This is a genomic window from Actinoalloteichus sp. AHMU CJ021 (genome assembly GCF_002895405.1).
GTDB lineage: Bacteria > Actinomycetota > Actinomycetes > Mycobacteriales > Pseudonocardiaceae > Actinoalloteichus_B > Actinoalloteichus_B caeruleus.
In genome coordinates, this window is sequence record NZ_CP025990.1 from 5930413 (window position 1) to 5988083 (window position 57671).

46 protein-coding genes and 1 tRNA gene (1 of these 47 running past the window's edge) are annotated in these 57671 nt (G+C 71.0%); 21 read left to right on the forward strand and 26 right to left on the reverse strand.

Annotation, left to right across the window (positions count from 1 at the left end; genetic code table 11):
- Window positions 1-81: 81 nt before the first annotated feature.
- Entirely contained in the window at window positions 82-945 is an 864-nt protein-coding gene (locus C1701_RS24910) for an SDR family oxidoreductase (protein WP_035291626.1), read from the reverse strand.
- 119 nt (window positions 946-1064) lie between these two features.
- Between C1701_RS24910 and C1701_RS24915 the strand changes: the two genes are divergently transcribed.
- The 8 genes from C1701_RS24915 (at window position 1065) to dprA (ending at window position 9868) form a co-directional block, all read left to right on the forward strand.
- On the forward strand, window positions 1065-1787 hold the full coding sequence (locus C1701_RS24915) for a GntR family transcriptional regulator (protein WP_103056733.1): 723 nt from the start codon (window positions 1065-1067) through the stop codon (window positions 1785-1787).
- A gap of 25 nt (window positions 1788-1812) precedes the next feature.
- Entirely contained in the window at window positions 1813-2820 is a 1008-nt protein-coding gene (locus C1701_RS24920; RefSeq protein ID WP_026417995.1) for a 1-aminocyclopropane-1-carboxylate deaminase, read from the forward strand.
- Between the two features lie 110 nt (window positions 2821-2930).
- Window positions 2931-3977 carry a type 2 isopentenyl-diphosphate Delta-isomerase gene (gene fni, locus C1701_RS24925; protein ID WP_103056734.1) on the forward strand — a complete coding sequence of 349 codons (1047 nt, stop codon included), beginning with the start codon at window positions 2931-2933 and terminating at the stop codon, window positions 3975-3977.
- An 855-nt stretch (window positions 3978-4832) separates the two neighbouring features.
- On the forward strand, window positions 4833-6086 hold the full coding sequence (locus tag C1701_RS24930) for a PQQ-dependent sugar dehydrogenase (RefSeq protein WP_051313668.1): 1254 nt from the start codon (window positions 4833-4835) through the stop codon (window positions 6084-6086).
- A 108-nt stretch (window positions 6087-6194) separates the two neighbouring features.
- The gene (locus tag C1701_RS24935; protein WP_026417993.1) at window positions 6195-6422 is read left to right on the forward strand and encodes a hypothetical protein; all 228 of its coding nucleotides are present in this window, start codon (window positions 6195-6197) and stop codon (window positions 6420-6422) included.
- Between the two features lie 377 nt (window positions 6423-6799).
- Complete coding sequence (locus C1701_RS24940; RefSeq protein WP_103056735.1) at window positions 6800-7207, forward strand: YraN family protein; 408 nt, start codon at window positions 6800-6802, stop codon at window positions 7205-7207.
- Between the two features lies 1 nt (window position 7208).
- Complete coding sequence (locus C1701_RS24945; RefSeq protein ID WP_026417991.1) at window positions 7209-8723, forward strand: YifB family Mg chelatase-like AAA ATPase; 1515 nt, start codon at window positions 7209-7211, stop codon at window positions 8721-8723.
- Window positions 8720-9868, forward strand: coding sequence for a DNA-processing protein DprA (gene dprA / locus C1701_RS24950; RefSeq protein WP_051313665.1), 1149 nt, complete (start codon window positions 8720-8722; stop codon window positions 9866-9868). Before C1701_RS24945 ends, dprA begins: the two co-directional genes overlap by 4 nt.
- A gap of 196 nt (window positions 9869-10064) precedes the next feature.
- On the opposite strand, the gene C1701_RS24955 is transcribed toward dprA, so the two are convergent.
- From C1701_RS24955 to C1701_RS24980, 6 genes are all read right to left on the reverse strand, one after another.
- On the reverse strand, window positions 10065-11255 hold the full coding sequence (locus C1701_RS24955; protein ID WP_035274065.1) for an MFS transporter: 1191 nt from the start codon (window positions 11253-11255) through the stop codon (window positions 10065-10067).
- A gap of 201 nt (window positions 11256-11456) precedes the next feature.
- Window positions 11457-12800 (reverse strand): MFS transporter, encoded by a 1344-nt coding sequence (locus tag C1701_RS24960; protein ID WP_030104968.1) that lies wholly within the window; start codon window positions 12798-12800, stop codon window positions 11457-11459.
- 1273 nt (window positions 12801-14073) lie between these two features.
- The gene (locus C1701_RS24965; protein ID WP_081715299.1) at window positions 14074-15273 is read right to left on the reverse strand and encodes a serine hydrolase domain-containing protein; all 1200 of its coding nucleotides are present in this window, start codon (window positions 15271-15273) and stop codon (window positions 14074-14076) included.
- A complete protein-coding gene (locus C1701_RS24970) occupies window positions 15270-16217 on the reverse strand; it encodes a DUF6895 family protein (protein ID WP_030104966.1) in 948 nt (315 codons plus the stop codon). The genes C1701_RS24965 and C1701_RS24970 overlap by 4 nt, the downstream gene beginning before the upstream one ends.
- Entirely contained in the window at window positions 16214-16936 is a 723-nt protein-coding gene (locus C1701_RS24975; protein ID WP_155886057.1) for a hypothetical protein, read from the reverse strand. Before C1701_RS24975 ends, C1701_RS24970 begins: the two co-directional genes overlap by 4 nt.
- Before the next feature lie 35 nt (window positions 16937-16971).
- The gene (locus C1701_RS24980) at window positions 16972-17163 is read right to left on the reverse strand and encodes a hypothetical protein (RefSeq protein WP_026417986.1); all 192 of its coding nucleotides are present in this window, start codon (window positions 17161-17163) and stop codon (window positions 16972-16974) included.
- Window positions 17164-17770: 607 nt separating this feature from the next.
- On the opposite strand from C1701_RS24980, the gene C1701_RS24985 reads away from it, so the two are divergent.
- Window positions 17771-19654, forward strand: coding sequence for a DUF2207 domain-containing protein (locus C1701_RS24985; protein WP_026417985.1), 1884 nt, complete (start codon window positions 17771-17773; stop codon window positions 19652-19654).
- A 41-nt stretch (window positions 19655-19695) separates the two neighbouring features.
- On the opposite strand, the gene C1701_RS24990 is transcribed toward C1701_RS24985, so the two are convergent.
- Entirely contained in the window at window positions 19696-20388 is a 693-nt protein-coding gene (locus tag C1701_RS24990; RefSeq protein ID WP_026417984.1) for a histidine phosphatase family protein, read from the reverse strand.
- Between the two features lie 266 nt (window positions 20389-20654).
- Between C1701_RS24990 and C1701_RS24995 the strand changes: the two genes are divergently transcribed.
- On the forward strand, window positions 20655-21101 hold the full coding sequence (locus tag C1701_RS24995; protein ID WP_026417983.1) for a carboxymuconolactone decarboxylase family protein: 447 nt from the start codon (window positions 20655-20657) through the stop codon (window positions 21099-21101).
- 30 nt (window positions 21102-21131) lie between these two features.
- On the opposite strand, the gene C1701_RS25000 is transcribed toward C1701_RS24995, so the two are convergent.
- A complete protein-coding gene (locus C1701_RS25000) occupies window positions 21132-22235 on the reverse strand; it encodes a membrane protein (RefSeq protein ID WP_026417982.1) in 1104 nt (367 codons plus the stop codon).
- 334 nt (window positions 22236-22569) lie between these two features.
- Here C1701_RS25000 and C1701_RS27870 point away from each other — a divergent pair, with 334 nt between their 5' ends.
- Window positions 22570-22974, forward strand: coding sequence for a PASTA domain-containing protein (locus tag C1701_RS27870; RefSeq protein ID WP_026417981.1), 405 nt, complete (start codon window positions 22570-22572; stop codon window positions 22972-22974).
- Window positions 22975-23079: 105 nt separating this feature from the next.
- Here C1701_RS27870 and C1701_RS25010 read toward each other — a convergent pair whose 3' ends face one another.
- Together C1701_RS25010 and C1701_RS25015 are read right to left on the reverse strand one after the other, a co-directional pair.
- A complete protein-coding gene (locus tag C1701_RS25010) occupies window positions 23080-23913 on the reverse strand; it encodes an undecaprenyl-diphosphate phosphatase (protein ID WP_026417980.1) in 834 nt (277 codons plus the stop codon).
- The gene (locus C1701_RS25015; RefSeq protein WP_026417979.1) at window positions 23914-24960 is read right to left on the reverse strand and encodes an LLM class F420-dependent oxidoreductase; all 1047 of its coding nucleotides are present in this window, start codon (window positions 24958-24960) and stop codon (window positions 23914-23916) included.
- A gap of 104 nt (window positions 24961-25064) precedes the next feature.
- Here C1701_RS25015 and C1701_RS25020 point away from each other — a divergent pair, with 104 nt between their 5' ends.
- From C1701_RS25020 to C1701_RS25035, 4 genes are all read left to right on the forward strand, one after another.
- Window positions 25065-26051: an aldo/keto reductase gene (locus tag C1701_RS25020; protein WP_103056736.1), complete on the forward strand. Its 987-nt coding sequence runs from the start codon at window positions 25065-25067 to the stop codon at window positions 26049-26051.
- Between the two features lie 159 nt (window positions 26052-26210).
- A complete protein-coding gene (locus C1701_RS25025; protein WP_337661943.1) occupies window positions 26211-26966 on the forward strand; it encodes a carbonic anhydrase in 756 nt (251 codons plus the stop codon).
- A gap of 419 nt (window positions 26967-27385) precedes the next feature.
- On the forward strand, window positions 27386-28372 hold the full coding sequence (locus tag C1701_RS25030) for a YncE family protein (RefSeq protein WP_026417976.1): 987 nt from the start codon (window positions 27386-27388) through the stop codon (window positions 28370-28372).
- The gene (locus C1701_RS25035; protein ID WP_016697990.1) at window positions 28369-28584 is read left to right on the forward strand and encodes a DUF5703 family protein; all 216 of its coding nucleotides are present in this window, start codon (window positions 28369-28371) and stop codon (window positions 28582-28584) included. Before C1701_RS25030 ends, C1701_RS25035 begins: the two co-directional genes overlap by 4 nt.
- 170 nt (window positions 28585-28754) lie before the next feature.
- Here the strand turns inward: C1701_RS25035 and C1701_RS25040 are convergent, their stop codons facing one another.
- A complete protein-coding gene (locus C1701_RS25040; protein ID WP_026417975.1) occupies window positions 28755-30095 on the reverse strand; it encodes a M20/M25/M40 family metallo-hydrolase in 1341 nt (446 codons plus the stop codon).
- 98 nt (window positions 30096-30193) lie between these two features.
- Here C1701_RS25040 and C1701_RS25045 point away from each other — a divergent pair.
- Window positions 30194-30276: transfer RNA gene (locus C1701_RS25045), tRNA-Leu, on the forward strand.
- 201 nt (window positions 30277-30477) lie between these two features.
- Here the strand turns inward: C1701_RS25045 and C1701_RS25050 are convergent.
- Complete coding sequence (locus tag C1701_RS25050; RefSeq protein WP_337661944.1) at window positions 30478-31365, reverse strand: recombinase family protein; 888 nt, start codon at window positions 31363-31365, stop codon at window positions 30478-30480.
- A 7-nt stretch (window positions 31366-31372) separates the two neighbouring features.
- Between C1701_RS25050 and C1701_RS27875 the strand changes: the two genes are divergently transcribed.
- Window positions 31373-32428 carry a hypothetical protein gene (locus tag C1701_RS27875; RefSeq protein WP_337661945.1) on the forward strand — a complete coding sequence of 352 codons (1056 nt, stop codon included), beginning with the start codon at window positions 31373-31375 and terminating at the stop codon, window positions 32426-32428.
- 312 nt (window positions 32429-32740) lie between these two features.
- Here the strand turns inward: C1701_RS27875 and C1701_RS25055 are convergent, their stop codons facing one another.
- The 10 genes from C1701_RS25055 to carB form a co-directional block, all read right to left on the reverse strand.
- Window positions 32741-33685: a TIGR02679 family protein gene (locus C1701_RS25055; RefSeq protein ID WP_103056737.1), complete on the reverse strand. Its 945-nt coding sequence runs from the start codon at window positions 33683-33685 to the stop codon at window positions 32741-32743.
- Window positions 33682-34059: a DUF2397 family protein gene (locus tag C1701_RS25060; protein ID WP_337661946.1), complete on the reverse strand. Its 378-nt coding sequence runs from the start codon at window positions 34057-34059 to the stop codon at window positions 33682-33684. The genes C1701_RS25055 and C1701_RS25060 overlap by 4 nt, the downstream gene beginning before the upstream one ends.
- A gap of 731 nt (window positions 34060-34790) precedes the next feature.
- Window positions 34791-36092, reverse strand: a complete 1302-nt coding sequence (locus tag C1701_RS25065; RefSeq protein ID WP_337661947.1) for an MFS transporter — start codon at window positions 36090-36092, stop codon at window positions 34791-34793.
- Window positions 36093-36101: 9 nt separating this feature from the next.
- The gene (locus C1701_RS25070; RefSeq protein ID WP_103056738.1) at window positions 36102-36902 is read right to left on the reverse strand and encodes a thioesterase domain-containing protein; all 801 of its coding nucleotides are present in this window, start codon (window positions 36900-36902) and stop codon (window positions 36102-36104) included.
- Window positions 36895-40062, reverse strand: coding sequence for a non-ribosomal peptide synthetase (locus C1701_RS25075; protein WP_103056739.1), 3168 nt, complete (start codon window positions 40060-40062; stop codon window positions 36895-36897). Before C1701_RS25075 ends, C1701_RS25070 begins: the two co-directional genes overlap by 8 nt.
- Before the next feature lie 145 nt (window positions 40063-40207).
- The gene (locus tag C1701_RS25080) at window positions 40208-41776 is read right to left on the reverse strand and encodes a carbamoyltransferase C-terminal domain-containing protein (protein WP_026417963.1); all 1569 of its coding nucleotides are present in this window, start codon (window positions 41774-41776) and stop codon (window positions 40208-40210) included.
- 63 nt (window positions 41777-41839) lie between these two features.
- Window positions 41840-43501 (reverse strand): FAD/NAD(P)-binding protein, encoded by a 1662-nt coding sequence (locus C1701_RS25085; RefSeq protein ID WP_162147281.1) that lies wholly within the window; start codon window positions 43499-43501, stop codon window positions 41840-41842.
- 5 nt (window positions 43502-43506) lie between these two features.
- Entirely contained in the window at window positions 43507-44511 is a 1005-nt protein-coding gene (sbnB, locus tag C1701_RS25090) for a 2,3-diaminopropionate biosynthesis protein SbnB (RefSeq protein ID WP_026417961.1), read from the reverse strand.
- Window positions 44498-45493, reverse strand: coding sequence for a 2,3-diaminopropionate biosynthesis protein SbnA (gene sbnA / locus C1701_RS25095; RefSeq protein WP_026417960.1), 996 nt, complete (start codon window positions 45491-45493; stop codon window positions 44498-44500). Before sbnA ends, sbnB begins: the two co-directional genes overlap by 14 nt.
- A 73-nt stretch (window positions 45494-45566) precedes the next feature.
- Window positions 45567-48977, reverse strand: a complete 3411-nt coding sequence (gene carB, locus C1701_RS25100; protein ID WP_103056740.1) for a carbamoyl-phosphate synthase large subunit — start codon at window positions 48975-48977, stop codon at window positions 45567-45569.
- Window positions 48978-50106: 1129 nt separating this feature from the next.
- Here carB and C1701_RS25105 point away from each other — a divergent pair.
- From C1701_RS25105 to C1701_RS25110, 3 genes are all read left to right on the forward strand, one after another.
- Window positions 50107-51258, forward strand: coding sequence for a cystathionine gamma-synthase (locus tag C1701_RS25105; RefSeq protein WP_030104948.1), 1152 nt, complete (start codon window positions 50107-50109; stop codon window positions 51256-51258).
- Between the two features lie 406 nt (window positions 51259-51664).
- Complete coding sequence (locus C1701_RS27880) at window positions 51665-51823, forward strand: hypothetical protein (protein WP_337661948.1); 159 nt, start codon at window positions 51665-51667, stop codon at window positions 51821-51823.
- Window positions 51824-52094: 271 nt separating this feature from the next.
- Complete coding sequence (locus C1701_RS25110; protein ID WP_026417958.1) at window positions 52095-52853, forward strand: Atu4866 domain-containing protein; 759 nt, start codon at window positions 52095-52097, stop codon at window positions 52851-52853.
- Between the two features lie 155 nt (window positions 52854-53008).
- Here the strand turns inward: C1701_RS25110 and C1701_RS25115 are convergent, their stop codons facing one another.
- Window positions 53009-53599 carry a PadR family transcriptional regulator gene (locus tag C1701_RS25115; protein WP_026417957.1) on the reverse strand — a complete coding sequence of 197 codons (591 nt, stop codon included), beginning with the start codon at window positions 53597-53599 and terminating at the stop codon, window positions 53009-53011.
- Between the two features lie 93 nt (window positions 53600-53692).
- On the opposite strand from C1701_RS25115, the gene C1701_RS25120 reads away from it, so the two are divergent.
- On the forward strand, window positions 53693-54832 hold the full coding sequence (locus tag C1701_RS25120; protein WP_103056741.1) for a serine hydrolase domain-containing protein: 1140 nt from the start codon (window positions 53693-53695) through the stop codon (window positions 54830-54832).
- Window positions 54833-55486: 654 nt separating this feature from the next.
- On the opposite strand, the gene C1701_RS25125 is transcribed toward C1701_RS25120, so the two are convergent.
- Window positions 55487-56476, reverse strand: coding sequence for a class I SAM-dependent methyltransferase (locus C1701_RS25125; RefSeq protein ID WP_337661949.1), 990 nt, complete (start codon window positions 56474-56476; stop codon window positions 55487-55489).
- Window positions 56477-57047: 571 nt separating this feature from the next.
- On the reverse strand, window positions 57048-57671 hold the 3' end of the coding sequence (locus tag C1701_RS25130) for a CBS domain-containing protein (RefSeq protein WP_103056743.1). It continues 774 nt past the right edge of the window; the window shows 624 of its 1398 coding nt (coding positions 775-1398); its start codon lies beyond the right edge, outside the window; its stop codon occupies window positions 57048-57050.

Sequence of the window (57671 nt, forward strand, 5' to 3'; positions counted from 1 at the left end):
CACCGAGGAGCACCTCGACGCGGAACGCACCGGGGACCACACCGCGCACCACGACCAGCGCACCCCGGCCCCGACCAACCCCTACCGGCGGGCAAGGTGACGCCACACCTCCGGCTCAGCCTCCAGGAACTCCCCGAACGTCCACGGACGCACACCCGTCACCGCCTGAACCGTGTGACTGGTCACCGAACTCTCCCCCGAGGCCACCGCCAGGTACGACCCCACCCACGCATCCACCTGCCACTCCGCCGCCCCTGCCCGCGCCCGCACCGCCTCCTCCACCGTCTCCTCCCGGTACCGGATGTTCCGCCCGGTCACCTCCGACAACACCCGCACCGTCTCCCCGAAACCAAGAGCACACGGCCCCGACACGTCATACACCTGATCCGCGTGCACCTCGTCCACCAACACCTCCACCGCCAACCGGGCCACATCCTCCCGAGCCACCCACGCCACCCGACCACCCCCAGCCGGAGCCGAAAGCACCCCGTCCTCCCCCACGAACCCCGGCGCCACATCCGCGTAGAACGTGTTGCGCAACGACGTCAACCGCAGCCCCGCGCCGCTGATCAGCCGCTCGGTCTCCCCGTGCTCCCGCGCGAACCGGAAACTCGCCCGAGGAGCCGCCCCCATGAACGACGTGTAGACCACCCGCTCAACCCCCGCCGCCACCGCCGCCCGCACCGCCGCCCGGTGCAACGGCATCCGATCAGCCGCCTCCGGCGCCGACACCAGGAACACCGTCCGCACCCCCCGAAACGCCTCAACCAACGCCGCCTCCTCCTCGAAGGACGCCACCGCCACCTCCGCGGCACCCGCCCCCACCGGAACCCGACCCGGATCCCGAACCACCACCCGCTGGCGGGCCCCCCGCTCGGCGAGACGACGCACGACACGACGCCCCAACTGGCCACTCGCACCCGTCACCGCGATCAGATCAGTCACACCCCACTCCCTACCCGATCACCACACCACGATCCAGACCGCCACGCCCCCGCCACCGAACCCGGCCCCACCACCACACCGGGGTTGACGACGACGCCACCCGAAATGCAATATTTCGCATGCCCGTCCCCCACCCCACCCAACCCCAACTCCGCCGCACCCTCCTCCGCGACAACGCCTTCCACCTGCTCCGAGACGCCATCGTCACCGGCACACTCGCACCCGGTGAACGCCTCCGCGACACCGAACTCGAACACTGGCTCGGAGTCAGCCGAACCCCTATCAGAGAAGCACTCGCCCGCCTGGAACAGGCCGGCCTGGTCCACACCGTCCCCGGCCGCTCCACCGTCGTCGCCCCCCTCAACCCCCGACAGGTCCACGACGCACAACTCGTCGTCTCGGCGATGCACGAACTCGCCGTCCGCGAAGCCACCCCCCACCTGGGCCCCACCCACCACAACGCCATGCGCACCGCCAACCACCAACTGGCCGCCGCACTGGAAGCCGGCGACCCCGACGCCGCCATCGCCGCCGACGACGCCTTCCACTCCGTCGCCGTCTCAGCAGCGGCCAACCACGCCATCACCGCCGTCCTCGACCAGTTCACCCCCCTGCTCCGACGCGTGGAACGCCTCAGGTTCTCCGCGCTCACCGGACGGGACTCCGTCGCCCAACACGACCACATCCTCAACCTGTGCACCCAGGGCGACGCCGAGAACGCGGCGCGGGCCACCCGCACCAACTGGAACACGCTCCGCCCCTTGCTCGACCTCCCCACCACACCAGCGCCCCACCAGCACACGGACGACGAAGGACACCGAGTCACCCACCCCACCACCTGACCACCCGGCCCACCGGAAGGAAACCATGTCCCTCGACGGCTTCCCCCGTTTCCCCCTCCTGCTCGGCCCCTCTCCGCTGCACCCCCTCGACCGCCTCAGCCAGGAACTCGGTGGCGCCCGCATCTGGGCGAAACGCGAGGACCTCAACTCCGGCCTCGCCTTCGGTGGCAACAAGACCCGCAAGCTCGAGTACCTGGTCGCCGACGCGCTGGCCACCGGAGCGGACACCCTGGTCTCCATCGGCGGCGTGCAGTCGAACCACACCCGCCAGGTGGCCGCCGCCGCGGCCCGCGCCGGCCTCCGGGCCGTACTCGTCCAGGAGAGCTGGGTGAACTGGGCCGACGACAACTACGACCGGGTCGGGAACATCCAGCTCTCCCGCATGCTCGGCGCCGACGTCAGACTCGTGGACGCCGACTTCGGCATCGGCGTGAAGGAAAGCTGGGAAAAGGCCATCGCTGAGGTCCGAGCTGCCGGCGGGAGCCCCTACCCCATCCCCGCCGGCGGCTCCGACCACCGACTGGGCGGCCTCGGCTTCGCCGGCTGGATCCGCGAACTCGAAACCCAGGAGGCCGAGCTGGGCGTCCACTTCGACACCGTCGTGGTCTGCTCGGTCACCGGGAGCACCCAGGCCGGCATGATCGCGGGAAACGCGCTGAGCCCCCGACCGCGCCGCATCATCGGGATCGACGGGTCAGCGAACCCCACCGCGACCAGGGGGCAGGTCAGCCGGATCGCCAGGGCCACCGCCAGGCTACTGGGCGTCGAGCGGGAACTGGAGGAGGCGGAGATCGTGCTCGACGACCGCTACCACGGTGGTGTGTACGGTGTCCCGGACGACACCACCCTGGCCGCGATCGGGACGGCCGCCCGGTTGGAGGGCATGATCACCGACCCGGTGTACGAGGGGAAGTCGATGGCCGGGCTGATCGACCTGGTGCGGCGACGGGAGATCCCGGAGGACTCCACGGTCCTGTTCGCGCACCTGGGCGGTCAACCCGCGATCAACGGCTACTCCTCCGTCCTCGGCTGAGGACGGGCACTTCGACGCCCACCCGGTCATAATGCCTCCGTCAGCCAACACGACCAGACCAAGCCGCTCCCCCGCCGGGAGCACGCGAAGGGATCCGGGGGGCGCATTCCGTGACCAGCCGAGCAGACCGTGACGCGGGTGGGGACATCCGTTCGCGGAAGTTACGGCACATCGAGGCGTGCCTGCGCCACGACGTCGACTACACCACGAGGACCACCGGCCTGGAGCGGTACGACCTCCCGTACTCCGCGCTGCCCGAGACCGACCTGGCCTCCGTCGACCTGTCGACCAGGTTCCTCGGGAGGCCCCTGCGAGCGCCGCTCCTCATCGGGGCGATGACCGGAGGAGCGGAGCTCGCCGCCCGCATCAACCGCAACCTCGCCACGGCGGCGCAACAGCTCGGGGTGGGCCTGATGTTGGGCTCCCAACGCATCATGTTGGCCAGACCCGAGGTCACCTCGTCGTTCGCCGTGCGCGATCTCGCTCCGGACGCCCTGCTGATCGGGAACCTGGGGGCGGCTCAACTGAACAAGGGGTACGGCGCCGCGGAGGTGTTGCGCGCGGTCCGGGACGTGGAGGCGGACGCCCTGGCGTTCCACACCAACCCGCTCCAGGAAGCGGTGCAGGAGGACGGTGACACCGACTTCCGTGGCCTCGTGGGCCGGCTCGGCGAGGTGATCGAGGCCGTCCCCTTCCCGATCCTGGTCAAGGAGGTGGGACACGGCCTGGGAGCGGGAGTCGCCACTCGGGTCGCCGAGGTGGGAGCGGCCGCGGTGGACGTGGCGGGCGCCGGCGGCACCTCGTGGGCCAAGGTCGAGCAGTACGTCCGCTACGGAGCCGTCCGGCACCCCGAGCTTGCCGAGTGGGGGCTGCCCACCGCGCAGGCCCTCACCGAGATCCGACGAGCCCTGCCGGGCTTCCCCGTGATCGCCTCCGGCGGTATCCGCACCGGCACCGAGGCCGCCAAGGCGCTGGCGTTGGGCGCCGACGTGGTCGCGGTCGCGCGGCCCCTCCTCCGGCCCGCCACGGAGTCAGCGGATGCCGTGCGGGCCTGGATCGAGAACTTCCTGTGGGAACTGCGCGTCGCCCTGCACTGCACGGGCTGCGGAGATCTGCCCGCTCTCCGCGCGCTCAGCCTCGCCCCGCCGGCCCGGTGACCCGTCCAGCTCGTCAGCGATGCCTGTCCGCCTTCGAATGCTGAGGGCTGCCGGTTCGTCCTGAGGGGGTTTCCACGGGTCGTGGCGGTTTTTCCTTCTGTTTTTTTGAGGACTGGTTTTAGTTGAGACTGAAGCGATAAATATTTCTGAAATTTGTTTGGGGTCGGACGTCCTCGGGCCCACAGCCAGCTCCGCTCCGGTACATCTGGTCACACCCGTCCCCGCGCAGCCGACGAAAGGTCTGGCCGTGCCACCTCCGAGGGCATCCGTGGCGATTCGGTCGAGGACCGTCCACCGCGTTCGTGATCGGTCGGTCCCGCCACCTCTGGCCTCCCGGGACGAATTCCCCCACCCGCCGACCCCGCGGGCACGGAAATAGCCGGAACCCCGGTTGGAGTTCGACTGGGCCATCCGCCCAGGGCCGGACGAACGATGGGGAACTGGGCCATTCGATCCAGCCCACCAGACGGGACGACCGCACTTCCGGCACCCATTCCACAACTGGTGTCCGAAACGACCCACATCGTGTTCCCAAGGCCGGCCGCACCTCGGCGACGCGCTGATCACCGGCCATATCGCCCAGCGGCAGCGGGTGGGGCGCGCCGTCGCCGCCAGGCCCAGAACGGAGGGCAGCGATTTTCACGCAGTTGGCCGAGAGGCCAGAATAACGGGACTGGTCCCCCATTCCCATCGCGTGCGTTCGTCCGCGCCATCCGGGACTGCTCCGAATGACGCGCGACTTCCTTTCCTGACGAAACTCCACGTTACCCTTGCGGGCGCACCGAATCCTGACCTGTGTTCGCACGGGATACCAACGCGTGTTCGACGAAGAACCCGTTTCCGGTAGGAGGCTTCATGCCGCACCATCGGTTGACGACCCGTCTGTCCGCGGCCGTCTCGGTCGCACTCGTCCCCCTCTTAGTAGGAGCCACCACGTCCACCCCGGTCGGCGGTACCGCGCACGTTCCCGCTGCAGAGGCGACGGAGAACGCCGACACGGCCAACCTGGACCAGCTCTCCCTGGACACGACACTCGTGGCCAGCGGACTCTCCCGCCCCACCGCGATCGCCGCGCCCGACGACGGCAGCGGTCGGCTCTTCATCACCGAGAAACCCGGGACGGTCCGCAGCTACCACCCCGACACCGGCCTGTCCTCGTCTCCCCTGCTGGACATCGTCGACCGGGTGAACGGTGCCGGCAACGAGCGCGGTCTGCTCGGGATCGCCACCGCCCCTGACTTCACCACCAACCCGCAGGTGTACGTGAGCTACACCAGCCAGCCCGACGGCGACGTCACCCTCTCGCGCTTCACCCTGGACACCGCCGCCGAGCGGGCGATCGACCCGGCCAGCGAAGAGGTGCTGCTCACCGAGGAACATCCCACCTACAACAACCACAACGGTGGGGAGGTGGCGTTCGGCCCCGACGGACACCTCTACTGGAGCCTCGGCGACGGCGGCGGTTCGGGGGACCCCGACAACAACGCGACCGACCTGGGCACCCTGCTCGGGAAAATAGTCCGCATCGACGTGGGACCGGACTGCGCGGCCGCCGGCTACTGCGTCCCCGAGGACAACCCCTTCGTCGACAACGCGGAGGCGAAGCCCGAGATCTGGTCCTACGGGCTGCGCAACGCCTGGCGCTTCTCCTTCGACCACGTCGACGAGACGCTGTGGATCGCCGATGTCGGGCAGGGTGCCTACGAGGAGATCAACCACGTGCCCGCGGACCTCGCGGGGGCCCACTTCGGCTGGTCCTGCCTGGAGGGACCAGCGACCTTCGACGAATCCCGCTGTGAGGAGGACATCGACTACGTGGACCCGGTCTTCTGGTACCGCACGTCCCTGGACGGGTGCGCGATCATCGGTGGGCACGTCTACCGGGGTGAACTGTACGAGGACATCGCCGCCGGCACCTACGTGACCGCGGACTACTGCTCGGCCACCGCCTGGGGGGTGGTGCCGGGTGAGGACGGGTACGAGAGCGCCGTGATCGGGGAGACCCCGATCCAGGTGACCACCTTCGGCACGGACGCCGACGGCGAGCTCTACCTGGTCAACGACCTCCCGGGCCAGCTGTACTCGGTGTCGTTCTCGACGTCCGGCTGAGCGCTGCCGGTGGGAGGTGACCGGCGGCACGATGATGATCGGCTGGCCGCCGCCTTCCGCCGGCCCCGAGGTGGCCCGACCGTGGCGGCCTCGGGGTATGTTGCCGACATGTCGGACAGTGTGCTCGCGGATCTGGTCAGCGCGGCCGAAGGCGAGGACCCGTTGGACGCGCTGCGCGCCACGGCGGAACTGCGCCGCCGTTCCGAACGGTTGGAGGCCGTGCAGGTGCGACGGGCTCGGGTGGCGGGTGTCTCCTGGGCCCGCATCGCCGAGGTGCTCGGTGTCAGCAAGCAGGCCGTGCACAAGAAGTACGGCAGCGGCGGCCTCTTCCGCTGACCCTGCCTGATCTCCGCTGCCGGCCCCGGGGCCCCCGCGTGCTCCCGGCCGCCAGGTCGAGGTGTGTCCCTGAGGCCGACCGAGCACCCTGGTTGGTCCACGCGGCATCGCCACCGGTGTCCGTCGTCCACCCTCCTTCGTCTGGTCGCCCTCAGCGCGTCGTGACCGGTGGCGAGGACCGTCGACGACGTCCTTGGCAGCATCCCTGGTGAGCTCCTCCCGCGTCGTCCCTGGCAGGCGGCGCACCCGGCGGCCCGAACCGCGAGGGGAGTTGTCCACAGGGCGAGGTTGTCCACAGGGCGAGGCCCGGGGTGGCGCGAAACCGGGGCGTGGTCGGCCACTGTTGTCCGCGGAAGCAGCGGAGGACGGGGGCCACGATGACGAAGGCGGGCGACGGAACGTGCGGCGGTGTCGGGGTCGCCACGAGAGTGGTGCCCACCCGCGAGCTAGGCCGGTGGGGTGAGGACGTCGCGGTGGCACACCTGGAACGCCAGGGACTGGTGGTGCTCAGCCGCAACTGGCGGTGCCGGCACGGTGAGCTCGATGTCGTGGCGGTCGACGACGACACGCTGGTGGTCTGCGAGGTCAAAACCCGGTTCGGGCCATCGGCGGAGGACCCTGCCTCGGCCGTCACCCCGGCGAAGCTGAAACGTCTCCGAACGCTCACCGCGGCGTGGTTGTCCCGCTACCACGTCGGCTGGTGCGCGGTCCGCTTCGACGTGGTCAGCGTCGTGTTGCCCACGCGGGGGCCCGCCACGCTGCGCCACTTCCAGGGGGTGTCGTGACATGGCGATGGCGAAGGCCTGGTCGGTGGGCCTGCTGGGGGTGGACGGGGTGCCGGTCGAGATCGAGGCCGATGTCGGGGCCGGGTTGCCCGGTGTGCGGCTGTTGGGGCGGTTGGACGCGGTGGTCAACGAGTCGAAGGACCGCGTCCGGGCCGCGCTCCGCAACGTCGGGGAGAGCTGGCCGAGGCAACGCGTCACCCTGGCGTTGTCCCCCGCCGCCCTCCAGAAGACCGGGGCCGGTTACGACCTCGCGCTGGCCTGTGTCGTGCTGGCCGCGGCCGGCGCCGTTCCCGCTGAACGGCTGGCCGGGACGCTGCTGTTCGGCGAGCTGGCCCTTGACGGCCGGTTGCGAGCGGTGCGTGGAGTGCTACCAGCGCTGCTCGCCGGGCGGGCCGCTGGGTTGCGGACCGCCGTCGTTCCCGTCGAGGCCCTGCCTGAGGCGGCCCTCGTGGAGGGCGTGCGGGCACTGGGCGCGGCGGACCTGGGCGCCGTGGTGCGGTGGCTGCGGGAGGACGAGCCCCTGAGCTCGACCGCCCCGACCGTGCCGGAACGCCCGCAGGCCCCGGAACTGGCCGACGTGGTCGGGCAACCCGCGGCGCGGTGGGCGCTGGAGATCGCGGCGGCCGGCGGCCACCACCTCCTGCTCGCTGGTCCTCCGGGCACCGGGAAGACGATGCTGGCCCGCCGGCTCACCGGGCTGCTGCCCGAGTTGTCCCGCGCCGACGCGCTCGAGGTGACCACCATCCACTCGCTCGCCGGGCTGCTGACCCCGGACGCACCGCTGGTCACCTCCCCTCCCTTCGTGGCACCGCACCACGCCACGACCGTGCCGGGGCTGGTCGGGGGTGGGTCCGGGGTGGCCCGGCCGGGGGCGGTGAGCTGCGCGCATCGTGGGGTGCTCTTCGCCGACGAGGCCTGTGAGTTCGGCGCGCACCGGCTGGAGGCGCTCCGCACGGCGGTTGAGGAGGGTGAGGTGCGCATCGCGCGAAGTCACGGCATCGCGCGCTACCCGGCTCGCTGCCAGCTGGTGCTCGCGACGAACCTGTGCCCGTGCGCGCCGCCTCGGGACACCGACTGCGTGTGTTCGCCCACGGCCCGGCGGAAGTACTTCGGTCGGCTGTCGGGGCCGCTGTTGGATCGGGTGGACCTGCGGGTCCGGACCAGGCCGGTGCTGGCCATGACGCCGACCGAGGCCGACGTGGCCCCGGAGAGCACGGCCGTGGTGCGCGAACGGGTTCGGCGGGCGAGGCAGCGGGCCGGTGAGCGGTGGGCTGGCCACGGCTGGCGCACGAACGCCGAGGTGCCGGGGTCGGCGTTGCGGGGCCGGTTCCGCCCCCCGTCCACGGTGTTGGCGGTGTTGGACCGCGGCCTGTGCAGCGGGTCGGTGACCGCTCGAGGCGCGGATCGTTGCCTGCGGGTGGCGTGGACCCTCTGCGACCTGGCCGAGGAGGAGAGGCCGACGGCGGAGCACGTCACCCGCGCGTTGGAGTTCCGGGATTGGAGGGTGCCGGCATGACCGAGGTGTGCGAGGAGGTGTTGCGGGCGCGCGCCTACCTGCTGAGGGTGGCCGAGCCACCGGGTCGGTCGCTGTGCGACTTCGTCGCCGAGCACGGTCCCGTCCGCGCGGCCCAGCTGGTGCGCACCGGCAGGACGCCTCGTGAGGTCACCGACGAGGTCCAGGCCCGTCGTCACCTGTGGTGCGGCGAGGAGGAGGCGGCGGCGGCGCGAGCGGTGGGTTCGGAGCTGCTGGTACCGGAACACGCGGACTGGCCCTCGGACCGCCTCTCGCGGTTGGACCAGGCGAGCCTGGCCGGTCAGGGGCCGGGTCGCTCGCCACTGGCCCTGTGGGTCCGGGGTGCCCGGGAACTGGGGGCGCTGAGCGCGCGATCGGTTTCGGTGGTGGGCGCCCGGGCCGCGACCGGCTACGGGGAGCAGGTCGCGGCGGAGCTGGCGCACGACCTCGCCGGGCGGGGGTTCACCGTGGTGTCGGGTGCGGCGTACGGGGTGGACGGAGCCGCTCACCGGGGCGCGTTGGCCGTGCGGGGTCGGACGATGGCGGTCCTGGCCAGCGGCCTGGACGCCGGGTACCCCGCCGGACACCAGACGCTGCTGCGGAGGATCGTCTCCGGGGGCGGGGCCGTGGTCAGCGAGTACCCACCGGGCACTCCCCCAGCCCGGCACCGTTTCCTGGTGCGGAACCGGCTGATCGCCGCACTGGGTGAGGGTCTGGTCCTGGTGGAGGCCGGGCGTCGCAGTGGTGCCCGGAACACGGCCGGAGCCGCGGCCGCGTTGGGAAGGGTCGTGATGGCCGTGCCGGGGCCGGTGACCTCGCTGATGTCGGTCGGGTGCCACGATCTGCTGCGGGATGGCGGTGCGCTCCTCGTCACGAGCGCTGATGACGTCGCGGAGGCGGCCGGGCGTCTCGGGTCGGATCTTCCGGAGGACCAGGGTCCGGGTTCGCCGTCCAGGGCGACGGACGCGTTGAGCGGGGAGCAGTTGCGGGTGCTGGACTCGCTCGACGCGGCCAGGACGCGCAGCGCGGCCGAGGTGTCCGTGCTGTCCGGAGTCGCCCCCGCCGTGACCGCGACCACCCTCGCTGTGCTGAGGAACGCCGGGCTGGTGTGCGGGCGCGAAGGCGGGTGGGTGGCCGTGCGACGGTGATGATCGCGGAGGGACGCGGCGGGCGGCGTCGCGGGCCTGGTGGCACCGCCCGCCGGGGAGGCGGTGCCACCGAATCGACTGGCCTGTGCCTCCCTGCCCTGCCCGGTCCCTCCCATGAGGCGCACCTCGGGCCGCCCGGCACCCGGCCTCCCGGCTCCCGCCGGCGGGCTGGGGGTGGAGGTGGTCCGGACGACGCTCACCGCCGATCGCGGTGGACCAGAGCACCGGACAGCAGGAGGACCAAGAGCCCGAAAACGATCGCCGTCCCCACCGCCACCCGCAGGTCGAGCAGGTCCGACAGCACCCCGATGAGGGGCGGGACCGTCAGGAAGCCGAGACGGGAGCACCAGGTGACGATGGCGATCCCGTGTTCGCTGCGGAGACCGGGGATGTTCCCGGCCGCGTGCACCGCCGACGGGAACAGCGTGGCGGTACCGAGCCCGGCGCAGGCGAACGCGGCGATCAACACCGGAACCGAGTCGAAAGGAAGGGCCAGTGCCAAGGGAAGTGTGATGAGCAGGCCTCCGGCCCGGCCGACGGCCACGTGGCCGTACCGGTCGGTGATGCGGTCGCCGAGGAACCTCCCGACGGTCATCGCGGCCTGGAAGGCGACGAACACGGCGCCGGCGAGCGCGGCGGGAGCACCGTAGGAGTCGAGGAGCAACGCGGCCCCCCACGAGGACGGGATGTCCTCGACGGCGCAGGCGGCCAGCAGCAGGCAGCCCAGGACGACCATGCGCAGGACCGGCCACGCGGCGCGGGGCGCCGAGGGGAGGGACGAGGCGCTCTCCTGGTCCCGTTCGCTCGCCTCCGGCCCCGCCAGCAGGTGTGGGCGCGCGGCCAACGCGAGCGACACGATCACGAGTCCCACGAGGGGAAGGTGCGAGGTGAGGGGCACACCGAACCCGATGAGCGCGCTGCACACCACACCGCCGGCCACGGCCCCCACGCTCCACACCCCGTGGAAGCTGTTCAGCACGGACCGCCCGTACCGGCGTTGCACCCGCAGTCCGTGCGCGTTGGAGGCGGCGTCTGCCCAGGCGTCCAACGCGCCCATGGTGAAGAGCACCGCGGCCAGGGCGGCCCAGCCACCGACCACCGACACCAGGGGGAGCACCAGCCCAGCTCCGACCATGCACCAGACGGCGACCCGGCCGCTGCCGAACCGACCGGACAGCACTCCGGCGAGCAGCCCCGCCACGAGCGCCCCGGTGGGCATGGCCGCGATGGCCAGGCCAAGCGCGCTGTTGCTCAGGCCGAGGGCATCCCGGATCTCCGGGTAGCGGGGCACGATGTTGGCCATGGCGAAGGCGTTCGCGAAGAACAGCACCGCCACCGCGACCCGCGCGCGCCGCAGCTCGGCCGGGAGACGTGTCGAGGTGTCCACTACCCGGTTCCTCCGATCATGATCACCGCGGAACAGGGTGGCACTTCCGGCGTCCTGGCGGAAGTACCGTCACGGAGGAGGAACCGGTGTCCGGTGCCGGCCCTCGCCGGGGGTGGACATGACGAGTGCCCCCGCCGTGGGCGGGGGCACTCGTGCTCCGGTCGGTTCGTCCTGGCCCTGGTGGGTGGGCGGACGTGGGGGTCAGGCGGGCGCCGGGACGGGCTCGGTGTCCCGAGCGGGCGCCGTCGGCAGGTCCCAGCGGCGCTGGCGGAGGCGGACGGGCACCTGCTCGCCACGCTCCTCTGCCTCGAAGACCTGGGCCCTGGCCCGGCGCCACCACACCACGGTGCGGACCCCGCCGAGGAGCAGGAGGGCGACCGCGCCGAGCAGCGCCACCCGGTAGGCCTCGTTGCCGGGCAGGTGACCGACGACGTCGAGGAGCAGACCGATGATCAGGGACCCGATGGCGGTCGCGGAGTGGCCGCCGACGTTGGCGACACCGGTGGCGGTTCCCACCTGGGCCATCGGGTTGTAGTCACGGACCAGCGCGAAGGCCACCGAGGAGACCGGGCCGCCCGAGGCGAACACGACGAAGGCCACGGCGGCGAGCAGCACCGGCGGCTGGCCCCCCGGCCAGGCCGAGAGCACCGCCAACAGGCCCACGGAGCTGGCGAGGTAGGTGATGACGATCCCCATGCGGGAGGCGGGGCGACGGCCGATGACCGCACCGACCATGGGGCCGCCCAGCACGCCGGTGAGGACCAGGGTGGCGACCAGGACGCTCGCGGTGCCGGGCTCCACGCCGACGCCGTCGACGAGGTACGAGTAGCCCCAGAGGAGCCCGAGCACACCCGGCAGCATCCCGGTGGAGAAGTGCACCCAGAAGGCCAGCCTGGTGCCGGCCACCTTCCACGCGGCGGGAACCTGCCGGAGCACGTTCTGCGATGCGACGTGGGTGGGCTGTTGCCCGGCCGGGGTGTTGCGCACGCCCAGGGACACGGCCGCGGTGTAGGCGAGGGTCACGGCGCCCACGGCCATGAAGGTGAGGGTCCACCCGGCGCTGCCCAGCGCCATCGACAGCGGCACGGTGGCGATGACCCCGCCGAGCGCGCCGAGCGCGCTGGAGACGGACACGACCATCGCGTAGCTGCGCGCCGCGAAGTGGGAGGCCACAAGACGCAGGAGGCTCACCCAGGTCAGGGCGTCACCCACGCCCACGACGACGCGGGCGCCCAACGCGACCGGGTAGGAGGAGGCCAACGCGAAGAGCACCTGGCCGAGGCCCAGGAGCACGGTGGCGGCGATGAGGACGCGTTTGGCGCCGAACTTGTCGACCAGGACCCCGGTGGGTACCTGCATCGCGGCGTAGACGCCGAGCTGGAGAACGGTGAAGACGGCGAGCGCGGCCGAGCCCACGGCGAACCGCTCGCCCGCGAGCGGGCCGGCGACGGAGAGGGAGCCCCGGTGGAACACGGCGGCCAGGTAGACGATGACGGCGGCGGTCCAGATGACCCATGCCTGCCGCGAGGTGCGGTCCGCAGCCAACTGACAGAACCTCCGGTGTTGGTGAACGGCGAGAGCGGACGGTGGCGAGCACCTGGGCGCCCGTCACGGGGACGCACGGCATCCGACCCGGAGTGTCGTCCTGGTCGGCACGCGCGCTGATCACGTGCTGGTGGAGCGGGGAGGGATGGCCGCCTGTCGGCGGGCCGGGCCGGACGGTGGCTACGGTGCTCACTCACCGGCTCGAGGAGTACGCGGAGATGCGCTCCAGATCGTGCGCACCGGAACACCCCTCAACCACGACGTCGAGCGAACTATTCCGGCTTTCCCGGATTTCCCCGACTGGGTGGGCCACCGCACGCTCTGGCGTGGGACCACGGGTGGCCTACGTTCCCGTAGCGGGTTCCGCCGGCCGTCGGGGTTCACCGTTTCGTGGAGTCCGGTCGGGCCGTGACCGCCGTGGTCAGCTCCCCGAGTGACCGGTCGGTTCGTGGTCTCCGGCTCGCACGATGGGGGAATCGCGCCGCACGTCCCCACTATTACAGCCGTGCGCGCCGATGGAGCCCGTGGTCCGGGGTCGCGGTCGGTGTCCGTGTCCCCCGCTCTCCCCAGTCGGCGACAGCGCAACCCTGTGACCTGCGCTGATGTGGACGGGCGCACTGGTCGGGCCCGCCGGGGCAGTGACGCGTTCCACGCCTAGGCCTGGTCGGGAAGACTACGGATTCGCCACCGAGGGGACCCACGGCGGCCGGTGCTCCGCTGGCGGTGTCGGGGGCGTCGCCCCGATCAGTCCGGCGGAGGGCGTGCCCCGCGCCGGGCGAGGCTCGCGGCGAGACGATCCGTAATGCGTCGGGTGGTGTGGCCGATAGCACAGATGCCGGGGGCGGCATCAACGCCGTGCGCGTGGTGACCGCGCCCCGGCACGTTCTCCCGTCCGCCGCGCAGGGTGCGGCCGCTCCCGCACGCCGGGCCTCGGACGAGGACTTCGGTGGGACGTGCTCCCCTCGACTGGGTGTCCGGCGCGGATCCCCTCCCCCACCCCGGGGGTGTCGTGCCGGGTCGGCGGGAGGCCGGTCCTCCGTGGGTTCGGCCGATCCGGTGATCCGGCAGCGCTCCGGGCGGGTGCCACCCCGCAGCGCTGGGTTCCGATCGCGGGGACGTGGGCGGGGTGAACCCGGGCGCGCCCGGACGGGCGGCGCTTGCCCGGTGGGAGCGGCGTCGCTGCTGGGGGCTGCGGTGCTCCCGGACCCCGTCGGCCTCGGACGATCGTCGCCCCTCCTGGGCCGGGTGTGCCCCTCGTACCGCCGCGACGTGGTCAGGGACGTCCCGCCGCCACCCAGTCGTCGACCAGGCCCCGCAGCAGGTGGTACGCGGCCCGGGTCACCGGCGCCCTGAGCACCGCTCCGGTGTTGGCTACGGCGACCACTCCCAGGCCGGCGGCTGGAGCGAAGGACACGAAGCTGGTGAACCCCCAGGTCACACCGCTGTGCAGCAGCACGGGCACGCCGTCGGGCGTGGTTCGGCGGTGCCAGGCGAGGCAGGTCTGCTGGGGGGCGTCCAGATCGGCGCGGGGGCGTTGCACGTCCCGCAGCGCGCGGGACAGCGCGGGATGCCCAGGGGGGACGGTCTCGTCGGGGCGGAGGTGCGCGCGCACGTAGCGGGCGAGTTCGGTCACGCTACCCGCGAGCACCCCGGCCCCGGCGAGCGCCGTCATGCGCCACGGTGGGGTGCGGCGGCGCCCGTGGTGCCCGGTGGCGCGACGGGCCCCGGCGGGGGGTCCGGCGGCCGGGGTGAACCCCAGCGGCCGACCGACGCACAGATCGACGGCGGTCTCGTAGTCGCCGCCGGTGGCACGTCCCAGGGCGTGTCCGAGCAGCCCGTATCCCAGGTTGGAGTAGCGCACCCTGGTGCCGGGCGGGTCGCGCGGAGTGGTGGCGCGCACCGCTCGGTAGAGCGCTTCGGCGTCGTAGTGGGCGTAGGGGTTGCGCGGGCCGCCGCGCAGCAGCGAGCCGGCGAGGTTCCGGGGAAGCCGGGGCAGCCCCGCGGTGTGCGTGGCCAGCTGGTGCAGCGTCGGTACCGGGTGCCGACCGGTGGGTCGAGCCCGGTCGGGCAGGTACCTGGTCACCGGGTCGTCGTAGTGGACGACGCCCTCGGCCACCAGCCGTGCCAGGGTCAGCGCGGTGACCGTCTTGGTGATCGACCCCCACTCGAAGTGGGTGTCGGCGGTGACGGCCTCGTCCGAGGAACGGTCCGGGGTGCCGACGCCGATGGCCAGGCCGCCGGTGGCCGTCACCAGGCCCACCACGGCACCTGGTGCGCGGGCGTCCCGGGCCGCGTGCCGCAGGGCGCGCCGGAGCGTGTCGGCGTCCAGCCACGGTGCCGCGCGCGTCGCCTGGTTCGGGTCGGGCGGCTGGGTCGGGCCTGGTCTCGCGGGAGGTGGGGAGGCCGGGTCGCTCGGGCCGGCAGGGGACCCGACTGGTCCGGTGGACCGCCCGGTGGGTTGGGAGGAGGTCATCCGCCGACGGTTTCGCGGGAGTCGGTGGCGCCGGTCAGGGTCGAGATCCCCCGGGACACGAGCAGGGTGCCGGCGACGGCGGCGACGACCGTGGGGTGGTAGTAGTTGCGGAACGCGTCCTCGGTGCCCTCCGGTGGTGCCTCACTGCCGAAGGGCATCAGCCCGTCCTCGTTCTGCGCCGTCGCGTAGGCGATCCACGTGTCGGCCGGGAACTCGGGGTGGGGCAGGCAGAGGTCGACCATGAGGAGTTCGCCGACCAGGTCCCACTGCTGGGCCTCGCGGTAGACGTCCAGCCACACCGGGAGCCACCGGCCCAGGTAGTCGACCATCGCCGGGGGGAGCCGTCCGGGTTGGCCGGCCCAGTCGCTGAGGTGGAAGACGGTGTGGGTCATCGCGTAGGCGGTGGCGAAGTCCAGGGCCCAGGGTTCCGACGCGTTGCCCAGCCAGGTGCGGCCGACCAGCTCGGCTTCGTCGGCGTGTGCTTCCAGTCCGATGAGCCTGGCCGAGTTGGTCAGTGCCAGCTGGCGGTTGGGGAGCAGTTCCCGTGCGTGCGCGGCCCGCAGCCGCCCCAGGTGGGCGAGCAGTTCCTCGAGTTCCGGGTGGCGGTAACCGGCCCGGGTGAACATCGCGTAGATCTCCATCGGGTAGGTCTCGACCGGCATCGCCAGTTGCAGTTCGTGCAGGAACGACCCGTTCCCGAGTGCGTTCCAGGCGTAGTCCATCAGCACCGGTGAGATCTGGGCCTGCCGGCTTCCGATGGCCCCTTCCCGAACTGCGATGGAGCCGGCCAACGCGAATTCGGCGAGCGGTTTCACGTGGCGGTTGGTGTTGACCTCGAGGACGGGGACGTCGGGAGGGAAGGCGAACAGGTGGGCGGCACCGTCCAACCACTCCAGGGCGCTCGTACCGACGTGGTGGCCGATGGAGAGCAGTGCGTCCCTCATGAGCGTCCGACCTCCAGCAGGTGTTGGGCGACGGCGACCTCGAGTTGGGTGCGTGGGTCGCGGGACCCGAGCAGGTCCACGTGTTCCAGCAGTCCGGTGAGCCCGAGTTCGGGTGGCACGTCGGGTTGGAGCGCGAGCCACCGGCCGAGCCGGGCAGCGGTGTAGGGGTCTCCCCGCAGCAGTGCCCGCGCGGCTCCCCTGGCCAGGTCCTCGGTACGCCGACTGGCGGCCAGGTGCACCGGCGTCACCCAGCCGGGCAGGGCCATCGTGGAGACCTGGGCCATGAAGACCGACCACGGCTGCCACGGGGTGCCCTCGTTGGGGGCGAGTTGGTCGGCCGACCTCGGGTAGGCGGAGCCCTTCCCCGCTCCGGTGAGGTCGGTGAGGACCTCCTCCAGGAACCAGTGGCGGAGCCGGCGGACCACCGACGTGGTGACCCGGGTGCTGTCGGAGGGGAAGACGGTGGTCACCTCGTCGAAGACGGCCAGGTCATCGGCGAGGACCGGACGGCCGCGGACCAGGTACGGGGCGAGCGCGTCGACCCCCAGGACCCGCAGTGCCGCCAGTTCCGCCCTGCGGTCGGGGAGCAGGCCGACGTGGTCGCTGACCCGGTACGTGTCGTCCGCGCCCCGGAAGGCGCGGACGACACTGGCGGCGAGGGCGTCCACCGCCGTCGTGTAGCTGAGCCTGGGCGGTGGATCCGCGTCAAGGCGCGACACCTCGAGCTCCCTTCCCTCGCCGGACCGGTTGGCTGCTAGCGGCGGGGCCGCTTCGGCTCGGGCGGTTCTCCCGTGGAGAGCACGACCGCCAACAACAGGTCGGAGGGTTCCCGGTAGAGGGGCGGAGTGCCCTCCCGCTTCTCCTGGACCTCCTCGAGGTCCGCGACGAGCTCCAGCTCGGTCGGCGGGGCGATTTCCAGGTTCCGTGTCGCTCGCTCGGTTCTCATCGTCGCTCCTCAACCTCTCGAAGAAATGATGTTCGCGGAATTCCGCTGTTCCACACATCGTCGTTGTCCGCTGGGAGTAGCGCGAACGATTTCCACGGTAGTGAGCGAAGAAGATCCAAGAAAGAACGGCGGGAAATACTCGTCAATAGGGTGAAAAGGCGGGATGTGATCGTCCAGGCACGGACGTGATCTGTGGTGATCGCCCCGGGAAAGGGGGTGCCGAGGAACCCGTCGCCGGCCGCCTCGCCTGACCTCCCCCTTCGCCGTGCGGGGCGCGTCGGACCCCGGCCGGGGGACGGTCGGTGCGGACGGGCGCCTCCCCCGCGCGTCGGTGACGCCGCGTCGTCGAATCCGACACCCACACCGGGGGGTCGTGCCGGTCACGCCGGCCGGAATTCGCTCTCCGCGACCGCCCCGAGGGCACCACGGGCCCTCGCACCAGGCTCGGCGCGGCGTCCGGGGCGGGCGGCAACGGTCCGCCCAGCCGCGTGCCACCGCGCCCGAGATCGCACACGGTACGTCACGGTCGACCAGCGGTGCGTCGACCGTCTACCCGAGTTTTCCCGCCTGGGGTATCCGGAGGGTGACCGCCGGCCATACTGGGGCCATGCTGCGCAGGTTCTCCTCTCTTCTCGCGGTCCTCGGCTTCCTGCTGTTGGTCGTTCCGCAGGCGGCCGTGGCGTCGTCGACGACGGATGGCGACCTTCGGGAACGGATCGTGGACCTGGCCATCGACGCGGAGGTCACCGAGGACGGCGCCGTGCGGGTCGTGGAGACGATCGAGTACAGCTTCGGCATGTACAGCCGGCGCGGGATCTTCCGCCACATCCCCGTGTCCTATCCGATCGAACGCGCCGACGGGAGCGTCGACGACGTCAAGGAGCGCTACATCGAGGTCGTGGACGTCAGCGCGACGATGGACGGCGCTCCCGTGGAGACGGCCATCAACCCGGAGGGCGCCGACAACGACGGGTCCGCCGACGTCATCCGGCTCGGCGACCCGAATTCCCAGGTCACCGGGACCCACACCTACGAGATCTCCTACGAGATGCGGGGCCTGCTGAACGCTCCCGAGGGGGAACCGGAGCTGTTCTGGAACGCCTTCGGTGACCAGTGGGAGGTGCCGGTGGAGTCGGTGTCGGTCGCGGTCACCGCCCCTGGGCCGATCAGCAGGGTGCGCTGCGCTGCCGGCGACCCCGCCCAGCCCGACGTGGACTGCCCGGTCGCCACCTCCGACGGGGACACCGCGCGCTTCCAGGCGGGTCCGCTCGGACCACGCAACGCGGTCACGGTCGTGGTGGCGCTCCCGGACACGGTGACGGTGCCGCCGGCGATGGAGCGGACCCGGCAGACGCCCGCCGCCCTGGTGATGTCCAACCTGACCCGGCCCGGTGAGGGCGCCGGGATCGGTGCGGGCTGGGTGTTCGGCGGAGCGGCGGTCATGCTCGGTGGCGCCGGCGCGCTGTTGGCCAGGACCCTGCGGCGCGGTCGGGACTCCTACTTCGTGGGGCAGACCCCCGGCTTGGCGCCGGCCGAGGGACAGCAGGCCCAGGAAGCCGTCCGGGGCCTCGGACAGCGCGACGAGGTCGCGGTCCGCTTCACCCCACCAGACGACATCCCGCCCGCGCTGTGCGGGGCGATCCTGAAGGAGAACGCCGACACCGCCGAGGTGACGGCCACGGTCACCGACCTGGCGGTGCGCGGGTACCTGCGGGTGGAGGAGAAGGGCTCGGACCACGTCCTGGTACGGCTGCGGAGAGCCGATGCCGATCTCACCGACTTCGAGGGCCTGATCCTCAACGGTCTGTTCTCCGGGGCGCGCGACGGCCAGCGCACGATGAAGTCCCTCTCCGGCAAGTTCCACCAGACGCAGAGTTCGGCCAGGCAGCGGATCCTGGACCAGACGACCCGGCGCGGTTGGTACAAGCACCGCCCCGACCGGGTCCGGGACGGCTACCGGATGGGTGGGCTCGCGGTCGCTGGGGGTGCCGCGCTGGTGACCTGGTTCCTGTTGGTGCCCGTCGACCTGGGTCTGGTGGGCCTCCCGATCATCCTGGCGGGGCTGGCGATGACGGCGCTCGCCGGTCGGATGCCGGCGCGCACGGCCCTCGGCTCGACGGCGCTGGCGCAGACGCGGGACTTCCGGCGGTACCTGGAGGTGGCCGAGGCGGACCAGATCAGCGAGGAGGAGCGGCAGACCATCTTCAACCGCTACCTGCCCTACGCCCAGGTGTTCGGGTTGGCCGAGGTGTGGACGAAGAAGTTCGCGGCCGTGGGTGCCGCGGAGCCGGACGGCTGGTACCGGGGGCGTCCCGGGCGAGCCGGCTTCTTCCCGGCGTACCAGAACTTCCACCGGTCGATGCGGACCACCCTGCCCACGGTTCCCCGGTCGAAGGGCAACACCGGTGGGTTCGGCGGCGGCCGCAGCGGGTTCCGGGGTGGGAGCATCGGCGGTCGAGGTGGCGGTGGGGGCGGCGGCGGCTCCTGGTGAGGCGACGGCGGGGCCGTGGGTGCGCCGGCCCCGCCCGTCGGTCAGCCCCCGGTCGCTCCTCCCACCACGGCGTCCGAGCTGGTCCCCGGCTCGGCCTGGGGCTTCGGCGCCAGCCCGCCCAACGCGTCGCCCTGGTCGTTGACACGCAGGACGAACGGTCTGAGTTCGGTGTAACGGACGACGCTGACCGAACACGGCTCGACGACGATCCGTTGGAAGGAGTCCAGGTGGATGCCGAGGGCGTCGGCCAGGACCGACTTGATGACGTCGCCGTGCGTGCAGGCCAGCCACACGGCGTCCGGGCCGTGTTCGGCGGTGATCTGCCGGTCGAGCTGGCGCACGGTGGCGACGGCCCTGGCGTGGACGTCGGCGAGGCCCTCCCCGCCGGGGAACACCGCCGCGGAAGGGTGGTGTTGGACGACCCGCCACAACGGCTCCGTGCTCAACGCGCCCAGTTCGGCGAGGGTCCAGTCCCCGTAGTCGACCTCCAGCAGCCCGTCGTGCACGGCGGGCTCGAGGCCGCGGGCCTGTTCCAGGGGGCGCAGCGTCTCGAGGCAGCGTTGCAGCGGTGAGGTGTGCACGGCGGCGAGGGGAACGTCGCTGAGCCGACCGGGGAGCGCCGCGGCCTGGGCCGCGCCGTCCGGGTCCAACCCGATTCCCGGGGCTCTCCCGGCGAGCAGGCCCTGGCTGTTGGCGACGGATCGGGCATGGCGGAGCAGGATGAGGGTGGCCACGTCCGTCGAGCCTAACCGGGACCACGGGCGCCGGCCGCCCAGCGAGAACCCCCTGCTCCGCACGCCGCTGCTCCCTCGGCCGTTCGGCGGTCCTCCTCCCCACCAGGAGGTCGTGTCCCGCATCACATCGGTCGGGGTGTCGGTCGCTGTCACGGCACGCCTCGCTGTCCCGTCCAGGAGGTGACGGTGACGCTTCCCGCTGCCCACGGGGCGCGGGGAGCGGCGGCACGACTCCGTTCGACGAACGGAGAGCGAGGAGGAGTGAGATGACACCCCGGATGACGATCGACCCCACGTCCCCCGCCTACCGGGCGATGCTGGGGCTGGAGCGCTACCTGGAGTCCAGTCCCCTGCCCCGGACCACCCGTGAGCTGGTCAAGCTGCGCGCCAGCCAGCTCAACGGCTGCGGGTTCTGCGTGGACATGCACAGCCACGACGCGAAGGCCGGCGGGGAGACCGACGAGCGGCTCTTCTCGGTGGTCACCTGGCGGGAGGCCCCGTTCTTCACCCCCGAGGAGCGGGCCGCGCTCGCCCTGACCGAGCAGGCCACCCGCCTGGACTCGGACGGGGTGTCCGACGAGGTGTGGGCGGACGCGGCTCGGTACTACGACGAGGAGCAGCTGACCGCGTTGGTCACCGCGATCGCCACGATTAACGCGTGGAACCGGTTCGGTGTGACGTTGCGGCTCGTACCCGGCTCACACCGGAAGTGAGGCGCGCCCCGGTGGCCGGAGCACCTCCGGTCACCGGGGGTTCCCGGTGGCGCCGATCCCCGCCGGCGTTGTCCCCGTCCTCCGGGGGCGCCGGGACAGCAGGGCCGCCGCGATCAGGGCGACCGCGACACCCAACACCGCGTACCCGGACAGCACCCCCACCGGTCCGGCGATCGGGGCGTCGCCGAAGTAGGCGGTGTCGCGGACCAGGGTGGTGCCCGCACCCGGCGGGAGCCAGGGACCGACGGCCCGCCAGAAGGGCGGGAGCAGCGAGGCGTCGTAGGCCCCGCCCGCGCTCGGGTTGCCCAACACGACGAACGCCAGGATCGCCACCCCCACGCCCACGACGCCGAACAGCACCTGGAGGGCCATCGTCGTCGCGCCGGACGCGAACGCGACGAGCGCGCCGACCCACCACAGCACCAGGACGTTCCCCGAGGGGAGGGCATCGAGCACGGGGCCGACGATGAGCGCTCCCCCGAGACCGGAGAGCACCGCGTACCCGGCGAGGACGGCGAGCCGGACTCCGACCCTGGCGGGCCGTGCCCGGTGCTCACCACCGGCGAGCCCCATGATGGCCGAGGCGAGGTACCCGCCGAGCATCCAACCGATGACCAGGTAGAACGGGGTGAGGCCCCGGGCGTCGCCACTGGCGGCGGGCACCACGTCCCGGGTCTGGAGCTGCCGGCCCCGCTCCTGCTGGACGGGGGTGAGCACCCCGCGCACGGCCTCCCCGACGGAGGCTCCGGCCGCGGAGGCCACCAGCACGGTGTCGGTGTCGGAGTCCGGGTTCGCGACGATGGCAGCGTCGACCTCGCGTCGCTCGAGCCGTGCAACGGCGGCCGCCTCATCGTCGACGACGTGGGCGCGCAGCGGCTGACCAGGCAGGTCGTCGAGCTGTTCGGCGAGCTGGTCTGCCTGGCCGGGGGGCGCGACCACGGCCACCGGGACCCGCTGCGGGGTCGGGGCGTGGAAGGCTCCGGCGTAGGAGAGCACGAACGCCAGGTGCAGCGCGAGAACCGCCAACACCAGCAGCACGGCCCTCGGGGTGAGGGCGTCCCGGAGTTCGGCCGCCGCGCCGCCCGGGGGCGTCGCCGGACGGGCTCCCGGGGGGTGCGGTTCCGATGTCCCCATGTCCCTCCCTCCCACGGCCCTCACCCGGGCCCCGGGGCAGCGGGGCAGCGGGTGGCACCCGGACGCTAACCGCTGGTCGGTGCCCTCGCATGACCATCCGTGGGCACCGGACCCGGCCAGCGGGTCACGGCCGGCCCCGGGTGCCGCTCCGTCCCGGCCCGGGAGGGATGCGGCAGGGCACGTGTCCCCAGCACTTCACGGCACCCACGCTGGGCCGTCCGGAGGAGACCGGCACCCTCGGCGAGATCGCCGGTGTGAAAGCCGGGATCGCGGGGTAGTTGGCCGTCGAGAGGCCGGTGACGATCACGACCGGCCGCGAGATGAGGAGGACATCATGGCCCGACGTGCCCTCACCGCCGGTTCCCTGGCCGCCGCGTTATCGCTGGCGTTGGTGGGATGTTCCAACGGCGAGGAGACGTCCCCGGATCCGGCGGCCCCACCACCGGCGGACCAGACGGTGGAGGAAGCGCCCACCTCGGACCCGGCCGAGGAGGGGGAGCCGGTGACGGTGCCCGACGTGATCGGTCTGGACGGCCGGGACGCCGAGGACGCGTTGGACGAGGCCGGCATCACCGAGTTCGAGTACCGGTCGGTGGACCCCGAGGACGACATCATCGTCGCGCCCGGGAACTGGGTGGTCGACGAGACCGATCCGGAGGCCGGAACCGAGATCACCGCGGAGGACACGGTGACGCTCCAGGTCAGCAAGCTGGAGGAGTCGACGGAGCCCTCGTCCTGACCGACATCCCGAGGTCATCCCGGTCGCCGGGGGCCAGCGTCCGCGCTCGGCTCCCGGCGGCGACCGACACACCCACCGCCGTCCCCGCCACCGGGCGGGGCACCGTCAGGTCGCGTCGATCACGCCGGTCGCGAGCAGGCCGAGGACCAGGCAGCCCAACGCGATCCGGTACCACACGAACAGGTACACGCTGTGGCGCTCCACGAAGCGAAGCAGCCAGGCGATGCACGCGTAGCCGACGACACCGGCGATCACGGTGGCCACCACCATCTGGATGCCGGTGGGTTGGAGCCCTGGCCCCCCTTCCTCGAACACCTCGGGGAGTTCCGACAACCCGGAGGCCACCACGGCGGGGATCGCGAGCAGGAACGAGAACCGCACGGCGGTGGGACGGTCCAGGCCCAGGAAGAGCCCCGCGGTGATCGTTCCGCCTGACCGGGACACGCCGGGGATCAGGGCGAGGGACTGGGCGAATCCCATCGCCACCGCGTCGCGGCCGGTGAGCTGGTCCATCGACCGCCGTTGCCGCCCGATCCGCTCCGCCAGGCCGAGCAGGATCCCGAACACCACCAGCATCGTCGCGATCAGCCAGAGGTTGCGGGCCGTGGTGCGGATCTGGTCGGCGAACAGGAGGCCCAGGACCCCGATGGGGATCGAGCCGATGATGACGTACCAGGCCAGCCGGTAGTCGGCGGTTCGGCGCACCTCGGTGTCGCGGAACCCCCGGAACCAGGTCGTGACCAGGCGGCCGATGTCCCCGGCGAAGTAGACCAACACCGCCGCCTCGGTCCCGAGCTGGGTGACGGCGGTGAACGAGGCCCCCGCGTCGGCGTCGAAGAACAACTCGGAGACGATCCGCAGATGTCCGGACGAGGAGATCGGCAGGAACTCGGTCAGCCCCTGCACGATCCCCAGGACGAGGACCTCGACCCATGTCACCTAACCGACTCCTGACGCATCCCATGCCTCAGCCGCGATCCGCAGCGTATCCGCAGCCTGCGTGACGTCGGGGACAAGCGGGTTGACCGCGAGTGTCGTGACGCCGGCGCCAGCGAGAACAGTCATCCGTTCGGTGATCCGTTCCTTGGGGCCCAGCAGCGAGACGGCGTCGAGGAACTCCAGGGGCAGGGCCGCCATCGCCCCGGCGTGGTCGCGGTCGAGGTAGCGGCGCTGCACCTCCTCGGCCTCGCGCTCGAATCCCATCCTGGCGGCCATGTCCCGGTAGAAGTTCTGCTTCCTGCTGCCCATGCCCCCGACGTAGAGGGCGGCGTGGGGGCGGACGGCGTCGGCGCACCGCCGCCAGTCCGGTCCGACGACCAGGGGGACCGAGGCGACGACATCGAAACCGTCGAGATCGCGGCCGACCCGTTCGCGGCCGGCCCGCAGAGCGGCCAACGAGGCGTCCGCGTGCCCGGGTGCGAAGAACACGGACAACCAACCGTCGGCGACCTCTCCCGCGAGTTCCAGGTTCCGGGGGCCGACCGCGGCGAGGTAGACGGGCAGGTCGGGGCGGGGCGGGGCCATCGTGAGCCGCAACGCCTGACCGGGGCCTTCGGGCAGCGGGAGCTGGTAGTGCCGCCCCTCGTACCGGAGGCGTTCCCTGCGCAACGCCGCACGGACGATCTCGACGTACTCGCGGGTTCGGCCGAGGGGGTGGGCGAAGGGCACGCCGTGCCACCCTTCCGACACCTGCGGGCCGGAAACGCCGAGGCCCAGCGCGAACCGACCCCCGGTGAGGGTGTCGAGGGTCGCGGCCGTCATGGCGGTCATGGCCGGTGTCCTCGCCGGGATCTGCATGACCGCGCTGCCCACCTCGATGCGCTGCGTGCGCGCCCCGATCCACGCCAGCACGGTCGGCGCGTCGGACCCGTAGGCCTCGGCCGCCCACACGATCGAGTAGCCGGCCCGTTCGGCGGCCACCGCCAGTTCGAGGCGCTCGGCGTCCTCGGCGCGGCCGAAGTAGCCCAGATTCAACCCAAGTCGCATCGGCGAACCCTACCGGCCAGTAACGTGGGTTGTCAGCGGCCAGGCGGTTGAGGAGCACTCGGTCGTCCAGCGGGAACGCCTCAAGGCATCTAGGCTGCGCGGTCGTGGAACACCGACAGCTCGGTCACAGTGGACTGCGCGTCTCCCGGCTCGCGCTGGGGACGATGGGCTGGGGCGAGGAAACGGGCACCGAGGCGGCGGCGGAGGTGTTGGCGGCCTTCACCGAGGCCGGTGGGACCCTGGTCGACACCGCCGACGTCTACGGTGGCGGCGCCGCCGAGACCACGGTGGGAGAACTGCTCGACAAGGTCGTCCCCCGCGACCAGGTGGTGTTGGCGACCAAGGCGGTCGCCCGGCGCGAGGACGGCCCCTTCGGGGGTGGGGCGTCCCGAGGCGCGTTGCTGGCGGCGCTCGACGGTTCCCTCCGCAGGCTCGGCGTGGACCACGTGGACCTCTGGCAGCTCCACGCGTGGGACGGGCACACGCCCCTGACCGAGACCCTGGCCGCCGTGGACCACGCGGTCACCAGCGGACGCGTCCGGTACGCCGGGGTCTCGAACTACGCGGGGTGGCAGCTGGCCACCGCCGCGACGACCCAGCACCACCGCCGCCCGTTCGGGGGCACCCCGATCATCTCCGCCCAGGTGGAGTACTCGCTCGTGGAGCGTGGCGTCGAACGGGAGGTCGTCCCCGCCGCCGAACACCACGGCGTGGGCCTGCTCGCGTGGGCACCACTGGGCCGGGGTGTGCTGACCGGTAAATACCGCCACGCCACCCCTCCCGATTCTCGTGGCGCCTCCGAGAGAATGGCCAACTACGTCGAACACCACCGGAACGACCGTACCGCGCGAATCGTGCAGGCGGTTGCCACCGCGGCAGAGGGACTTGGCGTCAGCCCACTCGAGGTGGCCCTCGCCTGGGTACGCGACCGACCGGGGGTGACGGCATCCGTCGTCGGTGCCCGCACGAGGCACCAGCTCACCACCTCGTTGAACACGGAACACCTTCACCTCCCCCTGGCGATCCGCGCGGCGCTCGACGACATCAGCTCCCCGCCCGTCGGGTACCCGGAACACCACCTCGTCCAGTGAACCACCCCATGCCTCCCAGACAGGACCGAGCGGACAGAACACCGATCCCGCGCTTTTCCACCACCACCGGAATCCGGTGATCCCATAGGCGTCGATTGTCCGGAAAATTCTCGACGGAAACGCGTACTCATTCCTTCGCGCAACAATTAACGTAAGCATGTGAGCAACAACTCGAACAGCGGATTAGGGCTGTCGCGGCGCAGACTGTTCGGCCTGGGTGGAGGAGCCGCCGCCACCCTCGCCGTCGGAGCGTCCGCGGCGAGCGCGACGACGAACACCACCGGTGGCACCACCCACCTCCCCCCGCGCGGCGGTCTGCGTCCCCGCACGGCCGACGAGGCCTGGGCCGCGCTGCGCGCCGGCAACGACCGGTTCGTACGAGGCGACCTCCGACACCCCCACCAGAGCGTCGAACGCCGCGAGGACCTCGCGGACGGGCAGGACCCGTTCGCCACCGTCCTGGCCTGCGCCGACTCCCGCGTACCGCCGGAGATCGTCTTCGACCAGGGGCTCGGCGACCTGTTCACGGTGCGCTCCGCAGGCGAGGTACTCGACGACGCGGTCATCGGCAGCATCGAGTACGCCGTCGAGCACCTCCACACCCCCCTCGTCCTGGTGCTGGGCCACTCCGGGTGCGGAGCCGTGCAGGCCGCCGTGGACCTCGTGCACAACGGAGCCGAACTCCACGACAGCATCAGCTACCTGGCCCACTCCATCGAAGCCGGCGTGCTGCGCACCCCACGTGTGGGCAGCGACGCCGAGTACCTGCGGGCCTGCGTGGAGGAACAGGCGCGGAGCGCGGCCCGCACCCTGCGGGAACGCTCCGCGATCGTCCGCCACCTCGTCGACGGTTCCGGGGTGCGGGTCGTCTCCGGGGTCTACGACCTCGAGACGGGTCGTGTCGACCGTCTCTGACCCCCTCGGACGTCACCGCGACCCACTGGGGATGAGTGCCTGGGCGCGGCACCGCGCCCAGGCCACCGCCAGGTAGGCGAGCCTCCGAACACCTCGTCGCCCCCAGATGGCGCGGCAGCCCAGGGCTCGTGAGCGCAGGAACGGGAACCGCCGCTCCTCCCCCACGGCGGCCCCACCCGCGCGGCACCACCACCACCCGCCCGGCGCGAACCTCCACCCACCGTCGAGTCCCGCGCCCGAATCGACGCCACCGGGGGCCGGCGGACGGCTCTCACCGGCACCACGACGGGACGGTCCCCCGCCCGCCCCGCGACCGGGCCTGCGCGTGACCCTCCGCGACCGATGGGGGATGCTGGACGAGTACTCGCCCAGGTCGGCCGCCCGACCTGGACCGCGTCTCGAGCCGAGGAGAGTCAAGCGTGCGCCGCCTGGTCGGGATTCTCGCCATCACCACCGTCGGCCTCACCGGGTGCTTCGGGGTCGAAGCCCAGGACGAGGCCGCCGAACAGGCCGTCGAACCGGCCCGGCCAGCCGAGGCCCCAGCCGCCGACAGACCGGCCGGGGACGTCATGGACCTCGCAGGCGATGTCACCGCACTCGTCGCCGACCCCGACAGCCGCACGCTGGCCGCTCTCGTCGAGGACCAGCTGCTGGTCCTCCCCCTCGACGACCCCGAGGGAACCGCCGACGAGGTCGACCTGCCAGGTCCCGGTGCCAGCGTCTCCCTCGCCGCCCCGGGTGGCCCGCTGCTCGTGTCCGTCCCCGACGCCGAGCTCCTGGTCGAGGTCGACCCGGACACCCTGGGCACGCACGAACGCCCCACTCCACTGCCGGCCACCTCCGCGACCCGGTTCGACTCCACCACCGGGCTCGCACACGCCGAGGAAGGCGTCGTCACCCTGGACCGCGGGGACGAGGCGGTCCGCGTCGAGGGCTTCCACCAGCCGGTGGAGGTCATCGCCGCCGAAGGGCGCGTCTTCGTGCTCGACGTCGCCGAGTCGGCCGTGATCCGGCTCGACGAGCAGGAGCGGGAGAAGGGGCTCGGGCTCCGCGCCGGAGAGGGAGCCACCAACGCCGTCACCGACAGCTACGGCCGCATCCTGGTCACCGAGACCCGGTCCGGTGAACTCCTGGCGTTCTCCGCCGAACCGTTCCTGCTCCGTCAGCGCTACCCGGTCCCCGGAGCCCCGTACGGGATCGCCTACGACGAGGAACGCGACCTCGCCTGGGTGACCCTGACCGAGACCAACGAACTCGTCGGGTACGAGATGCTCGGCGGCGAGCCCGTGGAAGTCCACCGCTTCCCCACCGTGCGGCAACCGAACGAGGTGGCCGTGGACCCGAGCACCGGGGCGGTGTTCGTGGGCTCGGCGGCCGGAGAAGGGATACAGGTGGTGCGACCGTGACGGACCAGCCGGTGATCGACGGGGACTGGGAGTACCGCCCGCTGCGACTCCCGCCGGGGGTGTCGAGGCGGGCGGCCAGCACCCAACTGGCGATCCACGCCGAGTACGCGGGGTGGGAACTGTCGCGAGTCCTGCTGTTCGGTGACGGCACCCGCAAGGTGTGGCTGCGTCGGAAGCGGACGACCGTCGGCATCCCCGGCCTGCACACCTGACGACCACCCGCCACGCACCCGGCCAGCTCACCGCCACCGCGGCGACGAAGGACCACTCCTCGCCCGTCCGACCCGGCCAGGGGCCATCGCCACCTCGGGCGGCCGTCCAGGACCACCCGCCGGGCGGGCACCGAACCACCCCACCCGCCCGGCGAACAGCCCCCGGGCGGTCAGGACGAGCGCAGGAAGCGGTCCAACACCCGGACCCCGAACTTGAGGCCGTCGACGGGCACCCGCTCGTCCACACCGTGGAACAAGGCGGAGAAGTCCAGGTCAGCCGGGAGCCGGAGCGGCGCGAACCCGAAGCAGCGGATACCCAGCCGGCTGAGGGCCTTGCCGTCGGTACCCCCGGACAGCATGTAGGGCAGCGTGCGCGCGGCCGGGTCCTCCGCCGCGATCGACGAGGTCATCGCGTCCACCAACGCGCCGTCGAAGGTGGTCTCCACCGGAGGCAGCCCCCGCCACTCCCGCTCGACGTCCGGCCCGAGGATCTCGTCGAGCTCCCGCTCGAAGGCCTCCTGCCGACCGGGCAGGATACGGCAGTCAACCGTCGCCTCGGCCACCGACGGGATCACGTTCGCCTTGTACCCGGCCTGGAGCATCGTCGGGTTCGCCGTGTCCCTGAGGGTGGCACCGACGATGCGGGAGATGGCGCCGAGCTTGGCGACCGAGCCCTCCAGGTCGTCCTCCGGGAAGTCCCACCCCGTCATCTCGCTCACACCGGCGAGGAACTCCCGAACGGAGTCGGTGAGCACGATCGGGAACCGGTGCTGCCCGAGACGGGTGACCGCGGCGGCCAGCTTCGACACCGCGTTGTCCTCGTGCAGCATCGACCCGTGCCCCGCACGGCCCCGGACGCGCAACGTCATCCAGGCGATGCCCTTCTCGGCCGTCTCGACCAGGTAGGCCCGCACCCCGTCCTTGAAGGTGACCGAGAAACCACCGACCTCGCTGATGGCCTCCGTGACGCCCTCGAACAGCTCCGGGCGGTGTTCCACCAACCACTGCGAGCCGTACCAGCTACCGGCCTCCTCGTCCGCGAAGAACGCGAACACGATGTCCCGGGGCGGCACGATCTGGTTGCGCTTGAAGTGCCGGGCCACCGCGATCGACATGCCCAGCATGTCCTTCATGTCGACCGCGCCGCGACCCCACACGTAGTCGTCCTGCACGGCACCCGAGAAGGGGTGGACCGACCACTCGGAGGCGTCGGCCGGGACGACGTCGAGGTGGCCGTGCACCAGCAGGGCACCTCGCGAGGGGTCCGACCCCGCCAGCCTCGCGATGACGTTGGCCCGCCCGGGAGCACCCGACTCGACGTAGGTCACCTCGTAGCCGACCTCGGACAGCTGTTCCGCCACGTACTCGGCCGCGGCCCGCTCCCCCACCACGGTGTCCGCATCACCCGTGTTGGTGGTGTCGATCCGGATCAGCTCGCTGGTGATGCGGACGGCTTCGTCCTCGGCGAGGCTGAGCCCTGACGGAGTGTTGGTCTGCTCGCTCACCTGCACTTTCTACCACCCTGACCCGTTTGAGGGGGGTGGTGGAAACGACCTTGGAGGCATGGTCTAATCTATGTACAGCAACGGCGGAGAGCCGAAGCGAGCAAGTCCGAGTGGCGGAATGGCAGACGCGCTAGCTTGAGGTGCTAGTCCTCGCAAGAGGGTGGGGGTTCAAGTCCCCCCTCGGACACGTACATTATTCACCCGTGAAGAGGTCGTCGCATAGACGGCCTCTTCGTTGTTTTCGTACCGCAGTTCAAGCCGTAGCTCCCGGTACAGCTCAGCCAGCCGGTCCGGCTCCGCCCGCGGCAGGGCGGCCCCACGTCACCCAGTGAGTCGATCATGGCGTGGATCTCCGCATCGTTGACCGTCCCGGGCGGCGCCGAGCCGCTCAGCTCGGGCTGCGCGGTGGCACGTTCCGCCTGGGCCTCGTTGATCGGCTCGACCAGGGCAGCCGGGTCGATGCCAGCCGCCACCGCCTCTTGGAAGCGGCGGAGCTTGGCTCCGCCTCGGTGAGACGTCGCCGGGCGCTCTCCCGGTCCTTGGACGTCCTGCAATCGTCCTGGGAGGCGAGCAGGGCGCGCACGGTCCGATCGACGTTGGTTGGCGCGAACAACCACCCGATCCACCCGTTCACTGCGTCCCTGATGACGTCCTCCCGCACGTACACCGTACGGGGGTGCTCGGCCAGGGCAGCCGATCCGGGGGCGAGGGTGCGCGCGGGACACCGGTAGTACATGCCGTGCCGACGCGGGCTGGCGTCCATCTTCCGCGAGGCAGATCCCGCACCGCAGGTGTCCACGGAACAGGAAGTCCTGGCAGTGGGTCGGCCCGACTGCTCCCCTCCGCCGGCCGTGCGCAGGCCACCCACCGACTTGGCCCGGCGCTTCACCTGCGCCTCGGTGAACTCCTCCACGGTCACGATCGGGGGGTGAGCGATGGTGCGGGAGCGCACGACCTGGTTCGTCGCGGTCCGGCGGAAGCGGGTGACGTGACCGGCCGCGATGTCGGCAGGATCGAGCAGCATCTCCTGACGGGTCCAGCGGCCGAAGACCGCGTAACCGGTACCGAGGTCCAGGATCGCGCGGACCGTGCTGCCTTGCCAGCCATCGGCGAGCCGGTGCCGGTTTTGGTGCGGTTGGCGTTTCGAGGGACAGGCGATGCGGTCTCGGTTCAACGCGGCCGCAATCGCTCGGTCACCCTTGCCGTCCAGGTACTCGGCGAAGATGCGGCGGACCACCTCGGCTGCCTCCGCGTCGATCTCCCTTGTCTGGCACACTCCGGTAGTGGGCATCTTCTCGCGCAAGTCGCGCCAGACGCGACCTCGTCAACCGGACACCGTGGTCTTATGCGCGTTCCGAGAGCTGACACACCCAGAACCGCTCAAGAACTTCGATCCTGAGCATGCGTATGCCTACCGCTGGGCGCTCCCCACGCTCCCCACTGTCGGGCAATGGGCCATAATTGAAGGGTACGACGGGCCAACAACCGTCATCGTGGGCGCCATTGGCGCGAACTCCTACGTCAAGGAGTTCGGAGCGAGTTCCCTCAGGTCAATCACACGCCTTGCGCCCACGGCAGAGGTCCAGAAGGCACGCGCTGCGACAGAAAAGAAGATCACCGACGAACGTACCGCTGAGACCGCGTGGCTCGACCACTGCCGCTGGGCGGCCGGGATTGGGGCCAGCGAACCAGCCGACCCGCTACCGGCCGGATTCGACGTTCCCCCTCTTCCCAAGGATCCGGAGGGTTCCACCAGCGCCGATCGGCACGGGGACAATTGGTGGCGCGCGTACAAAAAGGCAGATGAACTTCAGCGCTCGGAGGCAGAAGTCGAGCGCTTCAGGAAGATCGCACGCTCCTGGTACCGGATCCGGGACGCCCGGATGAGGGCTGAGCGAGTGTCATCGGTCAAAGTCGTCGCGCAGAACGTCGACTTTGAGCGAGTGATCCGTGACGTAGCGAGTGGCGCGGACCTCGGGGACCAGCCCGGTCATCTTCTCGGCAAACCGATGTGGGACTGGCTCCGCTACGTCGAGGACCTATCGAAGTCCGGTGAGCCCGAAACCAGCATGGCTTTGGCCCTCGTTCACGCTTTGATCGCGGTAGCAGAGAAGGAGGCCTTGGTTAGCGGCCACGAACCCGCGCCCGCGTACACGGAGCGAGCCGCCATCCTGCATCGCAAGCGGAAAGAGTACAGTCAGGAGGTCGCAGTACTCGAACGTTGGCAGAACGCGTGCCCGCCACGGCATCGCGGTCCGGGGGAACCGCAGTCGAAACTTGCCCAACGCCTCACTAGAGCGAGAGAGCTGGCGAACAAGCACGCGGAAACTCCATCATAACCCGCCCGATCGTACACCCGATCTGCCTGAACGGACGCAGGGGCGAATGTGAGAAGGGTAGCGGCTTGGGCTGTGCTGACGTTCGAGCCCTGGCGGTGGCTGAACGGGGGGCGAGCCGGTTGACGAACGGAAATACCGAACGGCCGCGAGCCAACGCGTTCGGCTTCGGAGTTCAGCGTCGACCGCTCCTCCGACTTCGGCCACCCGCAGTCCCATTCGGTAGCGGATGAAATCCGGGACCTGGTGGGGCACTTCATCCGGTCCCGCACGCCACGTCATCAGGTGCGCCCCGTGACGACGTGGCACTGCGCGTCATTCCCGCAGGTCGTCGAGAAGGTCGTCGAGGAGCAGTTCCTCCTCGACCGCCTTGCCGTGGTCCCGCATGGCTTCGGTGAGCCCGCCGTCCCACGCAGCCGGAACTGCGGTGCCGGTCAACGGGCGACCGTGCGCGGCCGCCGCCGCGTGGTAGGAACCCGCATCGAACCGCCACGGCCGAACGGGGAAGCGATCGAACAGGGAATTCGCGATTCGAATTCCGCCCCAGTCGAAATCTCCGTGATAGGTCAGCGTCGTACCGGCGTCCACCAACAGGCGCAGCAGGTGCAGCACGGCGGCACCGGGCTGGCCGTTCACGCAGATCAGGGGACGGCAGGCCGCGCCCAGCTGGTCCGCCGCTGACGAGACCACCACCGGATTCTCGCAGACTGCCACCGCCGCAGCCGTCAGCCGAGGCGGGTCCCGAACCAGTTGGCGAAGTGTCAGCACCACCGGTTGCCCTGCCTCACGCCAGGCGGCCAGCGCACGTCCCGTCGAGGTCCGCTCGTCACCGGCCAGGCCCAGTGTGAGGACGGTGCTGGACAGGTCGTCCCGCCACAGTCCCACCGAGGCCCACACCTGCCGACGCCATTCGGCGCCCTTCCCCTCGGGCAGACCCGACAGCGCGCGCGCAGCCCCCAGCGTCAGCGTTGACAGGGGACGACCGTCGTCGAGGGCGTGCGCGTGGTGGGTGATCCGGGCGGCGAAGGTCCCGAGTGGCTCACCGGTCGCGGGAAGGTGCCGGAGCACGGCCGCCAGGTCGGCGAGCAGCGGCCGGGCATCCTCGGGACTCCCCGTGATCCTGCGGACCAGCCCGGTGTCGCGCAGGTTCGCGTGCCAGGCGGTGAGTTCGGGACGGTGGCGGACCACTTCGTCCAGTGGGGTGAAAGCCGCGCGCCACGCCCGCTCCGACGCGGCGACGACGGACGCCCGCTCGATCACCGGGCCGGTGAGTGTTTGGCGGAGTCGGGGTCGGGTCCCGCCGCCAGCTCGAGCAGCGCCCGGAGCTGGGTGCCGATGTCGCTGAGCGCGACGGCCTGCAGTTCCCCGCGCATCCCGAGCGCCTCGTCGTAGGTGGCCAGGGCCTGTTCGGCTGCTTCCCCCGCACGGGTCAGTTGGTACAGGAAGCGGGCACGGTGGAAGTCCTCGACGCTGGTGACCCGGCTGGTATCCGGGTCGGCTCGAAGGTTGCCCCACTCGACCAGGCGGGCGAGCCCGTCGGCCACGGCTGGTAACTCGCCGCCGACGACCTGGTGGACGTCCTCGGGACTCAGGTGAACTGTGAACCGGCGCTTCGCCTGGACGAACGCTGTCATGACGCCCCGGTAAAGCTCGGCATTGGGTGTCGTCAGGTGTGCGAACGGGCTGAAGTCCCCGGCGGCCACGTCGAATCCCCCTTCGCGGTTGCTCTGTGATCGAGGCTACGACCCAGTTCCTGACGGTATTCGACCCGGTGCCGACCGTGCGGAGGTTCGGCGTGGATCGATCGAACCATTTTCAGCTGGGACGACGAGTGACCCGAGCCGGTGGCCGCCCTGGCGGACCGTTCGCTCGATCGAGGCGGAGGCGGAACGGGGGCCCCGCCATCGCCGGGTGAAGCAGAATGGTCGCCGCGGATGAGCTTCACGCGACGGGATCTCCGGCAGGCGAGTCAGCGAGACACACCTCGCCCACGCCACCGGAACAAGCTCGCGCTCCACGACGTAGCGGCCCGTCCGCGCAGGCGTAGCGCTCGTGACCTACCTGTCGTCCCCTCATATCCCGTGTTACCGCAGGCTGTCTCACTCCAGGGGACACTCCCTACTCGGCGGTTCGGGTGAGCCACGTCTCATCGCCTAGCAGCTTCGCCAATTCTCGTGGAGCAGTCAGCGCTGCGGCACGGGCGCCCGTCCGCGGCCGGTGGAGGTCATCGGCTCCGAAGCGGCTGCCCCGGCGACGATGGCCGTCAGCCAGGGCAGCCGCTGCTGAAAAGCACACCGGGGGCGACCGGACCGTCTCCAGCGGGATCGAGAGCAGCTGGGCGTCGTTGTCCTGGTGGCCCGGCGGCTCAGGCGGTCGGGGGCGTCTCGGTCACCGCATCCGGCATCTTCCGCAGGCGGCTGACCGGCGAGAGGATGAGCCCGACGACGACCGCGGCTGACCCGACCGCGGCCACGACCAGTGCGTTGCGGGCGCCGATCGCGTCCGCGAGCAGCCCCGCGCACAGGCCACCCAACGCCCCACCGCCGAAGAGCAGCGTGCGGAAGCAGGCCGTCATGCGTCCCATCATCGACTGCGGAGTGAGGGTCTGCCGCAACGCCACGATGATCACGTTCGCGATGCCCAGCCCGAAGTAGGTGGTGAAGAAGGAGGCGATGAACATGCCGATCATCACCGGTTGGGGTCCGCTCGCGAGGACGATCAGCAGCGGGCCGAGCAGCAGGCCGGTCTGCGCCACGAAGTACGTCGGCCCGACGGGGAAACGCCCGACGACCCGGCGTGAGACGACCGCCCCGATCAGACCGCCGATCGAGGCGGTACCGAAGATCAGGCCCAGTGTCGTCGAATCGAGCCCCACCGTGCGCGTGCCGTAGAGCAGGAACATGGTCCAGGTGGTGATCATGGAGAAGTTGCAGCAGAACCCGATGATGGCCAGCCACCGCAGCAGCGGCTTGCCGAACACCCAGGCCAGGCCCTCCTTCAGTTCACGGGAGGCGCGTCGTTCGGTGGTCACCTCGGGCTTGGGTTCCCTGGTGCGGATCAGCATCAGGGACACGACCGACAGCAGGTAGGTGCCGGTCTGGGCGAGCAGGGCGATCGGTGCCGTCAGCCAGGCGACGACGACGCCCGCGATCCCGGGTCCGGCGACGTCGGCGGTCGACGAGCTGATGCCCATCTTGGAACTCGCCTCGACGTAGTGCTTGGGGCTCTTCACCAGCGTCGGCACGTACGACATCCAACTGAGGTCGAACAGGACCGACGCCACCCCGATGAGGCAGGCGATCACCAACAACGCGGGGACGGTCAGCAGGTCGGTGAGGTGGAGCAGCGGGATGAGGGCGATCAGGGCCATCCTGGCCAGGTTCGACCACAGCATCACCCGCCACCGGCGGACGCGGTCGATCCAGATGCCCAGCAGCAGTGCCAACGCGAGGTAGGGCGCGAGCTGCACGAAGCGGAGGACGCCGACCTCGCTGTCGGTCGCGTTGAGGGAGTGGATCGCGGTGAGCGGCAAGGCGAGGATGGTCACCTGGGTGCCGAGCAGGGAGATGGTCTCGCCCACCCAGAACTTCAGGAAGTCCCGGTTGTGCCAGAGGCTTCGGGGCTTCGCCCTGGGTGCCTCGGCCGGGTCGATGTCGGTGATGGACACGGTGGTCTCCTAGTGGCCGAGGTGCTCGCGGACCAGCCGGCTCAGCTCCAGGAGGCTGTCACCGGTCCAGATCGAGTGGTGGGTGCTGTGGGGGACGGTGTGCTCGACGAGGTCGGGCAGGAACCGTTGCCACCGCATGTCCTGGGCGGGGGAGGCCTCGGCCAGGACATGCACGGCCGGGCCGGGATGGCTGCCGGTGACCTCGATCGAGTAGAAGGCCTTCAGGTGGGCGCGGAACACCGCGTACTGCTCGCCGAGGATGTGGGAGTCGAACTCCTCGGGCAGCACGCCGGCCCGTTCGACCTCCTCGAACACCGCGCCGGGTGCGACGTCGGGGGCCCAGGTGGCGGCGAGCTCGTCCAGCCCGGGGGGTGACTCGCCGGAGGTCCCCGCCATGTCCCGGACGAAGCGGACGAGGATGTCCCGTTCCGGTGGCAGGTCCATGACCCTCGGCAGGCCCGCGTCGACCAGCACCAACAGGTCCACGACGTCCCCGGCTTGGGTGAGCCGTTTGGCCATCTCGAAGGCCACCAGGCCGCCGAGCGACCAGCCCAGCAGCAGGTACGTCCCGTCGGGATGGGCCGCGCGCAGGATGTCGGTGTACTCGTCGGCGAGGGCGGTCAGTGACCCCACCGGGGTCCGGTCGTTGTCGAAACCGGGGGCCTCGAATCCGTGCACGGGCCGGTCGTCGCCGAGCAGCCGGGCGAGCCCGGCGTAGGCGTAGGCCGAGCCCGACACCGCGTGCACGCAGAACACCGGGGGCAGGTGGCCCCCGGTGCGCAGTGGCACGAGCCGTTCCAGGTCAGGCATTCGCCTTGGCCTCCACCAGCTCGTCGACGGTCCGGGAGATCGCGCCGACGGTGGCGTTGCCGTACAGCAGCCGCACGGTGAGGCGGATCCCGAAGGTCCTGTTGATCCGGCTCACCAGGCGCAGGGCCTGCAACGAGTTGCCGCCGACGTCGAAGATGCTGTCGTTGACGCCGATCCGTTCGACACCCAGTACCTCGGTGAAGTGCTTCGCCACGGCGATCTCGGTGGTGGTGCGCGGTTCGGTCAGTTCCCGGTCGCCGTCCTCGTCGACCGGGTCCGGCAGCGCGTTGCGGTTGATCTTCCACCCGTCGTTGTTCATCGGGAACCGGTCGAGGGTGACCCACGCCGTGGGCACCATGTAGTCCGGCAGCGACTCGGCGAGGTGGTCGCGCAGCGCCTCCACCGGCGGCGGTTCGCCGACCGACGTGACGTAGCCGACCAGGCGGTTCTCCCCGCGCGGATCGGGCCGCATGAGGACCACGGCCCGCAGGACGCCGGGATGGCTCTGCAGCGCGGTCTCGATCTCGCCCAGCTCGACGCGCAGCCCGCGCAGCTTCACCTGGTTGTCGATGCGGCCGAGGAACTCGATCTGACCTCGCTCGCTCCACCGCACCAGGTCACCGCTGCGGTAGACCGTGCTACCGGCGTCGAACGGGTCGACGATGAACTTCTCCGCCGTCATCTCCGGCTGGTTGAGGTAGCCGAGGGAGAGACCGCCCTCGGCGCCGCCGATGAGCAGTTCCCCGTTCACCCCCTTGGGCACGAGGTTGTCGAACCGGTCGACGACGTAGACCTGCCGGTTCAGTTGGGGACGGCCGATGGGTGGTGGTGTGGTCCACTCGATCTGTTCGACGAGGTAGTCGGTCTGGCCGATGGCGCACTCGGTGGGGCCGTAGAGGTTGAGGTAGGTGCGGCCGGGCAGGTTCCACTTGTTGACCAGCTCGGGTGGGAGCACCTCCGCTCCGCCCATGACGTACCTGAGGTCCGGGTACGGTCCGGGTTCCATCACCGACTGCATGGCGGGGGGCAGACCGGCGTAGGTGACCTTCTGTTCCCGCAGGAGCGCCGTCAGCGCCTCCGGTGACTGGGCGTCGTCCGGGGAGACGGCGACGATGCGGGCGCCGACGAGGAACGCCGTCCAGATCTCGCCCTGGGACATGTCGAAGTTGAGGGCGGGGAGTTGCAGCAGCCGGTCGTGGGGGCCGAGGTCGAACCTGCGCCGGTAGGCCTCGCAGAAGAACGACACCGCCCGGTGGGCGATCATCACGCCCTTGGGGGTTCCGGTGGATCCGGAGGTGTAGAGGACGTAGGCCAGTGATTCGCGGGTGGTCCACTCCTCCAGCGGTTCGTCGGTCGGGTGCCGTTCGATGGTGTCCCAGTCGGTGTCGATCAGGACCCGCGCCCAGCCGTTGGCCTCGGGCAGTCGGTCGGTGAGGGTGGAGCGGGTGATCACGACCGGTGCGCCGGTGTCGCGGATCATGAAGTCGAGGCGGTTGGCCGGCACCTTCGGGTCCATCATCGCGAAGGCGCCGCCTGCCTTGAGGACGCCGAGCATGGCGACGTAGGCGTCGAGGTCGCGGTCGATGACGACGGCGACCACCTGGCCGTGGGTGAGGCCCAGCGCGCGCAGGTGGCGGGCGAGCAGGTCCGCCCGGCGGTCGAGTTCGCCGTAGGTCAGCTCGGTGCCCCGGCACACGACGGCGACCGCCTCCGGGGTGGCCCTGGCGACCTCGGTGAAGGCGACGTGCAGCGGTAGCTCGGAGTACTCGGCCTCCTCGCCGCGACCGAGTTCGAGGAGCTCGGCCCGTTCCTCGGGGGTCACCACGGGCAGTTGGGACAGCCTCAGCGTCGAGTCGGAGGCCGCCGCGGTCACGACGGTGCCGATGTGGTCGAGCAACGCCTCCACCCGCCACTGGTCGAACAGGTCGGTGGAGTACTCCACGACCGCGCGCAGCGCGTCGTCGGACTCCACGAAGTCGATCGCCATGTCGAACCGGGAGCCGGTGGAGGCGAGGGAGATCGGCTCGGCCCGGATCCCGGGGAGGTCGAGGGCGCCGCCGGAGTTGGCGTCGCCGAGCAGTTGCAGGGAGATCTGGAACAGCGGGTTGCGGCCGGGCACCCGGATCGGCTGCACCCGGTCCACCACCAGGTGGAAGGGCACCTCCTGGTGCTCGTAGAGGTCGAAGTTGTCCTCCAGGGTGCGCCGGAGCAGCTCGGCGAAGGTCGGGTCGCCCGACACGTCGGAGCGCAGTACCACCATGTTGACGAACAGGCCCACGACGGACTCGGCTTCGGGGTCGACGCGGCCGAGCATGGGCACGCCCACGGGGATGTCCTCCTGGCCGGTGTAGCGGCTGAGGACCACGTTCAGCGCGGACACCAACACCATGTACAGCGAGACGCCGTGTTCCCTGGCCAGTGCGCGGGCGGCGGTGAGCAGCCCACCGGGCAGGTTCCTGGTGATCGAGTGGGCCCGCCGGGTGGGCGTGGGCGGGCGTGGCCGGTCGGTCGGGAACTCCAGGGTGGGCAGGTCCCGGAGCTTGTCCGCCCAGAAGGTGAGCTCCGCGTCGAGGGTGTGGCCGCGCATGTGTTCCCGCTGGGCCCGGGCGGACTCGGTGTACCGCGATCCCGGCTGGTCGAACTGGGGCTCCCGTCCCTGGCTGTGGGCCCGGTAGGCGATCGCGAGTTCGGCGTTGACGATCCCGGATGACCAGCCGTCGGTGATGATGTGGTGCAGGTTCTGGAGGAGCACGTGGTCGTCCTCGGCGAAGGCGAGGACCCGGTAGCGGTGGAGCGGCCCGTTCTCCAGGTCGAACGGCGTGGTGGACAGTTCCTCCAACGCGGCCTGGATGGCCCGGTCACGCCCGTCGTCGTCGAGTCCGGCGAGTGCCTCGACCTCCAGGTCCACGTCGGAGGGTGGGCTGACGACCTGGTACGGCGTGCCCTCCGAGGAGCGGATGGTGATCCGCAGGGCTTCGTGCCGCCTGACCACGGTGTTCAGGCACTGGTGGAGCACCGTGACGTCCAGCGGTCCCCGTAACCGGGCCGCGAGCAGGATGTTGTAGGTCGTCAGGCCCGGGGTGAGCTGGTCGAGGAACCACAGTTGTTCCTGGCCGAAGGACAACGGTGCCTGGGTGACGGCATGCGTGGACGTGGTCATGTCGGGTGCTTCTCCCCTTGCGAAGTTCCAGACGGCGTGGGCCGTGTCGCGTCCCGGTTCCGGACACGACACGGCGGGCAGTCGCTCGCCGAATGGCTATGATCCTGCCGGAAATCACCGTCGTTACGAGGTCCGTTCGGGCTATTCAGAATTTGCGTGGAGTCACGAACGAGTCGTTGATGACGTAGCCGTCCAGTCCGTGTTTCTCGCCGTAGGCGATCAGATCGCTCGTGCGGTTGATGAATCCGCGACCGTTGTTGTTCAGCGACGTGTTGCACAGGACGCTGAATCCGGTGATGTCGCGGAACGCCTCCAGCAGGTCGACGATGCGACCGTTCCGTTCCCGGGTGACCGTCTGGGTGCGGGCGCTGCCGTCGACGTGGGTGACGGCCCTGAGCTGGTCGCTGGTGACGCGGTTGAAGTAGAGCATGTACGGGTCGACGACCGAGCCCTCGAACCATCTGCGCGCGTCGGCCTCCAGCGCGATGGGGGCGATGGGACGGTACCCCTCCCGGCGTTTGATGGCGTTCAGTCGTGTCGTCGTCTCCTCGGTGAACGGGGCCGCCAGGATCGACCGGTTGCCCAGGGCACGGGGGCCCATCTCGTAGCGGCCTCGGGCCCAGCCGATGATGTTCCCTCGTTCGAGGTAGCGGGCGACCTCGGCGGGAACCAGCGGCCGCACCTCGTAGGTCGTCGGGTCCGGCTGGATGTCCTCGACGAACTCCTCGCCCGCGTAGACCGACCACTCGATGGTCGCCTCACCGGTGTAGTACCACTGGGCGTCGATGCCGGTGCCCAGCGCGGAGCCGCTGTCGTTGGGGCACGGCGGCACGAACACGGACTCGAACAGCCCGCTCTCCCTCCACTGGGCGTTCCAGTCGCAGTTGAGACCGCAGCCTCCGGAGATCAGCAGCGGCAGCCCTTCCTTCATGTGTTCGGAGGCGTAGCCGTGGAACATGTCGAAGATGGCCTGCGAGTGCTTCGCGGCGATGTTCCGGTACGCCTGCGACTGGACGCCGACGTTGTGGATGTGTGACCAGGACATCTCGTCCTTCGACAGGTTCAGGATGATCTGTTCCTGCCGCAGGATGAAGTCGATGGTCTCCTTCTCCTCCTGGGTTGTCGGGCCCTTCTCGGCGAAACCGGTCAGGGCCATCTGCTTGCCGGCGTCGTTGTAGCGGAACAGTCCGGTGCCCGAGGGGAATCCGGGGTCCGCGAGGGCGAACAGGTAGGCGTACTTGTTGCCCGGGTCGGCGAGCACGTGCTTGAGGTGGGTGGCGTTGCCCTTCTCGTCGATGCGGTAGAAGTCACCGATGTTGCCTTCCCAGACCAGCGAGTAGTACGCCTGCCCGGTGGCACGGGGCGCCATGCCGAGCGAGGTGTAGATGTGGGAGCGCTCGTGGGTGGAGGAGAAGTAGCGGACCTTCTTGCCGAAGAAGGTGCCCTCCTCGTCGGAGGTGGACCCGTCGCCGACACCGAAGTACCCGGTCCGGGAGGGCGGCTCCACGGAGTGGAAGCCCTTGACCCAGCCGCCGAGGGCCACGACGTCGGGAGCCCGGTGGAGCATCCCGGCCGCGCGGGCGATGACCTCACCGGTCAACCGGTCGTAGCGCGGGTAGTTGTCCTTCTCGGCCTCCAACGCGAACAGCAGCCTGCCGTCCTCGATGGCCGTGATGCCACCGTCGTGGCCTTCTTTGAGCGAGAGAATCAGCATGGTTCCGTCGTCACCTTCTGGGTCGTCGCGGACGTGAGTGCTCGGCGGCCAGCCCGCTGGGGGTCACGGCCGGCGGAGGAGAGGGGAAGGCACCGGCACGGCGGGAGCCAGCGTGGGGCCGAGGACACGGTCGAGGTCGGTGAGGGCCCGGGACCACATGCCCGGCGAGGGCACGTAGTGGTTGTAGTAGCTGGCGCCTTCCGCGGGCGGTCCGAACACGGCGATCGGCACCGGGGCGCCCCCCTCGCGGGGGATCGCGTACCCGTCACGATCCAGGGTCAGTCGGTGGGACCGGCCGTCGTCCACCGCGATCCAGCTCCGCAGCGACGACCCCACCGGGTCCCGGGCATCGTCGGGCGAGGGCCAGGTGAGGTTGGCCCGCACGACGGCGTCGACCTCGATGCGCCGCGGCTGGCCCAGCCGGGTCGACGTCAGCGCCCACCGGTCCCCCACCGGTTCCAGCGCGGGTCCCGGCCCGGGGCCCAGGGTGAGGACACCGGCGGCGACCAGCGCCAGTAGTTCGTGCACGCGTTCCTTCTGGGGGCCGACGACCGCGCGGTTGACCAACGGCACGTACTCGTGCGCGAAGTACCGGTGTGACTCCTCGGTCAGTCCTGGCGGGTCGACGGCCGCCCGCAGGCTCTCCCGGTGGTCGCGGAGTACCTCCAACGCGTCCTTGACGGCGCTCACGCCGAGTCCGCGTTCGGCTTCGACCAGGTCGGCCCTGGCGGCAGCCAACGTCGCGTCGCGGTACTCCTCGTAGGTCCTCCAGGTGACCGGTTCGAGCGAGAGCGCCTGGTCGACGACGGCGATCTCCCCGGCCGTCGGCTTGCCCATCCGGCTGATCGCCTCGCGGCGGATCAGGGGTTCCACGTGGCGGCGGAAGTCCAGCAGACCGCCGGGCGCGTGGTGGCGCAGGGCCGCGATCGCGGCGGGCGTGAAATACCGGGCGGGTGCCGCGACGCGGTCCTGGCTCGTCCGGGGCCGGGCGCGGGGCAGGGACCGTGCCCGGTTGGTGAGCACGATCCGGGGTTCACGCCCCGAGGGGATGTAGCCGTGGTCGTCGAAGGCGCCGCCCCGGCCGACGGTGAGCGCGGCGATCACGTCCATCGCCGTCAGCCCGGACCCCAGTAGCGCGACGGTGGTGCCCTCGACGATGCCGTCGGTCCGCGCCGGCAGGGGGTAGGGCGTCTCGACGAAGGCGCCGAGGGGCGGCGGTTCGGTGTCGGCGAGGCCGTGGCCGGTGGTCACGACGGCGAGGTCCACCGCGTGGGCGGTGCCGTCGGCCAAGGTGACGACCGCACCGGTGGTGGCCGGCCGCACATGCCGGGCGGCCGTCGGGAGGTGCCGCACGGTCAGCCGGGGCGGTACCCGGGCCAGGAGAACCCGCGCCGCCCACTGGAGGTATTCCCCGAGCAGCCGGCGTGGGAGGAAGTCGTCGAACTCCACCGGTCCGTGGTGCTCGTGGCACCACTGGTAGAGGCTCGGCCCCGGGGTGACGGGCGCGCCCGGTGCCATGTGCCCGTCGGAGAAGATGGTGAGTTGGGCGACGATGGTGTTCAGCAGCAGGTAGTCGGGCTGCCTGATGTCGTGAACGCCCACACCCAGTTCGTTCGGCTCGATGAGCAGCAGCTCGATCGGCGGGCCGGGGAGACTGGTGTGGCTGATGACCCGTTCCAGCACCGACAGTCCGCGCGGGCCGACTCCGATGACGGCTACACGCACGGTGGTCACCACCTCCGCGTCTCGCCGAAGAAGTCGGGCACCTCGAGCGCCGAGCGCTGTTCACGGGCGGTCAGGAGCACGTGCTGCCCGACGGCGAGATCCAGGACTCCCAGGCCGAAGGGGGACACCAGCACTCCCCGCCCCGGGTCGGGCAGGGCCCGGCCACGCAGCAGGTCGGCGATGGTCCCCGTGACGAAGTCGCGGTGACCCACCTGCTGTTCGGCCAGGTGCGGGGAGGTGTTGGCCTTCATGCAGTGCTCGATGTCATCGAGGTAGTTCTGGGCACCCAGGACCACCGAGGGGGCGAAGTCGCGCAGCGAGATGTTCAGCGCCACCTGTCCCGCCTCCAAGGGCCGCGAGAGGTGCGGAGTCGCCGCCGTCGTCGCGGTGACCACGGTCTGCGCCGTCAGGGCCTCGGATGGCGAGGCGACCCGCGCGGCCACCAGCCCCAGCTCGGCCTCGGCCCACCGCACCAGGTGGTCCGCCGAGTCCGCGTGCGGATCGAACACGCGCAGCCGGTCCATCCGGTAGCCGACAGCAGCCAGGTAGCGCAGGACCGCCCTGGCGATCACGCCGGCTCCGAAGACCGCGACCTCACCGTTGCCCGGCAGGGACACGGCCAGCGCGCGTGCCGCGACCGCGGCGGAGGCAGCGGTCCGGGCCGCGCTGATCGAGGCGGCTTCCAGCAGCGCCGTCGGGTACCCGGTCTCGTAGTCGTTGAGCACCAACACCGCCGAGGCCCTCGGCACGTCACGTCGTACGTTCGAGGGGAAGCTGGCGATCCACTTGATGCCGGCGACGGGTGCCGCTGGCAGGTCGGCGAACGCCGGCAGCGCGATGATCCGCGCGTCGGGTTTGTCGGGGAACCGCAGGAAGTAGCTGTCCGGGTTGATGGTGTGCCCGTCGGCGTGCCGCAGGTAGGCGTCCTCGACCAGTTCGACCACCCTGAGCACCGAGGAGTCCAGGATGTCCTTGGCCAGTGCCCCGGGAACGACCTCAAACGAGAACATCGCGTTGTCCCTCCTCAAGCGGCCGTTCGGGTGCCAACGCCCGTCCCAGGCCGTGTTCGACCACCCAGTCGTCGTCGTAGACGGAGTCCAGGTAGCGCTCGCCGAGGTCGGGGGCGATCGCGACGACGGTCTCGTCGGGGGCGATGTCGGCGGCCTGGCCGCGGATGGCCGCGAGAACCGTGCCGGTCGAGCCGCCCGCGAGCAGGCCGGTGGTGCGGGCCAGCCAGCGGCACTCCCGCACGGTGTCGTCCTCGCGCACCAGCACCACCTCGTCCGGGGCGTCCGGTGCCAGCAGCTCGGGTCTCCTGCTGGCGCCCAGTCCCGGGATGTGCCGGGCTTGGGGCTTCGAACCGAAGTTGACCGATCCCACCGAGTCGACGGCCACGATCCGGGTACGCGGGCTGTGGGTGCGGAAGTAGTCGGTGATGCCCATGAGCGTCCCGCCGGTTCCGACCCCGACGTAGAGCCTGTCGACCTGGTGGAACTCGTCGAGCACGGCGGGAGCCGTGCTCTGCTCGTGGGCGAGCGGGTTGTTGGGGTTGGCGTACTGGTTCACCCAGAACAGGCCCGGTTCCTCCCGCAGCCGGTTCCTGATGTAGGAAATTCGACTTCCGAGGAAGCCGCCGTTGTCGTCGCGTTCCCGGATCACGACCACCTCGGCGCCCAGTGCCCGCATGATGGCGACCGCCGAGGCGTTGGCGTTCGGGTCCGTGACGCAGGTGAGGCGGTATCCCTTCGCGGCGCAGATCACCGCGAGCGCCACCCCGAGGTTCCCGGAGGTGGACTCGATGATCCGCACCCGCGCCATGTCGATACCGGACAGTTCGACGCCGGTCAGGATGCTGCGCGCGGTCTTCAGTTTGATCGAACCGGCCGCGTTCAGCCCCTCCAGTTTCAGGTACAGGCGGTTGAGGTCGCTCAGTCCGGTCACGCGTAAGAAAACGTCGTCCCGCACCAAGTCGTAGACACGATCCGTGATCAACGCGATCCTCCAATGCGGGTTCACGTCGGGTTGTCGGGCGAAACGGGGAAGTCCTGCCGTGCCCCGTACTCGGCTAGGTGCTCGGCACCGGGGACGACCACTGGTCCTGCCGTTCGAGCGTCGCGAGTTCGTACTCCAGCCGCCCCTCCGCTCCGCCGGGGGCGGCGGCCGGCAGGTCGTGGCCGGGTTGGCTGGTGGTGCGCATCCGCTGCAACGGGGTGATCGTGAAGTCGGACGCCGCCGTCGCCGTCAGCGCGGCGGCGAGGGCCAGCAGGCCGGGAAGGGTCGTCACCAGGGCCGTCGAGAACTGGCTGGCGGTTGACCTCGCCACGAGCGCCGACGGCGTCCGGTCCAGCGCGACCACCAGCCCGACCTCCTCCGCCAGCAGGCGCACCAGCTCGTCCTCGCCGCGCTGGGCCGGGAACGTCCGGACGGGAACGCCGCGGGATGCCAACAACTCCGCCGTCGCCTGTTCGGCCACCAGCTCGACCCCGTGCCCTCGCACGGCGCACAGGGCAGGAGCCGCCACCACCGCCTGCCGTGCGCTCAACGAGACGTAGGCCAGACCCGACAACGGCAGGGTCATGCCGGCGGCCAGTTGCGCCTTGGCGAACGCGAGACCGAAGGACACGTCGATGCCCATGACCTCGCCGGTGGACTTCATCTCGGGTCCGAGCAGCGCGTCCACTCCCCTGCCCGCCGCTGTCCGGAAGCGGTGGAACGGGAGCACGGCTTCCTTGACGGCGACGGTGCCGTGCGGCGACGGTGTCGCACCGTCGCCCTCGGCGGGCAGGACACCCTCCACGCGCAGCGCGCTGATGCTCGCGCCGAGCATGACCCGCGCGGCTGCCTTGGCCAGGGGGACGGCGGTCGCCTTCGCCACGAACGGCACCGTGCGCGAGGCTCGCGGGTTGGCCTCCAGCACGTGGAGCACGTCGTCCCTGAGGGCGTACTGGACGTTGAGCAGTCCTCGGACGCCGAGGCCCTCGGCGATGGCCCTGGTGAAGCGCCGCACGGTGTCGAGGTGGGTGCGGCCCACGGTGATCGGGGGCAGCGCGCACGCCGAGTCCCCGGAGTGCACACCGGCCTCCTCGACGTGCTCCATGACTCCGCCGACGAAGATCTCCGCACCGTCGAACAGGGCGTCGACGTCGATCTCGACGGCACCGTCCAGGAACCGGTCGACCAGTACCGGGTGTTCCGGGCTGATCTCGGTGGCGCGGTCGACGTAGGCGGCCAGGGTCCGCTCGTCGTGGACGATCTCCATGCCCCGCCCGCCGAGCACGTACGAGGGACGCACCAGCACCGGGTAGCCGATCTCCTCGGCGATCGCTCTCGCCCGGGTGAAGGACGTGGCCGTGCCGTGCTGGGGTGCGGGCAGACCGGCCTCGGAGAGGAGCTGCCCGAACGCGCCCCGATCCTCGGCGAGGTGGATGGCATGGGGTGGGGTGCCCACCACGGGCACGCCGGCGTCGGCGAGCCGCTGTGCCAGGCGCAGCGGTGTCTGCCCGCCGAGCTGCACGATCACGCCGGCGACGGTGCCGGACCGTTGCTCGGCGTGGCACACCTCGAGCACGTCCTCGAAGGTGAGCGGCTCGAAGTACAGGCGGTCGGAGGTGTCGTAGTCGGTCGACACGGTCTCCGGGTTGCAGTTGATCATCACCGTCTCGTACCCACCTGGAGGGTGGGGGGCCGCGCGGAGCGCCGTCGCCGCGTGCACGCACGAGTAGTCGAACTCGATGCCCTGCCCGATCCGGTTCGGCCCCGACCCCAGGATCAGTACCTTCGGCCGGTCGCGCTGCTCGGTGACCTCGCATTCCGCGTCGGGGTCGAGTTCGTACGCGGAGTAGTGGTACGGGGTCCTGGCGGCGAACTCGGCGGCGCAGGTGTCGACGGTCTTGAACACCGGCCGCACTCCGAGGTGGTGCCGCAGCGCGCGTACCTGGTCCTCGTCGGTGGGTTCGGGACGCAGTGCCGCGATCTGGCGGTCGGACAGGCCGGCTCGTTTCGCGGTGCGGAGCAGGCGCTCGTCCAGCACCTCGGTGTCGCTGATCCGTCGGCGGAGGTCGGCCAGCCAGGCGATCTGCTCGACGAACCACGGGTCGATGCCCGAGGCCTCCCGCACCTGCTCGATGGTGGCTCCGAGGCGTAGCGCCTGGTCCACGGTGTACAACCGCCCGTCGTGTCCGGTGCGCAACGCCTCCAACGCGGCTCGGGCTGCGGCGTCGCGGTCGCGGGAGGGAGGGTCGGGGACGGTGCCGAAGCCGGCGGCCCTGGTCTCCATCGAGCGCAGTGCCTTGCCGAGCGCCTCGATGAAGCTGCGGCCGATGGCCATCGCCTCACCGACCGACTTCATGGTCGTGGTCAGTGCGCGGTTCGCCTCCGGGAACTTCTCGAACGCGAACCGGGGGACCTTCACCACGACGTAGTCCAGTGCCGGCTCGAAACTTGCCGGGGTCTCGCCGGTCATGTCGTTGCGGATCTCGTCGAGGGTGTAGCCGATGGCGAGTTTCGCGGCGATCTTGGCGATCGGGAAGCCGGTCGCCTTCGATGCCAGCGCGGAGGATCGGGAGACGCGCGGGTTCATCTCGATCACGACCATCCGTCCGGTGTCCGGGTTGACCGCGAACTGGATGTTGCAGCCGCCGGTGGCGACGCCGACCTCGCGGATCACCGCGATGCCCACGTCGCGCATGTGCTGGTACTCCCGGTCGGTGAGCGTCATGGCGGGCGCGACGGTGACCGAATCGCCGGTGTGCACCCCCATCGGGTCGATGTTCTCGATGGAGCACACGACGACCACGTTGTCCTCGCGGTCGCGCATCAGCTCCAGCTCGTACTCCTTCCAGCCGAGCACGCTCTCCTCGATCAGCACCTCGCTGACCGGGGACTCCGCGAGTCCGGCCGCGGCCAACCGCTCCAGCTCCTCGGGGACGTGCGCCAGGCCCGACCCGAGGCCGCCCATCGTGAAGGACGGCCGGATCACCGCTGGCAGGCCGAGTTCGGCGACGGTGGCCCTGACCTCCTCCATGGAGCGGCACACGGCGCTTCGCGGTACCTGGGCGCCGAGGCCGCGCACCAGGTCCTTGAAGATCTGCCGGTCCTCGCCACGCTTGATGGCGTCGATGTCCGCGCCGATCAGTTCGACGTCGTACCGCTCCAGCACACCCCGCTCGTGCAAGGCGATGGCGGTGTTCAGCGCGGTCTGCCCGCCCAGGGTGGCCAGGATCGCGTCCGGCCGTTCAACGGCGATGACCCGCTCCACGAACTCGGGCGTGATCGGTTCGACGTAGGTGGCGTCGGCGAACTCGGGGTCGGTCATGATCGTGGCGGGGTTGGAGTTGACCAGGCTGACCCGCAGGCCCTCCTCCCGCAGCACCCGGCACGCCTGGGTACCGGAGTAGTCGAACTCGCAGGCCTGGCCGATGACGATCGGCCCCGATCCGATCACCAGCACGTGGGTGAGGTCGTCCCGCTTCGGCATCAGTGGCCCTCGCTCGTCGCCAGCCCACCGTCGGCATTCGGTGTCGGGGTGCCGCGTTCGCCGGAGGGCGGGCCGGCACCGGCCGGGAGGAATCGCCACCGCGAGCTCGTTCGGGGAACGGCCAAGGGAAACGTCCGGACGACCGGCCGCCCGCGGCGACGGGGAAGGACGCTGGCGGGAACGGCCCCCTCGGTGGTGGCGCGGGTCGGGGCGAACGGCGGCCTGCGCGACTCGCCGACTCCGCCTCGGTGGACGCGTGCCGCGACTCGCGCACGGGGGTGGCGAGTGCGCCGACGAACGGGAGCAGCGGCGATAACCGCCGTCCCCCGCATCCCGGCACCTCGTCCTGATCGGGGATGGGGCACCGAGGGGAGGTCATCCGGGCCGGGGCTGGGAGCACCTGGCTCACCGTCCCGCCCCGGGGTGCCTCGTGGTCGGCCCCCCGACCGGGATTCCCCGTCGACCCCCTCGGGGACGGGCGCCGCCTCACCCGGACTCGAACCTCCGTGGTGGGATTCGTCGCGTGATGGCAGTCCCTGCCCGATCACCGGTTCCGAATTCATTTGTGATCCCCCATGTTGATTCGCGCGTCCCCCGAACGCGCGGTTTCGTTCCCGACGGCCACCCTCGCTCACCGCGGGCGAAGCACAGCGCGGTGACCGCACGGGTCAACATCTGTCCGAGCGCGGTCCCGATGCGGGCTGGCCATCGAGCCGGCTCAGATTATCAATTTCCGAAAGCCTGACAAGTCGGCATTCGGCCCAACGGTGGACCACATTCCCGCATTTTCCGGGAACGAACCCCCACGAATATGGGTTGCTGATTCACGGGCATCGCGCGAATACAGGTTCGTCGGTATTTTTCCGAGGTCGTCGACGATGGTCCGGACGGCGGAACCCATCGCCCGCCGACCTGCGACGGCGGCGACCGGCTGTCGGCATCCGCCGCCAGGGAAACGACCCTTCCCCCACCCGCGCCCACGCACACCCTGCGGCCCGTTCCGCGAAATCCTCCATTCTCCCACTCGGGCGGCGCCGGCTGGGGCGAATACGCCGCACGAACCGGAACCGGCGGCGGGTGGCGGCATCACCCGAAAGGCGACAACCCCGACCAGCGATACCCTGTTGTCATGACGGAAACTGACGAGTACGGTTTCGCGACCAGGGCGATCCACGCCGGCCAGGACCCCGACCCCCGGACGGGTTCGGTAATCGTGCCGATCCACGCGACGTCCACCTACGCCCAGGACGGCGTAGGGGGTCTGCGCGGCGGTTACGAGTACAGCCGTACCGGGAATCCGACGCGTTCGGCGCTGGAGGAATGCCTTGCGGCGTTGGAGGGCGCCCGGCACGGACGGGCCTTCGCGTCCGGAATGGCGGCGACGGACACCGCGCTGCGCACGATCCTCCGACCTGGCGACCACGTGGTCATCCCCAACGACGCCTACGGTGGCACGTTCCGCCTGATGGACAAGGTGCTCGCGCGGTGGGGCGTCGAGTACACCCCGGTACCACTGGCGGACGTGGACGCCGTGCGTGCCGCCGTGCGGCCGACGACGCGGCTGGTCTGGGTGGAGACACCGACCAACCCACTGCTGCACGTCGCCGACATCGCGCTGCTGGCCGAAGTGGCGCATGGGGCGGACGCGCGACTGCTGGTGGACAACACCTTCGCCTCGCCGTACCTGCAGAGCCCGCTGCGTCAGGGCGCGGACGTGGTGCTGCACTCCACTACCAAGTACATCGGGGGTCACTCGGACGTGGTCGGCGGTGCGCTGGTCACCTCCGACGACGAGCTGGACGCCGGCTTCGGCTTCCTCCAGAACGCCGCCGGCGGGGTCCCCGGGCCGTTCGACGCGTGGCTGACCTTGCGGGGGATCAAGACACTCGAAGTACGGATGGAGAAGCACTCCGACAACACCGAGAGGGTGACCGAGGCCTTGCTGCGCCACCCGAAGGTGACGCACGTGTACTACCCGGGGCTGCCCGAGCATCCCGGCCACGAGATCGCGACCAAGCAGATGCGTCGCTACGGCGGCATGGTGTCGTTCACCGTCGAGGGCGGTGAGGAGGCCGCGCTGCGGGTGTGCTCCCGCACCCGGTTGTTCACCCTCGCTGAGTCCCTGGGGGGCGTCGAGTCCCTCATCGAGCACCCCGGCCGGATGACGCACCTCAGCACGGCTGGTTCGCCGCTCCAGGTTCCGGCGGATCTGGTGCGCATCTCGGTGGGTATCGAGTCGGCGGACGATCTGATCGCCGATCTCCTGGCCGCATTGAGCTGATGGGCGACACCGGTCGGGAATGACCGCACCCCGGTGCCCCGCGCGTTGGCGTGCGCGGCGGGTGCGGTCCAGGCCGACCGGTGGGGGCGTGCCGGCGATGTTCCCGGTCGGGGCCAGGTGGGGTTCACCCTCGGCGAGCACCAGAGCCGGCCGGTGGCGCGGCGCGCGATCGTTCGCCGGTCGGTCATGCCCCGACGGTGGCCGCGTCCCCCGAGGTCGGGTTCGACCGGGACGGGGCGCGGCCAGGGAGGTGCCTTCCCCGCAGCCTCCTGGCCAACCCCTGGTTGCTCCCGTCACCCGGCTGGGCGCGGCCGGGTCCTCCCCCGACGTGCGTTCGTCGCGGGGTCGTTCCTGCCCTTGACGCGTACGTCGAAAGGGTACGAGCCGCGGTGGTCACGTTCATCCGGTGACGCGTTCGTCGTGTCCTGTCCAGGACCTCCTCCTCAGCGAGGTGACGGTGTGGGTGACGGCCCGAGCACTTCGGCTCGGCGAGTTCCTCGGAGCCGCCCTGTCGGCGGGTCAGTGGAGCGTGGGGGCTGGCAAGTGGGGGATGTCCTCGATGTGAGCGTGGTTGGGGGTGATGGGTCACGGGTGATTGATTTCATTCATGACTGAAGCCATAGTGAATGACGGATTGATGGCAGTCGTGGTCACGCCTCGCCCGTGCGCACGCACGTCGGGTGGAGGGAGCGGGGACGTGGCGCCGACCTCGCCACCGCGCCCCGGGCACCTCGCCCCGCTCGGAACCCGTCGTACCCGCGTCCCTGCCTGGTCCTCCTACCCCCAGGGGCCGCGTGCCCTACCGGGCCCGTCGCCGCGGTAGCAGGGTCGTCGTCATGACCTCCACACCGAACACCTGGACCGCGGCCGACCTCGACGCGGTGCTCACGGGCACGGGACGACCCGTCCTCATCACCGACGCCACGATCCTCACCTCCGACCCGGTGATCGGCACCCTCACCCGGGCCGACCTGCTCGTCGGCGGTGATCTCGTCGTCGGCGTGGGCCCCGGCATCGTTCGCGCCGCCGACGACGACGGCGCCATCGTCATCCAGGCCACCGGCACCACCCTCGTCCCGAGCGTGCTCGACACGACCGCCCCGATCGGGCTCGTGGACCGCGCCGCACTGGTTGGCGCGCTGGTACCCGGCGGGGCCGCCGACTTCGCCGTGCTCGACGACGCCGACGCACCGGACCTCGCCTCGGCCGCCCGGACCCTGCTGGCGGCACCGGAACGCACCCGAGCGGTGTTCCGGCGGGGCGTGCCGGTCGCGTGGGACGGCCACCGGATCGGTCCCGGGGGCGACGACGCCGGGTCGGGCCTCGCCGAGGCGCCGGTCGACCCGGCCAGGGTGGGTGTCTGGATCGACACCGAGGACTTCCTCCACCAGGAGTTGACCGCCGAGGGCCGTTACGACGAGACGCGAGGTGGTCGGACGCACGCGTTCGAGGGGCGGTACTGGGTTCGGGGCGACCGGATCGACTACCTCGACGACCTCGGGTTCTGGGCGTTCGGTGAGTTCGACGGCGACACGCTCCACCACGCGGGTTACACGCTGCGTCGGAAGCCGGCGGAGGGCGGGACCGACCGGTGACGCGTCAGGCCGATCCCGTCCTCGCCGTCATCGCCAGGAGGGTTGGCGGTAACGGCTGGGGAACGTTCTGGCGGTGGGCGGCGGTGCCCGAAACGGTTCCTCGACCGGACCGCGACGGCTCGCCCTCGCGGGCGGCGGTGCCGGCGGTGCCCGATCTAGGGTCGGGCCTGGTCGCGGCGCCCATGCTCGCGCGAAGTCCGGGCTTGGTCGGGTGGTGTGCCGTCCAGGCGCTCGGCGTGGTCGCGGAACCAGTCCAGCATGAACTGGAGCGAGGCGATGCCGTAGGCGAGGGTGGCGCGCTGGCTGGCCGCGACCTCGGTGAGTCCTTCCGGGACTTTCACCGTGTCGAGCTGTTCGTCGAGTCGTGAGAACTTCGCCAGATCATGTTCGACGCGCGCCTCGATGCGGCGGAGGACGGCCACCCGTTCCGAGGGCTCGACGAGGCCGAGGAAGTAGAGCCGGGACAGCGCGGCGCTCTCCAGATCCCGTCCGGCCAGCTCCCCCGTCATCCACGCGCGGAACTCCCGCCGACCGGCTTCGGTCACCTGGTACGTCTTCTTGCCCCGGCCCCCGGTCTGGGTGCTGGCCACCTCGACGAGCTCCCGGGTGAGCAAGCCGTCGAGCGCGCGTTTGATGCTGCCGGAGCTGGCGCTGTAGAAGAGCGTCACGCTGGCCTCGAACGCCCTGACGAGGGCGTAGAAGCTCTGCGGGGCGATCAGCAACAGCCCGAGGATGACGTGTGCCATGACGGGCAGTCTAGCCGTTTGACTCTCTTAGACATATCTACTAGACATGTCTAAGAGATACGTCCGTGCCAGGGCAAACCAGAGGAGTTCGCCGTGCCATCCCCACTCGCGACGCGATCCGCCCCCGACAACTCGGTCACCGCTGAGGTCGCGGCGCGGTTGACACGGCTGGTGCGGACTCTCGTCGCGCGCCGCCGGGTACACCACGTCAGCGCCGCGGTCGAGTCCGGCGACGGGAAGCTCCGCTGGTCGGGCGCCTGCGCTCCCGCCAGCGACGAGCCCGTACCGCGTCGTGACAGCCCGTTCTTCGCCGCGAGCATCACCAAACGGTTCGTCATCGCGCTCGTGCTCCAGGCGCACGAGCGCGGCGAACTGGAACTGTCCGCGCCGATCACCAACTACCTGCCCGTGGAGACCACCGCCGGACTCCACGTGTTCCGGGGGACGGAGCGGACACCGGAGATCACCGTTCGCCACCTGGCGAGCCACACGTCCGGGCTCCCCGACCACTTCGGGAAGCGGCGCTCGGGCCCCGGCCTGGCTGAGCACCTCCGCGCCGGTCGGGACCAGGCGTGGACGTTCGAGGACATGCTGCGGGTCGTCCGGGAGCAGCAGCGCCCGCGTTTCGCGCCACAGGACCTGTCGGCCCCCCGGCAGAAGGCCCGCTACTCCGACACCGGCTTCCAACTGCTGATCCGCATCCTGGAGGCGGTGACCGGGCGGCCGTTCGCCGATCTCCTCGCGGACCGGATCACCACCCCGCTCCGCCTCACCCGCACGTGGCTCCCCGGCCACCCCCGGCTGGACACGCACACGGGACCGCCGCTGCCGCTCCACTCCGGTCGACGCCGCGTCGAAGTCCCCTCGCTGATCGAGTCCAGCAACGACCTGATCAGCACCAACCGCGATCTCCTCACCTTCCAGCGGGCCCTGCTGGCCGGCGAGGTCCTCGACCACGCCCGATCCGTGGACCTCCTGACCGAGCGGCGGAACCGGCTCCGCGACATCCCGGTCCTCCGGTACGGGCTCGGCACCATGGTCTACACGGTGGGACGGCTGATGACCGCGGGGAGGCCGCCCCTCACTCTCGTGGGCCACTCGGGAGCCACGGGGACCTGGTTGTTCCACTGCCCGGAACTCGACCTCCACCTGGCCGGCACCGTCGACCAGGTCTCCGGACAGGCCCTCCCCTTCCAGCTCATGGCACGGATGCTGCACGCCTGGCGAGCATGACCGGCGCTCTGGCAGCGGAGGAACGCCTCACCCTTCGACCGGTTCGCCGGAACGGGCACCTCTGTCCCACGCGGGCACACCGTCCGAGGGATGCTCGGCCAGGGCCCGCCGAGCCTGGAGCCAAGGGACTGACCTCGACACGACATGCCCCGCGCGGCCGCACCGGGTGCTCCCCCATCTCCCGGACTGGGGCCGTGGCGGACCAGGTCCCCCACCACGTACGGCCGCGCCCCAGTCCTCGTTGCCGAGCACACCGCCCGCCACGGGACCTCGCGGCAGCCACACCCGCGCCCAACCGCGAAGGCATCAGGTGCGCCGGCTTCCTCGACCGCTGCCACGTCCGTGCCGAACCCGCTCGCGGGGCCGGGTCGCGTACGCCGCTCCGGGTGCCGTCGAGGTCGGTGGACGTCGGCGCCGGGGGTCCCTCCAGGTGATGACACACCCTGCCCGGTACTCGCCCGCTCCTCGGCCGGGAGTGGGCAGGGCAGGCTCCTGGTTCCCGAGGAGGCGGCTTCAAGCGTGCCTCCCCGGGCCGGCGCGGAAGTCCACCAACACGGGCAGAGATCAGCCGGGCTGACCACCCGTCGCCCGCTGCTCGCGACCAACCACGAACCCGGTCGATCGCGCCGGGATGGCCAGGCCGAAGACGAGCGGTCAGGTCGTCGGTGCCGGCCGGGCGAGCACCACGGTGAAGCGTGCGTGATCGACATCCACGAAGCGGATATCCGTGTACCCGGCGTCGGCGCACACGCGCCGGTAGTCGCTCTCGCCGTGCGCATCACCGGCCGTGGTGGCGACGAGCATCTGGACGCCGAACGCGGCACCGACCGGGCCGTGGTCACGAAGCCAGGACGCGATGGCCACCTGGCCGTCGGGAGCGAGCACGTCACGCAGTCGGTTGAGGAGATCCCGGACCTGGTCGAGTGGGAAGAGGTTCGTGAGGTTGCCGCACAGGACCAGGTCGAAGGGCCCTGGGGCCAGGTCGGTGACGGCGTCGGCGGCGACGAGTTCGACACCGGCGGCGGCGGAGCGTCCGTCCGCCCTCGCCAACTCGATGACCCCGGGCAGATCCTGCATCGTGGTGATGCAACCGCGCCGGGCGAACTCCCGGGCGTGGGCGCCGTGCCCACCACCGAGGTCCAACACGTGGGCGCTGTCCCGATCACCGGTCCGTGGCCGCCACCCGTCCAGGCAGGTGTCCACGACAGCGCTGACGAAAGGACGACCGGCTGATTCCAGCAGGGCGAGCCCGGTCGCCGGATCCATCGGCGGCGGGGTGTCCGGCGCCGTCGCCTTCCGGTCGCGGACCCGTCGGGGCACGAGCGCGGCCCAGCGTCGGATCCACGAGCCATGCTGGGCCAGTGCCGCGCGCTCGTGCGGCTGTGGCCGGTTAGGCCCCAGGGAGAAGACGTCGTGTTCGTCGACAGTGGCGTAGCGCCATCCGGCGAGGACGAACAGGACCGCCCGGACGGCGTCGGGGTCCAGGTCCCGAGCGTCGGCGATGTCCGCTGCCGTCGCGGGCAGTTCGTCGAGGATGCCGGTGGTGTGCGCCGTCTCGTAGCAGACGGCGAGCCGCCAGTCGATGAGCGCGTCGGGCGCGGCGAGCGCGGTGAGGTGCTGTGTCGAGGGTGGCTCGTTCGTCATTCCGGGTCCGTCCTTCCTCGTAGGGGCCGCGGGGGCGGGCCTCCGGGTGTCCCTGGCGGTCGCGGTGTCCTCGTTCCGGCGCTGCTTCGTGTCCGCTCCCGACTCGGAGCTGGTACCGGCGCCCGTCCTCCTGTCCCGACCTGGGCACATCCGCCCCACCGCGTCGGGACAGGAACCCCGTGAGCGGCCGGGGTCGTACCAGGAGAGCGGTGCTCCTGTTCCCACCAGCGGGGACGCCCTGGCTCCCAGCGACTGGCCACAGGGCTGCCTCGGCCCCGATCGCCGAACCTGGAGGGCTGCCCGAACCCGGCCCCCTGGGGCGCCCCCTCCCCCAGAAGCGAGCACGGACTCCTACCGGCGGTCCGATCAGGTCGTCACCTCGGATGGTCGGAGGCGTTCGCACGGCAGGGGAACGCGCGTGGCGCCACCGCTGGCCGCTCCGGGCCGACGCCCCGTCACCGACGAGGCGGCCCCTTCGGGTGACGAAGGCTTGGCTGCACCCGGACGACGGTTGACCCGCACCACCCCGTGCTCCTCGACCGTCTCCGGATGGGCGCCACGGAACCCTGGACTAGGTCGGTCCCCGGTAGTCGCGCAACAGGCGGTTGAACATCCGCAGCTTGTCCACGGCGTCCTCGGGTATCGGGTCCGGGTGGAAGTGCATGATCTTGTTCCTGATGGCCCGGATCTCGTTCAACCGCGCGATGAAGGTGGCCCGGTCCAACGGCCAGCCCAACCTCCGCCACATCGCGTCGTGCTCCAGAACCCGCTGGTAGTCGCCGATGGTGAGTCGTTCGAAGCTCGTGGTCGGCCGGCCGCAGATCGAGCGGACCGTGTCGATGTCGAAGTTGCGCCGCAGGACCCAGCGCAGCGTTTGGTCCAGTTCGCCCAGCTGGAAGAACGGGGTGGCCATCTCGCCGTAACGATGGGCCACGTCCGCCGTGGTGACGATCCCCTTGATCGCCTTCGTCTCGTCCAGGACGAACACGAAGTCGCGCTTCTGCAGTACGGGGAGGATCTCGAACAGGTCGCGGTCGTAGGAGACGACCTCCACCTGTGGGTCGATCGCGTCGGCGACGCTGGCGTCGGGCTTGCGTTGCAGGGCGCGTGCGATCGAACGCCACGTCACGGCTCCGCGCAGGTTTCGGGTGCCGTTCAGTACGGCCAACTGGGAGTAGTCGTTGAGGGTCATCTT

What these genes read in the sequence shown, in the direction of transcription:
- C1701_RS24970 (WP_030104966.1), bottom strand. Translation starts at nt 16,217, where the DNA reads ATGAGGGACGCACTGCTCTCCATCGGCCACCACGTCGGTACGAGCGCC.
- C1701_RS24920 (WP_026417995.1), top strand. Translation starts at nt 1,813, where the DNA reads ATGTCCCTCGACGGCTTCCCCCGTTTCCCCCTCCTGCTCGGCCCCTCT.
- C1701_RS25015 (WP_026417979.1), bottom strand. Translation starts at nt 24,960, where the DNA reads ATGCGACTTGGGTTGAATCTGGGCTACTTCGGCCGCGCCGAGGACGCC.
- carB (WP_103056740.1), bottom strand. Translation starts at nt 48,977, where the DNA reads ATGCCGAAGCGGGACGACCTCACCCACGTGCTGGTGATCGGATCGGGG.
- C1701_RS24945 (WP_026417991.1), top strand. Translation starts at nt 7,209, where the DNA reads ATGGCGATGGCGAAGGCCTGGTCGGTGGGCCTGCTGGGGGTGGACGGG.
- C1701_RS25075 (WP_103056739.1), bottom strand. Translation starts at nt 40,062, where the DNA reads ATGACCACGTCCACGCATGCCGTCACCCAGGCACCGTTGTCCTTCGGC.
- C1701_RS24995 (WP_026417983.1), top strand. Translation starts at nt 20,655, where the DNA reads ATGACACCCCGGATGACGATCGACCCCACGTCCCCCGCCTACCGGGCG.
- C1701_RS24985 (WP_026417985.1), top strand. Translation starts at nt 17,771, where the DNA reads ATGCTGCGCAGGTTCTCCTCTCTTCTCGCGGTCCTCGGCTTCCTGCTG.
- C1701_RS24980 (WP_026417986.1), bottom strand. Translation starts at nt 17,163, where the DNA reads ATGAGAACCGAGCGAGCGACACGGAACCTGGAAATCGCCCCGCCGACC.
- C1701_RS25115 (WP_026417957.1), bottom strand. Translation starts at nt 53,599, where the DNA reads ATGGCACACGTCATCCTCGGGCTGTTGCTGATCGCCCCGCAGAGCTTC.
- C1701_RS25125 (WP_337661949.1), bottom strand. Translation starts at nt 56,476, where the DNA reads ATGACGAACGAGCCACCCTCGACACAGCACCTCACCGCGCTCGCCGCG.
- C1701_RS25060 (WP_337661946.1), bottom strand. Translation starts at nt 34,059, where the DNA reads ATGACAGCGTTCGTCCAGGCGAAGCGCCGGTTCACAGTTCACCTGAGT.
- C1701_RS24935 (WP_026417993.1), top strand. Translation starts at nt 6,195, where the DNA reads ATGTCGGACAGTGTGCTCGCGGATCTGGTCAGCGCGGCCGAAGGCGAG.
- C1701_RS27870 (WP_026417981.1), top strand. Translation starts at nt 22,570, where the DNA reads ATGGCCCGACGTGCCCTCACCGCCGGTTCCCTGGCCGCCGCGTTATCG.
- C1701_RS25070 (WP_103056738.1), bottom strand. Translation starts at nt 36,902, where the DNA reads ATGCCTGACCTGGAACGGCTCGTGCCACTGCGCACCGGGGGCCACCTG.
- C1701_RS25110 (WP_026417958.1), top strand. Translation starts at nt 52,095, where the DNA reads ATGACCTCCACACCGAACACCTGGACCGCGGCCGACCTCGACGCGGTG.
- C1701_RS25000 (WP_026417982.1), bottom strand. Translation starts at nt 22,235, where the DNA reads ATGGGGACATCGGAACCGCACCCCCCGGGAGCCCGTCCGGCGACGCCC.
- C1701_RS24915 (WP_103056733.1), top strand. Translation starts at nt 1,065, where the DNA reads ATGCCCGTCCCCCACCCCACCCAACCCCAACTCCGCCGCACCCTCCTC.
- dprA (WP_051313665.1), top strand. Translation starts at nt 8,720, where the DNA reads ATGACCGAGGTGTGCGAGGAGGTGTTGCGGGCGCGCGCCTACCTGCTG.
- C1701_RS25105 (WP_030104948.1), top strand. Translation starts at nt 50,107, where the DNA reads ATGACGGAAACTGACGAGTACGGTTTCGCGACCAGGGCGATCCACGCC.
- C1701_RS25080 (WP_026417963.1), bottom strand. Translation starts at nt 41,776, where the DNA reads ATGCTGATTCTCTCGCTCAAAGAAGGCCACGACGGTGGCATCACGGCC.
- C1701_RS24940 (WP_103056735.1), top strand. Translation starts at nt 6,800, where the DNA reads ATGACGAAGGCGGGCGACGGAACGTGCGGCGGTGTCGGGGTCGCCACG.
- C1701_RS24930 (WP_051313668.1), top strand. Translation starts at nt 4,833, where the DNA reads ATGCCGCACCATCGGTTGACGACCCGTCTGTCCGCGGCCGTCTCGGTC.
- C1701_RS24965 (WP_081715299.1), bottom strand. Translation starts at nt 15,273, where the DNA reads ATGACCTCCTCCCAACCCACCGGGCGGTCCACCGGACCAGTCGGGTCC.
- sbnB (WP_026417961.1), bottom strand. Translation starts at nt 44,511, where the DNA reads ATGTTCTCGTTTGAGGTCGTTCCCGGGGCACTGGCCAAGGACATCCTG.